Genomic DNA, 57,671 nt, shown 5'->3' on the forward strand with positions numbered 1-57,671 from the left:
GCCTTTAGGTGGGAGAATAGGTCTATGAAAGAAAGTTGTTTAGGTTTGGTGTTGAACATTTTGGAACCCTCCTCATAGTAGAAAATTTGTTTTATATAATCATATTTTACTACAATTATGAGGAGGGTGACCAGTCTTTTTTGATTCTATGTAAAGCTTGATAACGCTCATCTTGAGCGTTTTTGCAAAAGGCTATTATATGTTATAATGGTAAATAAAGAGGAAAATAAAAAAGGAGTCAGCTATGATGGATATGGAAGTATTAGACTCAGTAGGATATGAAATATGTAGAAATATCGCTAAAAGCAATTTGTCAAAAAAATTCTATCTTGCAGGAGGTACTGCATTGGCATTGCAACTTCGCCATAGAAAGTCATATGATTTAGATTTTTTTCAAAAAGAAGTTAGCGAAAAAATAGAATTTGAATATATTTACAATGTCTTAACTCAGTTTTTCTCTAAAAGAGATGTAAATATCGTTGTAAAGCAAGTTGACCAAATGACTTCTACTATATGTGGAGTAAAGGTAAGTTTCATTGCATATCCTTTCCCTTTGATTGAACCATTAGTCCAAGGTGATAAAATAGACATTCGTTTAAAAGGAATCAATTTAGCATCTCCAAAGGAAATAGCTTTGATGAAAGCGTATACCATCGGTAGACGACCAACATATAGAGATTATATTGACTTGTATTTTTTACTCAAAAAAGGTATTGTTAATTTAGAGTATATTTTAGAGAAAGCACCCCAGAAATTTGTAATAGAAGGTGAATCAGTTTTTTCAAAGAAATTGTTCTTAGAACAACTTATGTATACAGAAGATATAATTGATAAAGAAACAGCATTAATCTCTGTAATAGGTGAAGCACCAAAAGTAGGTGAAATAGAAAGGTTTTTAACTCAGCAAGCTAAAATAGCAATTGAAAAGTATATAAAGAAAAGAGGTATGCTACCATGAAACTTCCAGAGGATTTTAAAATCTTATTCAAAAATTATAACTTTGAAATGTTAGATACAGAAAAACACAAAGAATTAATAATAAAGACAGTATTAGCAAATGGCAATTGGGAACATATTGAAAAACTTTTTACTTTTTATAGCTCCAACGAAATAAAAGATGTATTCTTAAAAGACTTCTATGGAGCTAGAGAACTTCCTATACCTACAATTTATCTTTGGGGAAGTATATTTCTTGATGAAAAAGAGTATTGGGAATATAGAAATATGAGAAGTAAGATGAACTTGGTAGAAAAATGGAAACAGACAAGAAAGATACACAAGTAAAAAGCCAGCCCAACTTTTTAGGACTGGCTCTTTTCAAATGCTTGAGAAAAACTATTTTACCCTGCTTTCATGCATCTTGAAAAGCTCTGGCATGACTTCTCGAACAACCATTTCAAGCTCATCGTCTCCAATAACAGTTGTTCTTCCATTTTCGTACTCCTTGTCAACCCACTCTTTGATTTTAGCAACTCTTGGGTCGCGCTTGTCAATCTTCTTGTCACCTTCAAGCCTGAAATATGTGTTAATCCATGCAGCGATACCTGCAAGCCCAGAGTGTGCATCAACTGCAATGACAATTGGCCTGTTTAAAATCTTCTTTGTATCAAAGATGTTGTAGATCTCCTCATCCTTTAAAATACCGTCAGCATGAATTCCTGCTCTTGTTGCATTAAATGCTCTGCCAACAAACGGCGTTCTTGGTGGAATCTCATAGTCAAGCTCTTTTTCAAAGTAATCTGCAATCTCAGTGATTACCTCAAGCCTCATATTCTTTGTTGTACCTCTAAGCTGGGCATATTCAATTACCATAGCCTCTAAGGGTGTATTACCAGTCCTCTCACCAATACCCAAGAGCGAACAGTTGACTGCAGATGCACCGTAAAGCCATGCAGTACCAGAGTTAACAACAGCCTTGTAAAAATCGTTGTGACCATGCCACTCAAGCCACTCAGACGGCACCTCTGCATAGTGTCTAAGCCCGTAAATTATTCCCTGGACACTTCTTGGCAGAGCAACTCCCGGGTAAGACACACCAAGCCCGAGGGTATCGCATGCTCTTATCTTGACCGGCATATTTGCTTGGCGCGCAAGTTTCATAAGTTCATTTGCAAACGGAACAACAAAGCCGTAAAAGTCTGCTCTTGTGATGTCCTCAAAATGGCAGCGCGGAATAATTCCATGTTCAAGAGCGGCTTCAACAATAGAAAGATACATTTCCATTGCCTGTTTTCTTGTCATGTTGAGCTTTTTAAATATATGATAGTCAGAGCATGATACCAAAATTCCTGTCTCTTTGATGCCCATCTCTTTCACAAGTTGAAAATCCTCTTTTCTTGCTCTTATCCATGAGGTAACCTCTGGATACTTATAACCTCTTTCCATGCATTTAATAACAGCTTCTCTATCTTTTTTTGAATATAGAAAAAACTCTGTCTGACGGATCACGCCAGAGTCGTTGTCAAGTTCGTGGAGATAATCAAAAAGCCTTACAATCTGTTCAACTGTATAAGGAGACCTTGCTTGCTGACCATCTCTGAATGTTGTATCTGTTATCCATATCTCATCAGGCACAAACATAGGGACATGCCTGTGGTTGAAGGCTATCTTGGGTATCTCTGTGTACGGGAAAATCTCTCTATAGAGGTTCGGCTCTGGAACATCCTGGAGTGTATATTTATACGCTGCCTGCTCAATCAGGTTTGTCTTGGGATTAAATTCTACTCTTGCCACTTAAACTTCCCTCCACATTGTATATATGTATACAATCAAGTGTTATGAGATATATTATATTCTACTTTTGCATTTTTGACAATAGGACATTGCAAATTGTTCTTTTGCGCAAGTGTATATTTTAAGATATTGAGCGAAATTTTGCAAGATGGGAATTTGAAATCTTCATAAATGAGACTATTTTCCTGAACCTTCTTCAATAGCTTCCTCATCATAAAGAATCTTTTCAGGGTCTTTTTCTGAAGAGAGGACCTCAACACTTTTGAGCTTTCTTTCTATGGTTCTTGTCTTTCTTGTTGCAGTTTCAATTGTATCCTGTGCCTCAGAAAGCTTCTTTTTAACCTTTTCAAGAATCTCAGCAAACCTTGAAAACTCAGTCTTGACCGCAGATAAAAGCTCCCAAACCTCGCTTGTTCTCTTTTCAATGGCAAGGGCTTTAAATCCAAGCGAAATGGTGTTGAGCATTGCAACAACTGTTGTGGGTCCCGCAATGATTACCTTGTATTCCCTTTGCACAGACTCAAACAGCCCGGGTATCCTCAAAACCTCTGCATAAAGTCCTTCAGAAGGCAAAAACATGATAGCAAAATCTGTTGTTTTTGGCGGGTCTATGTACTTTTCCTTTATAGTCTTTGCATTTTGCCTTATACTATTTTCAAGCTCCTTTGAAAATCTTGCAACTTCTTCTGCCTCCGCTTTCTCCTGCGCCTCAATAAGCCGCTGATAACTTTCTATGGGGAATTTAGAGTCTATTGGAAGGTATATAAATTCATTATCTTTTGAATATTTAGAAGGAATCTTTATTGCAAACTCAACTTGCTCTTGAGTGTGCGGTTTTATCCTGACATTTCTTTCGTACTGGGAAGAATCCAAAATCTGGTCTATGATATTGCCAAGCTGAATCTCCCCAAGAGTGCCTCTAACTTTTACATTGCTCAAAATCTTTTTGAGATCTCCCACACTTCCGGCAAGTGCCTGCATCTCACCAAGGCCTCTATGAACAAGCTCAAGCCGCTCTGATACAAGCTTGAAAGACTGCGAAAGTTTTGTCTCTAATGTGCTTTGTAGCTGGCTGTCAACAGTCTCTCGTATTTTCTCAAGCTTGCTATCTATCTCTTTTCGGATACTGTCAAGCCTCTCCTGACTTGATGATGTAAAATTTATTATCTGATTGGATAGATCTGAAAATCTTGTCATTAAAATGCTGCCAAATGAGCTTATCATACTTTGCGTTTCATTTTTATTCTGAGAAAATTGCTGTGAGATAGAATTTTGAATTTGTTCAAGTTCTTTTTCAATCTCTAACAGTTTATTTTGAGTATCCAAAGAAGAATTTATATTATTTTTAAGCCTTATTAACAAAATCAAGTTTGATATGACAAGAACGATAATAACAATTAGCAAAACTACTTCCAATCTTTATCACCTCTGTACAAGAAAAAGAATCTTAAAATTTAAAAAACGGGCTGCTTTTATGTTAACTTTTTAGCAGCCCTTTTGCATTTAATGCTTGGTCTTTTTTTATTCTTCTAAATCCAAAAGCTCTTTTATCTCGTCGTCATCAAGTGCAACAACCGGCTGTTGAATCTTCTTGGTGTCTTTTAGAATCTCAAACTCACCAACAGAGTATTCTTTTACCTCTACATTTTGCATCTCATCTTCAAATCTGACCTTTATCTTTTCTTTTAAGACGCTTACCTCAACAACTTCACCTATACCATCGGCTGTTTTTACAATTGCACCTATCCCTGGAAGTTTGAGCATTGCCTCCTCATAGAATTTTTGCTCGTATGTCAAGCAGCACATGAGCCTTCCGCAAAGGCCGGATATCTTTGCAGGGTTTAAAACAAGCCCCTGCTGTTTTGCCATCTTTATTGAAATTGGTACAAACTCACAAAGATGCACTGCACAGCAAACCTCACGTCCGCACGGACCCAAACCACCACGGAACTTTGTATCGTCTCTGACACCTATTTGTCTTAGCTCAATCCTTGTTCTGAAAACTGCTGCAAGGTCTTTTACAAGTTCTCTGAAATCAACCCTTCCTTCTGCTGTGAAATAGAAAAGAAGCTTGTTGTTGTCAAATGTATATTCGGCATGTAAAAGTTTCATAGGAAGCCCATGCTTTTGTACTTTTTCCTTGCAAATCTCAAGTGCTTTTGCTGCCTTTTCCATGTTCTCTTGAGCTTTTTTGTAATCCTCTTCTGTTGCCTTTCTTACAACCTTTTTGAGAGGCTGGACTATCTCTTCGTCCGGCACCTCTCTTTTTTCTATCATAACTTTTCCCATCTCGATCCCGCGGACTGTCTCAACAATGACGTCATCTCCGGCTTTTAAATCTATGTTATTCGGGTCAAACCAGTATATCTTCCCTGCTTTTTTGAATCTAACTCCAACAACTTCTGCCATCTTTCTTTTAGCCCCCTGATAGTTTTAAAAAAATCATGTCAAGCACATTGTCTGAAATTACATTCGCATCTGGGTATTTTTCTAACATCATGAAATCCTGCAGTAGCCTGTATATATGAGAGATTGTATGCTTGTTTGCAAACTCAACTATCTTTTCTAACTTGTCTGTGTTTGTAATAAGCTCAACGAGGTTTGTTTTTTTGAACATAAGCGCATCTCGTAAAAAGTATATAACTGTTTCAAATAAAAATACAAAGTCGTCTTTAAACTTTTCAAAATCACTTTCAAATTCTTTTATCAAACTAAAACTTGCCCCGTCGTATGAAAGAAGTTTATCAAAAATATAGTCTCTTTTATTTTGAACCTCTTTATCATAAAAATCAAGAGCAATTTTAGGATTCCCTCTGCAAAGTTTTAAAACATAGTCTTTGGGTTCAAGCCCATGATTTTTTAAAATCTCAGAGATTTCGCTTGAGCTGTACCTTTTGAATGAAAGCACTAATGACCTTGAAACCACTGTCGGCAAAAGCCTTTCTAAATTGTTGCATGTGAGAATAAAAAGAGCATACTCTGGAGGCTCTTCTAAAGTCTTTAAAAGTGCATTTTGAGCACTTGTCGACATCTCCTCTGCCTCTTGTATTATATATACCTTTTTACTTGCAAATATGGGTCCTCGTGAAATGTCTTTTATAATCTCTCTAATAGCGTCAACAGATATCTCTTTTCTGTCTTCATCTCTCTTTATTAATTTAAAATCCGGGTGTGTGAGTGCGTCAAAGAGCCTGCAGCTTTTGCAAGCGCCGCACGCAAGCTTTTTTTCACACAAAACTTGCTTTGAAAAGGTCATTGCCAAAAGTTTTTTGCCAAGTCCTTTTTCACCTTCAAAAATGTATGCGTGAAAAGGCTGAATAAGTGCCTTTTTGAGTGTAGCAACAAGCCCATTTTGACCTATGAAAGTATCTAAATTCATATTCATCTCTCACCCTGTGCAAATTTCTAAATAAATAGGTCAACAAGCAGCCCTTTTATTTCTCCTACATATGATAAAACCTTGAGATTGTCTGCCTCTTTTTTCAAAATCTCCTGGGTCAGCATATCCATCTTTTCATCAATCTTCTTGATGATACCAAACACCTTGTGCCTGCCTTTTCTGCCAAAAAGGCTTTCACTAAAATATTCGTGAGAAGAATACACTGTATATCCCAAAAGTTCTTTTATGGCCTTTTTGTACTCTTTGAGCGTTGAAAGGTCCAATCTTTCTGCAAGGCTCTTGCCAAGAGAGTCTATTTTGTTAATAAGCTCTTTTATTCTATTGATAATTTCATCTTTCTCAAGCTGCTTTACATAGTTTGAAAAAGAGTCTTTTGGCCTTTCAACTCTTCGCTGGTCTTGAAAAAATGTTACATTATTTATATTGTTTCTTTTAACATCTTCTACTCTCATTTTGCTTTCCCACTTCTTAAATTTTTTTAAACCTTCTCAAACCTCTCAACATTGAGGACAAATATTGTAGCACCACCAATTGTTATTTCAACAGGATATGGCAGGTATACACCTGCTGACGGATTGTTTGTCACAGGCGATGAGACAATTTGTTTGCGTGTCTTGCACTTTTGAGATATAATGTCAATCACCTCAGCAACTCTTTCATCATCAATGCCTATGAGCAAAGTGGTATTGCCAGAGCGCAAAAATCCACCCGACGTTGAAAGCTTTGTTGCCATTATGCCTTCTTTTTGAAGAGCGTCCAAGAGCCTGCCAATGTCTTCATTTTGTACAACTGCTACAATAAGCTTCATCTTTCCTCTTCTCTCCTCTCTTTGAAAAGCTTTGCCGACTTAGCATTCCTCTATATTCTACCACTTCTCTTTGCTTTCAAATAGCCTTTCTATCTCACGACACACCTTTTCAAAAACCTCTTTTTCTGAACCTTGCGCCTCAATGTTCACACATCTTTCAAACCATTTTGATACCTCTTTAAAGCCGCTGTACACACGCCTGTGAAACTCCAAATCTTCTAAGTCAAGCCTGTCGTTTTTGCCAGCCATTTTAATTCTTTGCAGAGCTATTTCAGGCTCTAAGGTAAGAACAATGTAAAGATCGGGTTTTATCCTATCTTCAAAGATTGAATTTAATCTCAGAATATTTTCAACACCAACCCCTCTTACAATGCCCTGGTAAACTACACTGCTTAGGATGTATCTGTCGCAAAGCACAATGTACCCTTCATCAAGGGCAGGAATGAGTACATTTTTCACATGTTCGTTCCTGTCTGCAGCTAAAAGCAGAGCTTCAGTAAGCCCATCCATCTTATATTGAGGGTCTAAAAGAAGCTTTCTAATTCTGTATCCTACTTCTGTCCCACCTGGCTCTCTTGTTGTGAGAACTTTGTATCCCTTCTCCTTAAGATATTTTTCAACTTTTACAATCTGTGTACTCTTACCAGATCCATCGTTTCCTTCAAATACTATGAGTTTACCCTTCCTCAACCACATCAACCTCATTTTTTTTGATAAATTCAATACCCAAAAGCTCTTGTAAATATTCTATAGTATCCTTTTCTATAACCTCACCCTCAACAACAACCGGAAATCCCGGTGGGTAAGGAATGATTGCCTGCGCACATACAAAGCCTTCTGCCTCACAAATTTTTACCCTTCTTTTTTTCATGCTGTCAACTTCGTATATTTTTAAAACCTTTTTTGGTCTTGGCGGTGATAAAAACTTTTTTTTCAGCACTTCTTTTCCTTTTTCTTTTATTATATCATAAAAAAAGCTTTCCAAGATTTCAAAATTAGAAAGAGCATCCACCAGAGAAAAATAAAACAGAATCCTATTTTGGTCAAAAAGCTCTGGAACAATAGAATACCTCTCCAAAAGACTTTTTACAAAACTTTGATTTTTCCCTGCTTTGCCAAAGTTCAAAAGAAGTTTTAAAACATCTACATCTCTGTAGACATAGTTTGTATACTCCAAGACCGGCTTGCATAGCTTTTCAAGTTTTCTTTCGAGCTCTTCAAAAAGCTGTCTGCCAAACATTTTTGAAAACTCTATGCCATACTCACTCCAAGCAAGCAGCACATACGACGGACTTGTTGTATGAAGATAACCCAATGTTGCAGAAAGTTTCTTATTATCATTATCTGCTAAGTTTGACAAAAGCAGTGCAGACTGGTTTGGGCATGGCAATGTTTTGTGAAGACTTAAAATGCATATGTCAGCTCCGCTATCCAAGGCTGTTTTTTTCCCTACAAATTTATAATAACCTCCGTGAGCTTGGTCAACTATGAGCTTTTTTTGATATTTCTTTGCTATATCTGAGAGCGCTTTTACATTCTGCTCAATGCCATAATATGATGGTGAGGTTATTACAACAATTTGAGATTTTGAAGTTTGAAGGACACTTTCAAAGTGCTTTTCGTCGATATATGTAAGTATTCCTAAAGAATCATCGTACTGTGGATATATATATTCAATGTCAAGTTTTAAAATTTTTGCAATATTATATATGCTTTTGTGAGCATCTTTGTTTATAAGTATACCGTCATACGGATTTGAAAATGCAGCAATTGAGGCTTGCAGAAGGTGCGTTGAACCCTGAAGAGACAAAAAGCAATAATTTGAACCAAAAAACTCATTTATCCCCTCTAAAAATTCCTTTATATAACCTTTTGGGTCTAATAAGTTGTCTGTACAGAAGGTTTCTGTGACATCAAAGCTGGGAAATATATTTTTAATAGCATCTGGGAAAATCTCTTCTTTACCTTTGTGACCTGGCATGTGAAGACGCAAAAAGTTGTAGCTTTTAAGAGCATTGAAAATTTTAAGATTATCTAAAATTCTGCGCATACTTTCTTGGTCCAACTTCATATATATCTTCCCCTTGACCATCTATTGCAACAATGCAAGGCAAATCTTCCACTTCAATCTCACGAATTGCCTCTGCACCAAGGTCCTCAAACATAACTATCCTTTGAGATTTGACACAGCTTTGAATCAAAACTGCAGCACCACCAAATGTGGCAAGATAAATGCTACCGTGTTTTTTAATTGCCTCTTTTACAGCCTCATTTCTTTTACCCTTTCCAATTAAAACCTTTATTCCAAGCTCAAGCATCATGGGAGTAAATACATCCATCCTGCCTGCTGTTGTTGGGCCACATGGTCCTATTACTTCACACGGCTTTTCAGGACAGGGACCCATGTAATATATCGCACCGTTTTTAAAATCTATTGGGATTTTACTTCCTTTTTGAATCATTTCAAAAAGCCTTTTGTGAGCAGCGTCCCTTGCAACAAAAAGTTTGCCACACACTAAAACTTCTTGACCACATTTTAGCTTTTGTATCTCCTCAGGATTTTGAACTGGAACATAAATCCTGTTCAATTTCTTTTTCGCCCTTCCTTTCAACTATACAGATTTTTCTAATTTTGTTTCAATTTATAATTTAAAGACCGGGCACTTGATTTTCTACCCGGTCCTAAGCTATTTTGCAATTTAAGAACTAATCTCTTGGCTTTGGAGCATCAACTGGGCATACATTTGCGCATGCACCGCATGAGATGCATTCTTCTTCGTTGATTACATACTTTCCATCGCCAGGAGATATGCACTGAACAGGGCATTCGCTCTCGCATGCGCCGCATGAAATACAATCATCTGTGATGTAATATGCCATTTTATCTTTGCCTCCCTTTTGAAATTAGATTTACTTCTATAATAATACCACGATTTTGAGGTTTTTAAAATAGATTTTTAATTAGGTTTGTAAAAGGAAAGAATTAAGCAAAAGATTTTTAAGAAAAATAAGATATGAGGAGGTGAAAGCGTAAAGATGAAAAAAATATTTGCATTTTTGAGCATCCTATTTTTTCTGAATTTTTCAAGTGCCTTTGCACAAACAAAGATTTATACAATCCAAACCGGAGACACTCTGTGGAGTATAGCTGTTAAAAATCAGGTTGGTATAAGCGAACTTTTAGCGGCAAATCCACAGATTAAAAATCCAAATTTAATATTTCCCGGACAAAAGATAAACATCCCCAATCACTCCGATTTTAAATTATTTGAAGATGAAGTAATAAGGCTCACAAACCAAGAGCGCGCAAAAGCTGGGCTTGCGGTATTGAAGCCAAATTGGCAGCTTTCACGCGTTGCCAAATACAAATCTCAGGATATGGCAAGCAAAAACTATTTTTCACACTATTCCCCAACTTATGGCTCACCATTTAAGATGATGGAAAGTTTTGGTCTCAAATTTTCTGCAGCAGGGGAAAATATTGCGTACGGGCAAAAATCTCCTCAAGAGGTTGTTCGTTCATGGATGAACTCCCCAGGTCACAGAGCAAATATTCTAAGCCCCTCTTTTACTGAAATTGGTGTTGGGGTTGCCAAAAACAGCAAGGGAGTTTTGTACTGGACCCAGATGTTTATAAGACCGTACTGAGGGTTAATTTTGGATTAGAATAAAATGCTTGAAAAGTAATAACTGGGGACCAAAAAGAGTGTATCTTTTAAAAATAGTCCCCAGTTTTTATTTATACAAGAAAAAAATCTGTAGCTTATTTCAAAGCATTTTTTTCTATATGTTCTGCCTTGCTGTTTGTTTTAAAGTTTCTCAAATCAAACTAAATTTTTGTTATCGTTACCTCTATCCTTTTATTTATGCTATAAATTATTATCTACTCAAAAATCTGCCGTTCATAAATACGACTATTGCCTATTATTTGTATTCATGATAAAATAAAACTATTCTCCAAAAATAAAATATGACAAAGCCTCATTACTTAATTGCTGAAGGAGGTACACCATGAAAAAAAGAAAAGCAACTATAATAAGCTTTATTTTGATTATAATTCTCATAATAGCCTTTGTTACTACATTTATACCAACATTACAACTAAAAACAAAAAATATGAAGGTAAAAAAGGGAAAGTGGGTAGATGTATATTACGAAAAAGAAGAAATAGCTGCTTTAGATTGTTTTAATTTAGCAGAACAGAGAGCAGAATATCTTATGGGCAAATTAGTTATTAAAGAAAAATCTAAAATAAAAATATTTATTTATGACAAACAATCCACGTTCCAAACTAAAAAATACGGATTAATAACTCTTCTTTTTAACCTTGATTGGTATATCGGCGACAACATAGGTTCAACAGTTATATTAACCTCACCTTCAAATCCAGGAAAATTACACAACTATGAAAGTGTTAAACAATCACTTCTGCATGAAATGGTTCATGCCTATGAATATTTAATCAATCCAAAAATTAAAAAATGGCTAAATGAAGGTGTCGCCTTATATTTAACCAACGGCGGACAATTGAAAAAAGGAGAATTAAAAAACATTAAAATTCCTTCATTTGAAGACATCCAAACAGAAAACCCAATCAAATTTGCAAATATAGGCGGATATATTCTTGCAGATACTTACATTGAATACATAGACAGAAAATATGGTTGGCACAAGGTACTACAATTATTAAAGACTAACAACTATAGGAAAATTTTTAAAAAGGCAGATAAAGAAATATATGACGAATGGGTAAATTATATAGTAACAGCTTATCAATAAAAATGAAAAGCCTTACTTAATAATTCATGTTTTGTGATTAAAATGTAACTCTTAGAAAATCAGATGAAGTACTGCTCAATGTGAAATAAAATATTAATTATTATTGCTACTTTTGCTTTATACATTAATATATGTAATTTACTACTTCTGATATAAAAAGCAAGCAGGGGCTGTCAAAAATTATTTTGAGATGGACAGTCCCTGCTTTATATTTATTTCCCCACTTTTTCTTTGCAAAGCTTATACTCCAGTGAGTCAACAAGTGCAATCCAGCTTGCATTTACAATGTCGGTTGAAACACCTACAGTTGTCCATGTGTCTTTGCCGTCTGTTGACTCAATCAGAACTCTTACCTTTGCAGCAGTTGCAGTCTCAGCATTCAGTACCCGTACTTTATAGTCAACAAGATGAACCTCTTTTAGTTCGGGATAGAACTTTTCCAAAGCCTTTCTCAAAGCACTATCTAAAGCATGAACAGGACCATCACCTTCTGCAGCAGTGATTGCTGTAACCCCATCTACTGCAATCTTTACAATTGCAGATGAGCTGTACTCTACTGCCGGTTCATTAATGAGAACTTTAAATTCTTTGAGAGTAAAGAACGGCTGGTAAAGTCCCAGTTTTTTTCTAATTAGCATCTCGAATGAAGCTTCTGCCGACTCAAACTGATATCCTTCATTTTCAAGGCGCTTTAGCTCATCAATAATCTCTTTTGTGACAGGTGAGTCTTTTGTAACTGTCGGGTCAATCTCGCGAATCTTGTCAAGAATTGTAGCCCTTCCTGCAACCTCAGACAGTACTATTCTTCTTGTGTTTCCAACAATCTCAGGGTTAATATGCTCAAACGAAGCTGGATTTTTCTTGACAGCGTCAATGTGCATACCAGCCTTGTGAGTAAACGCATAAGCTCCAACATATGGTGCGCGCTCGTTTGGAATCATATTAGCAATCTCAGCAACATACCTTGAAAGAGATGTAAGGTGCTTGATATTCTCATCAGGGATACACTTAAACCCAAGCTTTAGCTGAAGATTTGGAATGAGCGTGATAAGGTCTGCGTTCCCACACCTCTCACCATATCCGTTTATAGTTCCCTGTACCTGACGAGCTCCTGCCAAAACAGCCATGACCGAGTTTGCAACAGCCATGCCTGTGTCGTTGTGACAGTGAATTCCAATCAATGTCCCAGGAAACATCTCAACAACTTCTTTTGTGATGTTGTAAATATCCATTGGGAAGGTGCCACCGTTTGTATCGCACAGGTCCAAAGAATCTGCTCCTGCTTCCTTTGCAACCTTTAAAGTCTCCAAAGCGTATTTTCTGTTATTCTTGTACCCATCAAAAAAGTGCTCTGCGTCAAATACAACATACTTGCCTAAGGACTTTAAATATTTTATTGTATCATAAATCATCTGAAGATTTTCGTCCTCTGTTGTTTTCAAGACCTCTTTGACATGAAAATCCCACGACTTGCCAAAGATTGCAACAGCTTCGGTGTCAGCTGCAATTAATGACTGGATGTTAGGGTCATCTTTCACGTCAATTCCCACTCGCCTTGTTGAACCAAAGGCGATAAGCTTTGCGTTTTTCAATTTCATCTTTTTAACTCTTGCGAAAAACTCCTGGTCTTTGATGTTAGAACCGGGATTCCCTGCCTCGATGAATTTTACACCAAATTTGTCAAGTCTCTCTACAATCTTGAGCTTATCTTCCAAAGTGTATGAAATTCCACCAGCCTGAGCACCGTCTCTTAAGGTTGAGTCATAAATGATGATGGTCTTATTATCTTCCACTTCATTTTCCCTCCTTTTTGATATCAAAAAAGCCCAGCCTGTGATTTTTAGGCTGGGCTTTTAAAATTCAATCTCAAATTTGATTGCAAATTCTAAAGATGCCCTAAGGGTCTTTTCAAAAACCCTCTTTGCTCATACACAGGCCAAAATGGGTGCAATGCGGCATATGAAATTTTATAAATCCACTTAATTATTCTCTTTCTAATTATTGAAATAATGCTAACTATTGTGATTGCGCCGCATATTCGTATTATCATTTTTTGCACCCCTTTGACCTTTTCGATTTTTATTTGCTAATTATTTTAAACCCAATTTAAAAAATTGTAAAGAGTCAATTTTACTCCTCTGAAATTTTATACAGCATCTTATTTATAGCATTTACATACGCCTTTGCGCTTGCTTCTAAAATATCTGTAGATAAGCCTCTTCCCAAAAACGCTTTGCCATCCTTCTTAATTCTGACTGTTACCTCGCCAAGAGCATCCTTGCCCTGGGTGACAGCCTTTATACTGTAATCATCAAGTTCAACCTGAAGCCCTGTTATTCTGTCAATTGCCTTGAAGATTGCATCAACAGGACCATCACCTGTTGCCGCCTCTTCAAGCTCTTCATCACCTGATTTTATTTTCACAGATGCGGTTGATATAAGACCATTTCCGCTTATTATCTGGAACCTCACAAGCTCATATGTCTCTGGAATATTGAGCGACTTTTGTTCTAAAAGTGCCTCAATGTCTTTGTCAAGCACAACCTTCTTTTTATCTGCCAAAACTTTAAACTTTTCAAACGCAGCGTCAATCTCTTCTCTTGTGAGGTCTGTATATCCAAGCTCTTTGAGCCTTTCTTCAAACGCATGTCGACCTGAATGCTTGCCAAGTACCATCCTGTTTTTCGGAAGACCAATTGACACAGGGTCAATAATCTCATATGTTGTTCGTTCTGACAACACTCCATGCTGATGTATACCAGACTCGTGCGCAAAAGCATTTGCACCCACAATTGCCTTGTTTGGCTGAACAAATACGCCCGTTAAAGAGGATACGAGCTTGCTTGTTCGGTAGATCTGAGTTGTGTCAATTAAAACATCCACATCGTAAAAGTCTTTTCTTGTCTTGAGAGCCATTACAATCTCTTCTAAAGCAGCATTTCCAGCTCTTTCTCCAAGTCCGTTTATTGTACATTCAACCTGATGAACACCTTCTTCTACCGCTGCAAGTGAGTTTGCAACAGCAAGACCAAGGTCGTTGTGGCAATGAACTGAAATCTGGACCTTGTCAATGTCAGGAATGTTTTCTTTTATTGCTCGAATAATTCTTTTCATTTCTTCTGGTGTTGTGTAGCCAACTGTATCAGGAATGTTTATAACTGTTGCACCGGCTTTTATAACAGCATCAAACACCTTTATCAAAAATTCAATCCTTGAACGTGTTGCATCCTCACATGAAAACTCAACATCAGATACATATTTTTTTGCATATTTTACCATGGCAACTGCTCGCTCAAGTACCTCATCTTCTGTCATTTTGAGCTTGTATTTCATATGAATATCACTTGTTGCGATAAATGTATGAATTCTCGGCGCCTGAGCATTTTTTAGTGCTTCATATGCTCTGTCTATGTCTTTTTCAACTGCTCTCGCCAAAGATACTATTACTGCATCTTTTATATTTTCAGATATTACTTTTATTGCCTCAAAATCACCCGGAGAGGCTATTGCAAATCCTGCTTCTATCACATCAACTTTGAGCTTTTCAAGCTGTTTTGCAATCTCAAGTTTTTCATTGACGTTGAGCGACACACCTGGTGTTTGCTCACCGTCTCTGAGCGTGGTATCAAATATCTTTATAACTCTTTTTCCCATTAAAAACCCCTCACCCTTATTCTTTAATCGGTTTTATCCAAGGCATCATCTTTCTGAGCTCTTTACCAACCTGTTCAATTAAAAGATTTTGTTCTCTTCTTCTTATACTATTGAACTCAGGTCTTCCTGCCATGTTTTCTAATATCCATTTCTTTGCAAATGTGCCGTTTTGAATCTCTTCTAATACCTTTTTCATCTCTTTTCTTGTCTCTTCTGTGATAATTCTCTTGCCTGTCATGTAATCGCCATATTCTGCTGTGTCTGAGATTGAGTATCTCATGAGTGACAGTCCGCCCTGCCAAATCAAATCAACTATGAGTTTCATCTCATGCAGGCATTCAAAATACGCAATCTCTGGCTGGTATCCTGCTTCAACCAGTGTATCAAACCCGGCTTTGATAAGCTCTGTAAGACCACCACATAAAACTGCCTGTTCACCAAAAAGGTCTGTCTCTGTCTCTTCTTTAAATGTGGTAAGGATTATTCCAGCCCTTGATGCTCCAATACCTTTGGCATATGCCAAAGCAATATCCAATGCTTTTCCTGTATAGTCCTGATGTACAGCAACTAAAGCTGGTACACCTTTTCCCTCTTCATACTGGCTTCTGACAGTGTGGCCTGGTCCTTTCGGAGCTATCATTATAACATCAACATATGGTGGTGGAACAATCTGACCAAAATGAATATTAAACCCATGTGCAAATGCTATTGCCTTTCCTTCTTTTAAGTTAGGTGCTATACTCTCTTTAAATAGCTTTGGCTGTTTTTCATCATTTACAAGAATCATGATGACATCTGCCACTTTTGTTGCCTCATCAGCTGTCATAACTTTAAGACCATGACTTTCTGCCTTTGCCCAAGACTTGCTGCCATGATATAGACCAACAACTACATTTACTCCAGAATCTCTCAAGTTCAATGCATGTGCATGTCCCTGACTACCAAAACCAATCACTGCAACTGTCTTGTCCTTAAGTAGGTCTAAATTGCAATCACTATCATAGAATATCTTTGCCATCTTTACTCATCCTCCTCAGACTTAGATTTTGATATGACTTTATTCCCTCGCTCTATCGCAATAAGTCCTGTACGGACTACCTCGCGAATACCATATTGCTTCAAAAGCTCAATTAGCGCTTCAATCTTGTCCTCATCACCTGAAATCTCAATTGTAAGCGTTTCTTTCGACACATCAACAATGTTTGCTCTGAAAATCTCTGTTATTTGAATAATGTCTGAACGTGTCTGAGAATTAGCATTAACCTTTATAAGCGCAAGCTCTCTTTCAACAGCCTCTTTCGGGTTTAGTTTTTTGATTTTTATAACATCAATAAGTTTATTCAGTTGTTTTGTCACCTGCTCGACAATGTAGTCATCTCCATTTACAACAATTGTCATGCGGGATATTGTTGGGTCTTCTGTCACGCCAACAGCAAGGCTGTCTATATTAAAACCTCTTCTTGAAAAAAGCCCTGCAACGCGGGACAGTACACCCGGGTGGTTCTCAACCAAAACAGAAAGTGTGTACTTCACCTTCTTACATCCCCCTATCACCAAAAATTTTGGTAAACTCAATTAAACCCTTAAGGTATAGTTGGCTCATCAGGGCTTGTCACAACTTCAAGCAAAAATGGACCCTTGTGGCTTTTCATAATCTCAATAGCCTCTTTTAACTTTTCCTTGCTCTCAAGTCTCATACTCTCAATGCCATATGCTTTTGCTAATATCATAAAGTCAGGGTTACCATCCAAGCATGTTGCAATAAATCTGCCTGTACATCTTTTCTTCTGAAGCTCATATACCATTCCAAGCCTTGTGTTGTTGAAAAGGACAATTTTAATCGGCACCTGTTCTCTTTTAATGGTAGCAAGCTCCTGCAAAAGCATCTGGAAACTTCCATCGCCAGTGATGCTAATCACTTCTTTGTCTGGTCTTCCAAACTTCGCACCAATTGCCGCAGGAACTCCATATCCCATTGTGCCAAGTCCACCCGAAGTTATAAAGGTTCCTGGTTCTTTGATATATAGATTATGAGCCGCCCAAATCTGATGCTGACCAACATCTGTTGTGATTATATAATCTCCGTTGTATGCCCTTGAAATTTCTCTTAGCACATCATAAGGATGAAGCTTGTCATCATCTGGAAGAACTTTCTTCTGAGCTTTTATCTCATAAGCCCAAAAATCTTTTCTTTCTGAAATTCTTTTATTAATCTCTGAAAGCACCTGTTTTGCATCGCCAACAATTGGAATGTTTGTATCAACATTTTTTCCTATCTCAGCAGGGTCAATGTCTATATGAATAATCTTCATATTGTCAGTAATTTTTGTATCACCCAAGGCCCTGTCTGCAAGCCGCGCACCTATCACAATTAAAAGGTCTGCCTGTCTGAGCGCCAAATTTGCCTCTTTTTGTCCATGTGAACCTATCATGCCAAGATAATAAGGATGGTCTGTTGGAATAGAACCAATTCCCATCAAAGTTGAAATTACAGGAATTTTCTGCCTTTCTATCAAAATTTGCAGCTCTTGTGATGCACCTGATGCAATAACTCCACCACCGCTGCATACAACAGGTCTTTTTGAGTTTTCTATCGCTTCTACTGCCCTTTTTATCTGCAGAGGATGCCCTTTTTCTTTCGGCTTGTAGCCAGGAATATCAATTTCTTTCGGAATTTCAAATTCAATCTCCTGCATCTGAACATCTATAGGAACATCTATCAAAACAGGCCCACGTCTTCCTGTTGAGGCTATATAGAATGCTTCTTTCAACACCTTCACAATCTTCTTGGGGTCTTTTATAAGATAGTTATGCTTGGTAAACGGAGCTGTTGCCCCTGTTATATCCACTTCTTGAAACACATCTTTTCCAATTAAACTTGAATTTACCTGACCTGTGATAGCCACAATAGGAACTGAATCCATATATGCAGTTGCAATGCCAGTTATAAGATTTGTAGCACCAGGCCCAGAGGTTGCAACGCACACACCCACTTTGCCTGTTGTGCGCGCATATCCACTTGCCTCATGAACTGCTGCCTGTTCTGTTCTCACAAGGACATGCTTTATATCAGAGTCATAAAGAGCATCATAAAATGGATAGATTGCCGCACCCGGAATGCCAAATATAATCTCTACACCTTCGCTTTTTAAAACCTCTACCATTGCCCGTGCTACCGTCATCTTCGCCATCAACCAAATCCCACCCTTTATATATGAAAAGTCCGACCATGCTACTTTAATTTGTCGGACAATTGCTTTTTTGCTAATAGCTTTTTGTTATTTTCAAATTAAATTTTGAAATATTTTAGCACGTATTTTTATTCGTGTCAAGGAATTTAGGTGCAAAGACTATTACAATCTTTTTAACTTTTTTTAAATGCTTTTTCAACTATAAAATCTGAAAGGTGTGGAAAAAGGCGGGTAAAAAGCACAAATATATAGTCTTTTTTAGATGTGTAGATCTCTTTTCTGTTCATCTCTATACCTCTGATAATTCTTCTTGCAGCAACATCCGGCGAAAGCCTTGAAAGTCGAATTTCATCTTCTGGATATGGCTTTCCTAAAGCTTTTTTTCTAAAGCTTGTTGAAATAGAACCTGGATATGCATTTAAAATGGTTATATTGTATTTTTTTAATTCAATTCTTGCAACATCAGCCATGACCGACAATGCCGCTTTTGAAGCTGTATAGCCGCTTGTGAATGGCACAGGTCTTTTCACACCAAGCGAACAAATATTCACAATTGTACCTCCTCCTTGTTCTTTGAAAAAGGAGATTCCATACTTCATCATGTAAAAAGCACCAAAAAAGTTAGTATCAAATACCTTTTTAAGATCAAGATCATCTATTTCTTCCACTTCACATCTCAAGCCAACTCCTGCGTTGTTAATTAAGAAATCTGCCGTTTTTAGCTCATCTTTTATGATTTTAAAAACATCTTCACAATCTTTTTTAAAACTCACATCAGCCTTTATTAAAAATAGATTCTTCGAAAACATTGTAAGCTCATTCTGAAGCCCTTTTAAAGACTCTTCTGACCTTGAAATGGCAATAACCTTTGCACCTTTTTCAAGTAAAATCTTTGTCATTTCCTTCCCAAGACCAGATGTTGCACCTGTAATGATAACCGTCTTATTTCTCCAGAAATCTTTTTTCATGCTGCACTGCCACCTTTTTGAATGTTGAAATTGTTAAAATATTAAATTGCATTTAGTATACCATATAAAATTTAATTTTTGAAGAAAATCAAAAAAGGTGGGCATTTTGCAGCACCCACCCTACTCATAATGTGTTCACATTCTGTAAATCTTGACAATTTTCTCTTCTTCTAAAACCTGGTAGATTATTCTGTATTGTATGTTTATTCTTCTTGACAGTTTTCCCTCAAGGTCTCCCTTTAGCTTTTCATATGGAGGAAGATTTTGATAGGGACTTTGCTTCAGTATTTTTAAAATTTCCTTTGCTTTTTTGTCAAGCCCACAAGCCTCCAACTTTTTTGCATCTTTCAACACCTGTTTTGAAAACTTTAGCTTATATCCCATCCTAAGTCTTCCTCGTCTTGCCATTCATTTAATGGGACTTTATCTGCCTCTAAAATGCTTTCTCTTAAATTCGGTATTGACAGTAGATATAAAGTTTCTTGAATAGCATTCCAATCTTCCTCAGAGATGAGAACTACATTCCCTTTTTTGGAAGTTATCTGTATAGGTTCACTACTTATTCTTACCTGTTCCAGAATTTTATATATGTTTTGCCTTACTTTTGTCACAGGTATTGTCTTCAACCCAAATCACCTCTTTTAAAATTTATTGTAACGTATGTCAATTATATTTCAAACACATCTCCCACACCACAAACCTTTAGCTTATTTGCTATATTGTTACCAAAATAAATTAATGTCTCTATCCCAGAGCAGTGAAGAGGTACAAGCTTATAGATTCTCTTTTCCTTGAAAAACTGACAAAGCCTTTGCAAATCATCTTGTTGAAAGTCCTTTGAATGAAATCCACCGATAACTGCAAAGATGCTTTGAGAAAAGCATTTTTCCACTTTTTCTACAATATTTTCAATTCCATTATGACTGCAGCCGACAATAAGTATAAGTTTGTCATCTTCCTTAACTACAAGAGATTGTTCTTCAAAAAACAAATCGCTTTGAAACTGACCATCTTTGAGAATATAAAACTCATTAGATTCCTTACCTGAGGTAACATTCACCACAAAAATACCATCAAATATCTCATAGACATCTTCATTAACAACCTTAAACCTTGCCATGTCAAGCGCTTCAAAATTTTCACCTATAAATTTATACTCCCCTTCTCTTTTGGCAAACTTTTTATCAAAAAATCCATTGTGCACCCAAATATCACAACCTGTCCTTTCAACAAGAAATTTAAGTCCACCTGTGTGGTCATAATGTGCATGGCTAAGTACCACAGCATCAAAATCAAAACCTACATCCATTTTCTCAATGTTTTTCACAATGGCATTTGTCTGCCCACAGTCAAACAAAATCTTTTTGTCATCTTTTTCAATCAAAATCGAAAGACCATGTTCTGCTAAATACCTGCCTTTGAACGTCCAGTTGTTGACAAGTATTTTGGCTTTCATTCTAAAAAAGCCTCTCTTTCTAATTTGCCATTTACTAATCTATACACAAAACATCTTAGTTTACCCTATGGACAATTTCGAGACCAAGTAGCTGCTGCGCATTCTTCCAAAAAATCTTTTCTTTCTCTTCTTCAGAAAGTCTTAAGCTATTTACATACTCAACTTCTCTTTTCTGGTCCTTCCATGGAGAGTCTGTTGCAAACAAAATCTTATCTATTCCATGACTTTTAAAAATCTCTTCGGGATTTTGTATATCAACCTCACCCAAGAAAAAGGATGTATCAAAATACACATCTTCACCTATCAAACACTCAAGCGTCTCATCAAAAAACCTATATCCACCCATATGCGCTGCAACAATCTTTGCACCCGAAAAATCTTTTAAAACTCTTTGAAGTCTTTTAGGTGTACAGTGGTAAGGTGGCCTGAAAGCCGGGTCAACTCCGCTGTGAAAAAGCATTATCATGTCGTTTTGGAAAATTGCATCATAGATTGGATACATCTTTTTGTCATCCACAAAAAAATCCTGATAATCAGGGTGAAATTTTATTCCAGCAAACCCGTTTTCTTTTAACCACCTTATCTCTTCTTTCCACTCATCAAACTCAGGATGAACTGTGCCAAAACAAATTATGTCCTTGTTTTCTTCCATTACCGACAAGGCCCATCTGTTAATTGTCCTTGTTTGCTGAGGTTTTGTTGCAATGGGCAAAACCACGCACATGTCAATTCCAGCATTTTTAGAAGAGTCTTTCAGACCTTGCAGGCTGCCGCTATGATAATATGGCATACCGGAATTTTGTGAAAGCTTTGACATTGCTCTTGGTGCAAGTTCATCTGGAAAACAGTGGGTGTGAAAGTCTATAATCATTTTATTTTCTCCCTTCGCTAAGAAATATCTCCTAATAGAATAATTTTACAAAAGTTTTTGTAAAAATCCAAATTAATTTTATTTTCAGTTTTCTAAACGGTGTTTGAAAAAGATTTTTTGGGTATAAATATCTCTGAGAACAAAAATTTTATAAAAGGAGAGACCTTGTGATGAGCAAAAAGATTGAGAACATATTAAAGTTTGGAATGAAGATGGAGAAAAATGCGCAAGACTTTTATTCTTTCTACGCAAATAGCCTACAGGATGAAAATCTAAAAAAACTTTTTGAAGAGTTTGTAAAGATTGAACAGGAACATTACAAGTATCTTGAGAATATTCTAAAAAGTCTGGGTAGTCAAGAACCACCTATATCAATCTCATGGGTTGTAGATGACCAAAACAAGATGGTTGACCCACATATACTTGTCGACAATTCAAAAATCTTGGAAACAGATTTTTCAGACCTTACAATATTGAGGCTTGCATATCTTATTGAGAGCGACTTTGCTGCATTTTACAAACACGCTGCTGAAAAGGTTGAAGACAGCAATGTAAAGGGTTTGCTTTTGCACCTTGCAAAGTGGGAAGAGGAACATGAAAAATTCTTTAAAGATAGGTACCACAGTCTTATGAAAAAGGAGTGGGAAGAACTGGATGTGTTTTAAAACACACTTTGAATAGCTATAAAGGTTTAACACTGGTTTATAAATCTAAGAAAAGCAACAGGGGGCTGTCCAAAAAAGGACAGCTCTTTTTGGTTTTTGTGGTATAATAAATGATAAAAATTAAACAATTTGAAAAGATATAAGGAGAAAATTGTAAAATGTCAAGGATTGAGAAAGACTTTTTGGGAATCGTAGAGCTTTCTGACCTTGAGCTTTATGGCATTCACACAAAACGCGCTTTTGCTAATTTTAACGTCTCTGGAAAGAGCGTTGACAAAGATTTAATAAAAGCGCTTGTCATGGTCAAAAAAGCGTGCGCAATTGCAAATTATGAAGTTGGTCTTTTGGATGAAAAAATTAAAGACGCTATTGTCTTTGCATGTGACGAAATTCTGGCTGGAAAATATGATGACCAGTTCATTGTAGATAGATTCCAGGGCGGTGCGGGAACATCTACAAATATGAATGTAAACGAAGTTATTGCAAACGTAGCCTTAATTCACATTGGAAGAAAACCGGGTGAGTATGACATAATTCATCCAATCAACCATGTTAATATGTCACAGTCAACAAACGATGTGTACCCTACAGCCTTGCGAATTGCCACTATATGGAATGTAAGAGAACTTTCAGAAGAATGTGCAGAGCTTCAAAAAAGTCTTCAGAAAAAAGAGCATGAATTTGAAGATGTAATAAAGGCAGGAAGAACACAGCTGCAGGATGCCCTGCCTGTAACACTTGGTCAGGAGTTTGGTGCATATGCCCAATCCATCTCACGCGACAGATGGAGACTTTACAAAGTGGAAGAGCGGCTCAGAGTGGTCAATCTTGGTGCAACTGCTGTTGGCACAGGAGTAAACGCACCTTTGAAATACATTTTCAAGGTGATAGAAATATTAAGAAACTTAACCAAAATTGGCTTGGCAAGGTCTGACTATCTCATGGATGCGACACAGAACGCAGATGTTTTTGTTGAATGTTCAGGGCTTTTGAAAGCATTAGCAGTGAATCTCTCAAAGATTGCAAATGACCTTCGTCTTCTTTCCTCTGGACCAAACACAGGATTAAATGAGATAAACCTGCCAGCTGTTCAGGCAGGTTCAAGCATTATGCCTGGAAAGGTAAATCCTGTTATACCAGAACTTATAAACACAATAGCTTTTCAAGTGATGGCAAATGACTTTGCGATAACATTGGCAGCCCAAGCAGGTCAGCTTGAATTGAATGCCTTTTTGCCTTTGATAGCAAACAATCTTCTTGAAAGTCTTAAGATTCTCAAAAACGGTATTAAAATTTTCAGGCAGCAGTGTATAGATGGTATAACAGCAAACAAAGAAAAATGTTTAGAGTATGCAAAAAAGACTCCTGCTATTGCAGCAACTTTGATTGACAAGATTGGATATGACAAGGCGGCAGAAATTGCAAAAAAGGCTATTCTTGAGAACAAACAAATAATAGATGTTGTCAAAGAGCTAAATATTATGGATGAAAAAGAGGCTCAAGAGCTTTTGAATCCTTTTGAGTTTATAAAGTTTAAAGAATGAAATATTATGGAAAGGACTGACTTTAAGATGAACACAACACCGCGCAGTGAAAGGCTTCACATAGCTATATTTGGCAAGAGAAACGCTGGTAAGTCAAGCTTAATCAATGCAATCACAAACCAGCCAATTGCGATTGTGTCCGACATGCCGGGCACTACAACCGACCCTGTTTACAAATCAATGGAGATTTTGCCGCTCGGGCCTGTTGTTTTGATTGACACAGCAGGAATTGACGATGAAGGCATACTTGGCAAGCTCAGGGTTGAAAAGACCCTGGAGGTTTTAAACAAAACAGATATTGCAATCTTAGTGGTGTCTGATATAGATGATTTGACGTATGAAAAGCAGCTTGCAGCCCTCTTTGATGAGAAAAAAGTGCCAAGAATTGGTGTTTTGAATAAAATCGACAAAGACCCAAACTATAAAGAAAAACTTTCATTTTTGCAATCAACTTTGGGAATGCCATTTTTAGCTGTGTCATGTGTTACTTTAAAAGGCATTGATGAGCTAAAAAATGCACTTTCAAAGCTTGTTCCAGATGTTGGTGAGGATTTGCGAATAGTAGGAGATTTGATAAACCCCGGTGACTTTGCAGTTTTGGTTGTACCAATTGACAAAGCTGCCCCAAAAGGAAGATTGATTTTGCCCCAGCAGCAGACAATAAGGGATATTTTAGATTCTGATGCAATTGCAATTGTGACAAAGGAGTATGAGTTAAAAGAAACTATTGAAAATCTTGGAAAGAAACCTGCGATTGTAATCACAGACTCACAAGCGTTTTTAAAGGTTGATGCAGACACCCCACCTGACATTCCTCTTACATCTTTTTCAATATTGTTTGCAAGATACAAAGGCGATTTGGTGGAGTTTGTTGAGGGAGTCAGGAAAATTAAAGATTTAAAACCTGGGGATACAGTTTTGATTGCTGAGGCATGTACACACCACAGGCAATCAGATGATATTGGAACTGTTAAAATTCCAAGATGGCTTCGCCAGATAGCTGGATTTGATATAAATTTTGAGTGGGTTTCTGGCTACAATTATCCTAAGGATTTGTCAAAGTATGCACTGATTATCCACTGTGGCGGGTGTATGATAACAAGGCGAGAGATGCTATTTAGAATTGAGCTTGCAAAACAGCAAGGTGTGCCAATCACAAACTATGGTATCATGATTGCATATGTGCATGGAATCCTACCAAGGGCACTAAAGCCTTTTGGAATTGAGTTTGAATATTAAAACCCCTTCCAACTTTCCTAGGAAACTGGAAGGGGCCTTTTGCCACTTATTTTATTATAAACTCACAATTCACAACAGCAGTTATTTCTTTATCTACTGATGTTGTATCATTTATTCCATAGTCACTAACTTCAGTTGAATAAAGCGGAGTTATCTGAAAAACACCCATAGAAGCAGATTTTAATCTTTCAACTTGACTTCCTGTGCTCTTTGCAATCTGTTTTGCTCTTCTTACAGAATCTTCTGTTGCTAAAGAAAGCATCTGTATTTTTAAATCTGCAAGCTTTGTATAATAATACTGAGGTGGCATAGACTCAAACTGAACACCGGAGTTTATAAGCTCTGTTGACTTTCGAGAAAGATCTGTAATCTTGTCTACATCTTTTGATGTAATCTGAATGCTTTGCGAAAGCTTGTAGCTATCAACCTTTGTTGAATATATTCCATTTGGAAGCATCTCGTATATTGTTTGAGTTGAAATTGAAGAAAAAATTAAGTCCTTTTCAGAAAGTCCTTTCGAAAGGAAATAGTCTTTCACCTTCTTTTGACTTTCTTCTAAAAGTTTGTAAGCTTCTTTTAAATCTTTTGCCACAACAGTGTACATACCCGTCCACTTGACAAGGTCAGAGCGAAGCTGTTTTTTTGCAGAACCTGTTACTGTAATGACTTTTCTTTCTGCCCTCAAATTTATAAGCCCATTTGATAAAAAGTAAGAAGAGATTGTAAAAGAAATCCCTATAATTAGAGCAACAAGAACATAGGTAACATTTTTATTATTCAAAATTTTAACCTCCATTTTTTTACTTTATTACATTATATCATTTAATTCTTGAGTCTACAACAAAAAAAATCTTTCTAATAATCTTGTGATTTATGTATTATATTTAAGCATATAAAGCACTCCATTTTTTGCATCGTAGATTGCTAAACAAAAATCATATGAATTAAGGTTGATAAGAGTTTTAGTATCGAGGTTTTCATAATCTATAAACCTTGCTGTGATAACCGACCTGTCACCAATTGCTTTCCAAAATCCCTCAGAAATTTTAGGAAGACCAACTTCTTTTGCAAAGCCTCCAAATCCTGTAACATTACCAGAAAAATCTTTAACTTCTCCGCCATATATTAGTGCTTGATATGCTTGACTTAAAGGGAGCTTTTTCCAGCTTTTTTGTTTTTCGATGTATGAAACAAAACTTTTCATACCTTTGGGAGTAAAAACAAATTTGTAAAGTTTCATACCATCATTGTGAAAACCACCATAATCGTCATATATTTTTTCTGAAACTGTACCTCTTGGAAGTCTTATGTTAAAATTTTCTTCGAATTCTTTTACACCGCTGTCTTGTGAAAATAAAAGACTAAACGAAAAAATTGTAAATAAGATAGGCGCTAAGATTATGCTTAAAAAAACTACTGAAAAGTGAACAAATTTTTTCATGGTTTGCTCACCATTTTTATTTTGCTATATTATATCACTAAATCTATGTAACTGCAACCAAAAATTTAAAAAAATAAAAACCACCTGCAAAGTCACAGGTGGTTAAGTCTGTTTGAAACAAATACTCTATAATCCCAATGTTACCCACGTGCCAATCTGCTGAAAACCAATTTTTCTGTATATATTAGCAGCTTTAGGGTTATCACAAAACAAACAAAGTGACTTTCCTTCTTTTATCAAATCACTGCAAAGTCTTTTCATGCAAATAGTAGCATATCCTCTTGAACGATACTCGTGCATTGTGCAAACACTTAAAACCATTGCCATGTCTGCAATTTCTGAACCTGTCCGCGCAGATGATACAACCATTCCATCTTCTTCTATATAATATATCCTGCTTCTTCCCATCAAAACATCCTGTCTTAGCTGTTCAAATGTTGAAGGATTTAAAAATTCTTCTATAGACTGATATAAGTATACTATCAGTTCAAGCTTGTCAAGGTTTTCTTCTAAATTATCCTTATTTATTACCTTGACCTTTTCAAATTCTTCCTGAGAAAGTGATAATTTATTCTTATCTACACTGCTGTCAAGTTTCATAAAAAGTTGTTCTCTTTTATTAAGCACATTCAATGCTTTCAAAAACGGCATAATAACATCCTTTTTGCCAGAAAGAACTTTGCACTTTGTTGTAAGTATTATGTTACAAAATGAGTCAATGTCCCAGCTGTCAGAATCTGAATAGAAAATCAAATCTCTGCGATAGCGAAGAAGAACTGCTTTTAAATTTCCAGATACTATATCAAATTCTCCCCAAACCTCAACAACCGGTGAGTCAAAACCAAAACTCAAGATATCGCCAATTATAAAAATATTCCACTCTTTTTCCTTTCGGACAAAATCCATAAGAGTTTCAAAATCAGCATTTGAGAGTTTTCTTATCATAAAAATCACACTTTCCTGTTTTTTTACAATTATACTACCAAACCTAAATCTAATCAACTAGTTTTGATAGTGTTAAGCGGTTGTAGGGAAAACTTTTTCTTAAAATAGTTCTAAGTTGTATAAATTATAAGCTTTTTGCTGCTTTAGGATGTCAAAATAAAATTCGATTGCATTTACTTAAGAATTCCTGCAACACCTATAGGTAATCTTGAAATATCAGTGTCAAGAACACGAAGAGGTGATTTCGACTGCATATTGTTCTGTTTAATTAATTTTTTTTTCTTTATCCATCGCTCATATAATTTCCACAAAAAGAATGTCTCAAAATTGAATATTTTCAGAAAAACTAATTTTTTGCATTTGGAGACCTTAGTCTTAAAATAGGATTTAATGCATAAAAAACTGCTATTGCAATTAATGAATCTGCCACATGATGAATCATTGTCCCTATTCCCACAACAACAAATGCTTTGTAAAAGTCAAACCCAAAAGGCATTACAACCACAGCTTCCAAAACAGCATGTATGGGAACTGTTATCGCCAAAGCAATAGGAAAAGAATATCCTTTTTGTATCACTTTCGCCCCAACATATCCAAATACTGCGTGAACTGCCGCTCTGGCCGCTATTACAGGCCCTAACTTAATTAGAAAACCTATTGCAGACCCAATACCTACGAATAGTGCTGTTGCAGGACTTATAAGCATTGCCAACATTACAGGTACATGAGATGCAAGGGTAGCCGAAAAAGGCGGTATAAATACTCCCAATACTCCTCCCAAGGCTAAGGGTATAAGTATTGAGAATGCCGTCAAAAGTCCTCCAATTGTAATCTCTCTTGCTCTCACACTAAAACCTCCTGTCCTTTATTTTTATAGCCATAGTATACACAGGTGTATATACATCTGTCAAAAATAAAATAACCACTTCTTAGATTTGTTAAGTGGCTATATTTATTATTCCATTAAAAAACCTTTTTCTTTTAATATCTTTTGTATCCTATTCAACACCTCTTCACTATCTGCTTCAACAGTGTGAAGATGCACTCCTCCTGTCAGCGAAGACAAAAGTTTCGCTTTGCCTTCTTTTACAAACTCCATGAACTTGCTTACATCATACCTTGAGGAAAGCATTAAAAGGCCTCTTAACTCACCGTACAAAGGATGTTCTACAATTACATCCAGCACCTTCCCTCCATTGTCAACTATGAGATTTAATTCTTCTTCTGTCCTCTCGCATTCATGTTTAACAGCAAAAACTCTCTTTATCGAATTTTCTTTCGTGTGATCTATTATATAACCTTGAGGGGCAGACAATATCTTAATGCCTTTAGCTCTCAAAATAGCTATATCCTGCACTATCACCTGCCTTGTGACACCAAAAAGTTTAGCAAGTTCAGTCCCCGATATAGCTTTTTTTGCATTTTTTAAAATCTCAATTATCTTGTTCCTTCTCTCTTCCGTCCTCATCATTCTCCACCTTTTTCAGTATAGCATTTGCACTATAAGGAAAAACATGGCTGTTACTATTATAAATCTCCTATACTGAAAGCTTCTGGTAGTAAGTATATTGTAGAAGTACTAAAATATGTGCCAAAATTTTCAGTCTTGTAGAATTTGTTAGCACCTGATGTTTCGCAATTTTTTCGTCTGAAGGTCAGCTATTGAGGTTATTCAGACTTGCTTTCTTTAAATCATCAACGAATACAGGTATCTTTTTCCATTTGTAAGTATAACTAAATATAGCAATAAAATTTAAAAGCACTTCAACACTTATTATCCTAAAAATATTTATTATTTTTATTCTACCACAATCCTATGAGAAGCAAAAGATGACCAAAAGGGATGTTAAAAACAAAATTGTGTCTGAGTGACTATCATAGGCTTATCTCTCATTGTGTCAGCACCCTAACTTATGTTTGACAATACGAGGATACGAACGCATAACCTTTTCAACTGGTACAGGAATCCTATATGTCTTACCATAGATGTCTTGGTACCCCTCAACATACTTCGGGTTTAAGCTTGGGCCTCAAAGCCGCTTACCCATCCCCTGAAGAAGAAGGGTTTGCGGAGCCCATTTCTCTGTCAGAGTTTTTTCCGGGGTCGTTCCATCTCATCTGGACCGGCGAGCCGGTAGATTCGTAACTTGCGGCTCCGTGGAAACTCCCTCTTCATTAGGGATTTGAGCAGTTTAGGAAGATCTGATTCTGAAACGCGGAACTCGCCCTTTTCATAGCCTCGCTCGCGCACTAAAAAAGTTTTCTCATCAAGCTTCAGAATAGTAATCCCTCGATTACGCTTATACGAGAGGATCTCCAGACCTTGCGTCGGAGTCAATTTGGCAAGCGTTGTACAGACCCGCTGCAGGGTCGTTTCCAGGTTGATTAAAGCCATTCGGGTTCCCCCTCGTGTGAATTTCTTGTTTTTCCACTTTTTATTTTATTCTTCTCTTTACCAAGAGTAGAAAGCTCTTTTTTTATTTAAAATTTTGTAAATATTTTACCCCAAAATAGCTTTTAAAATCCACATATGTGAATTAAAATCACCCCATGTACGTGGAATCATTATTCCTATGTTCATAAGTTCATCTCCAAACCTAATCTTTTCATCGCCTTCAATAATATACTTTTTATCAGGATCAAGCCCGTCAAGCTTGAGTCTCTTTATTGGCGGATTTGGCTCACCTAATATATTCACATAAAACACAACTGCCTCATTTTTGTCTTCTGTTACAAACATCCAAGCAGCTACATTTTCTTCAAATGGAGAAATTAGCCTGTACAAATCACCTTCAAATATTATATGCCAAATTCTCTTGTAAAGTTCAATCTGTCTCTTTATCTCTTCTTTATCCTCTTGAGATAGTTTTGTCAAATCAAGCTCATATCCAAAACAGCCAGAAAGTGCTACAACCCCTCTTGTCTTCATTGGTGTTATCCTACCAACCTGATGGTTTGGTACAATTGATACATGCGCACCCATAGTTGATGCTGGATACACTATGCTTGTTCCAAACTGGATTTTAAGCCTTTCGATTGCGTCTGTGTCATCGCTTGTCCAAATTTGAGGCATGTAATACAAAATTCCCGGGTCAAACCTTCCACCACCGCCAGAACATCCTTCAAATAAGATGTGTGGAAACTCTGTTGTAAGCTCTTCCATCATTTGATAAAGTCCTAAAACATATCTGTGGAAGACCTCTTTTTGCCTCTCTGGTGGAAGAGCAAGAGAGTAAGCTTCTGTTAAGGGCCTGTTCATGTCCCACTTGATATATTCAATTGGAGCTGTTCTTAAAATCTCTTTCATCATCCTTAAAATCTCTTTTCTCACATCTTCTCTCGTGATGTCCAAAACGTACTGGTTTCTGCATTGTGTCAATGTCCTTCCTCGTACCTGTATGCACCAATCAGGATGCTTTCTGTAAAGCTCACTATCTGGCGAGACCATCTCAGGCTCAAACCACAGTCCAAATTTGAGCCCCATTTCATTTAACTTTTTCCCAAGCCCGTCCAAACCGTTTGGAAGCTTTCTTCTGTCAACAAACCAGTCTCCAAGTGAGCTTGTATCATCGTCTCTTTTACCAAACCAACCATCATCTAAAACAAACAGCTCAATCCCAAGCTCTTTTGCCTCTTTTGCCAATGCCAAAAGCTTTTCTTCATTGAAATTGAAATATGCTGCTTCCCAGCTGTTTATAAGAATCGGTCTTCTCTTGTCTCGATATGCTCCTCTGCAAAGTCTTTTTCTGTAAAGCTTGTGGTATGTGCGAGACATTCCTCCCAAGCCATCTTGTGAATAAACCATTACAACCTCGGGTGTCTGAAACTTCTCGCCTGGATCTAACACCCAGGTGAACTCAAATGGATTTATACCAATTGTCACCCTAACAAGGTTGTACTGGTCTTTTTCAACAATTGCAGCAAAATTACCACTGTAGACAAGAGAAAACCCATAAACATCTCCAAACTTTTCGGTCGCACCCTTTGATAAAAGTGCTATAAACGGATTGTGCTGATGTGAGCTTTCACCTCTTGCACTTTCAATTATCTGAGTTCCGTGGATAAGAGGAGTTCTCTCTATGTATCTTTCTCTTGCCCATGAACCCCACAGGTGCAAAAGTTCAAAATCCCCTTCTGGAAAGTCAACACATGCACTCATTGCACGAAGGATTTTTAGTTTTTGTTTTCCTAAGTTCTCAAATCTTACGCTTCTTGTTATTGCATCATAATCTTTGTAGGCTGTATAAATCAATGTGACTTTCAAATCAATCAAATCATCATAAAGTTCTATCTCCAGTGTTTGAGCTTCATCAGATGACTCGACATATGTTGTTGGAAGACCTTCAAGTTTGGGCTTTCCATCATAGATTCTGTGAGTTTTGTAAACTAAGTTTGTAATGCGAGAGCCATCTTCCTGTTCGATTTGGTATGCAGGATGCCTGAAATCTGAATTTCCATATGCTGGATATTCCTGTGGCATAGTCTCAAAAGAATATGTTTTATCGTTGGGGTCTGGCGTTGCACCAAAGACTCTTCCTGCTGTAATGTCTATATCCATCCATTCAAACTCTTTTATTTTTTTTCCCCAATAAACATGTGCTAAGTATTTGCCTTTGAAAAGCTTTATTACATAGCTTGTATCCTTTGCTTCTATGAAAAACATGGATGTTTGAGGATTGAATTTTATTGGCATTTTGTTGCCCCCTTCTTTATGTTCTTTATAAATTTTTATCCCGCAACTTTAATAATATCATCAAGGTACTTTCTTTTTCTATAGCAATTTAAAATCTTGATATATTTTTTAAATATTTGATATGTCTTTACCATTTAATTACAGTATGCTAACTTTTTATACCTGTCAAAGCAATAGTTTCAATTATATATTTTTGCCCCAGCAAATAAACAACCAAAACAGGAATTATTGCTATCGTAGATGCAGCTATCATAAGTGCCCAGTCTGTAACATATATTCCTTTAAACTGAGCAAACAAAAGTGGTACTGTATACTTTTCTGGAGTATTCAAAAAATTAATGAACCCAAAAAATCATAATAGAAATTGCTTTGAAAAACAAAAAGATGTTGTAAAAATTACAAAAGACTTGCTTGTTAAACTTGAAAATTCTAAAGAAATAATTATTTTTAATGGTGAAGTTTGAATGATCAAGCAAAGAATTATATTAAAGAAATTCTTACAATCGCACTTCAATATGGGAAGATAATTAATTAAAAATGATATATTGTGTATCATGCATTCTTTTGTTATTCATTCCATAAATTTTTATTATTAATGAAGTACTGTAGGATCAGGAGCGATCAGAATATGGATGTAGGAAAAAGAATTAAATAACTAAGAAAAAGATACAAAATTGGCCAATATAAATTAGCAAGATTTAGTAAATATCGGACAATCAAACTTATAGGACATCGAAAGAGGTATAAAACAACCTACTATCTCAACAATTGGAAATTTGTGTAAAGCTTTTAATATAAGTCTGTCAGAATTTTTTAAAGAAGACATTGTTGAAATATCTCCAGAAGTCAGAGAACTTTAGAAACATACATCCAAACTTTCACCTGAATAAATTAAAAAGCTTAGTGAATTTTTGAGTTCTCTTTGAATGAAATAAGAATATTTATGAATGAAAAATAAAAGGAATCCCCCTTGTTATATAAAACTTTTTAAAACAAGGGGGCATAAATCAAATTTTTATTTCATATATTTTTGCGGATATCTTGCCTTGGCCGTATATTTGTACCTTGACAAAATCCATTTTTTCAGCTGGATAAATTCTATAAGTAAAAACTATTTCTCCCTCATTAAGAAAAATCTCTACTGACGAAGTGTCTACTAATAATTTTATCTTTAATAAATCATCTATAGCAATTGAAGGAATACACTCTTGTTGTATTTCCTCACATTCAACAATTTCGACTTCAAATTTTTTTAATATTGAATTATAACTCATCATAAAGAAAGGTTTTTTATTATTTGCTTTGTCATAAAATTCTATATCTATGTTCTTCAATTCATTAAAACTCATACTAAAGTCTACTTCAAATGTATCTAAATTACAACAATCTAACTTTATTTCATCATTATTAATATTCTTTTCCACACTAATCCTTTCCTTTTTATATCTTTCAATCTCATAAATAGGTTTTGTAATTAATTTATTATTTACATACTCCAATTGCCGAGGTAAAGTTAAAGCCCCAGCCCAGTTATGTCCGTGCTGAGTGGGAATTTTTACATTCCAATTATCCATCCATGCTATCATCAGTCTTCTACCATCAGGTGCAACTGTTGTTTGTGGTGCATAAAAATGCCTACCATAATCTAATTTATTGTAATAATCAATCTTAAAATTACCTCTTTCATAATCCATTTTACCAACAAAATATATACTTTCACTTTTAAGAACTTTTTCCCCTTCTTTTTTTTGATATGATAGAATCAAAATATCATGATCACATAGAGAAAATAAATCGGGGCACTCCCAAACATCTCCATCAATTATATTTTCATTTTTCAAAATCGTATTAACATAATTCCATTTTATTAGGTCTTGCGATTTATAAAGTAAAATTTGACCTCTACCTTTTTTATCTTGAGAAGCAATCACCATATAATAATAATCATCCATCTTAAAAATCTTAGGATCTCTAAAATCTTTTTTGTTTGAATCATCTGGTAAATCATTTAAATCAATAATAGGATTATTAGTATATTTCTGGAATGTTATACCATCTTCTGAAAATGCAAGACATTGAGTTTGAATATAATTATTGTGATTCTTATTTATGTGACCAGTATATACTAAATATAGTTTTCCATCCTTTTCAATTGCACTTCCTGAAAAACAACCATCTTTATCATAATCCATATCAGGAGCTAAAGCAATTGGCAAATATTTCCATTTAATCATATCATCGCTTATTGCGTGTCCCCAATAAGTTGAATGCCAAAAAGGTCTAAATGGATTGTACTGAAAAAAGCAGTGATAGACTCCATTATAATAGACAAAACCATTCGGATCATTTATCCATCCGCATTCGCCCATTAAATGAAATTTTAAGCGATATTTTTTATTAACTTTACTCTTATACGTTTGTACATAGTCATTAGCCTTTTTTAGTAGATCTAATTTTTCCATATTTGACACTCCAATTTTGTTATTTATTTTATTGCTCCTTTTAAGATACCGTTAATAATATTTTTCTGTAAAATAAGATACACAATAATTATAGGTGTTATCGTTAAAATTAATGCTGCCATAGCTAATCCATAATCAGCAGTATAGGTACCATAAAAATAAAATGTTGAAAGTTGTAAAGTTCTTTTTTCAGCTGAAATCAGTATGAGACTTGGTAATAAAAAGTCATTCCATATCCAAAGTCCATCTAATATCACAATTGTAGTAGTCACTGGTTTTAAAAGAGGAAATACTACTTTCCAAAAAGTTTGAAATTCCGTTGCACCTTCAACATAAGCTGCTTCTTCCAATTCATAAGGAATACCTTTTATAAACCCATGATACATAAAAACAGCAAAGGCTGCTCCAAATCCCCAATACATGTAAATTAATGTCCACATATTGTTAAGTAAATTGAGAGTTCCATAGATTTTTACCAAGGGAATCATGATAGCTTGAAAAGGTATTATCATAGAAGCTATCATAAGACTAAATACCAATCTATTTAATTTCCATTTCTTTCTTACAAATAAATATGCAGTCATTGCAGAAAACACTACAATACCACCAATACTAAAAAAAGTAATTATTAAAGTATTCAAAAATCCTCTTAAATAGGTCATTTTTTCTGCTGCTTTGATATAGTTTGATACACTAAACTTTGTTGGTAAACTTAATGGATTCGCCATTATATCATTTGTTGTTTTAAATGAATTAATAATAACAGCAATAAATGGTAATATATATAAAAGAGAAATAAGCAAGACAATAAAAAATTTAATATAATCTTTATAAACCTTCTTAGACATTTAAGCTTCCACCTCTGCTTTTTTACTAAGGTATACCTGGATCGAAGTTATAATGGCAACTGTAATAAACAATATTATAGCTTTTGCTTGACCAATTCCATAATTTTGGGATAGAAATGCTTCGCTATAAACGTGCATTGATACAAGTTCAGTACTTCTAAATGGACCTCCTTTTGTAAGAGCAAGATTCAAATCATAAACCATGAAACTTCTTTGTAAAGACAAAAATACAGATACTGTAAAAGAAGGTGCTAATAAGGGCAATATTATTTTAGTAATCCTTGTTAATTGACCTGCTCCATCTATAGTTGATGCCTCAATTATATCTTGAGGTATTCCAACAAGCCCAGCTATATAAATCATCATCATATAGCCAGAATATTGCCACACTGTTACAATCACTAACGCCCAAAAAGCCTTCTGAGGACTTGCTAACCATGAATTACTTATCAATCCAAGTCCTATTTTTTGACCAATATAAGGTAAGGTATTATTAAAAATAAATTGCCATATAAACCCTAATACAATACCACCTATTAAATTTGGAGTAAAAAGTGCAATTCTGAAAACATTTTGTCCCTTTATCCCGCTTGTTAATAAATAAGCTAATAAAAAAGCTATAAGATTAATAAATAAAACACTAAAAAAAACATATTTTAGAGTTAATGTAAAAGAATATAAAAAAGTAGAATCATTTAAAATCGAAATATAATTCCTAATACCTATATACTTTTTTGTAGCTTCAATACCATTCCAATCAGTTAAAGTTAAATAAACCCCGTACAAGAAAGGAATAATCACAACTGTTAAAAATACCATAGTCGTTATACCAGCAAAAATTATATAATTAACTACATTTTTTGCCTTATTCTTCATTATCTGTCCTCCTCATAACAAAGAAGAATTAAAGAAGGACAGCAGACTTTAATCTACTATCCTTCTTTTTGTTTTTAATTATTTTACTGTTAACCAATAATTTTTTATTTCTGTATATAATTGAGAGCGTTTAATTATACCTGCTAAGTATTTTTGCATAGAAGCACCTACTTTAGGCCAATGATCAGAAGGTAAAATAGGAGTTCTAAAAGTTCTACCCTCTTTTAAGTAACTAATAATTGATTTTGCAAGAGGATCATTTGGAGTTAAATTAATATTTTTAAAAGGTGGAATTATGCTTAAAGTATAAACCCATGCTTTTTGTCCATCAGAATTATACACAAGCCAATTCAAAAATTGCTTTGCAGCTAACTGCTGAGCTTTACTATTATTCTTAGCATCAATACAAAGGATTTTAGATGGACCAGCAACAATTGCTTTGTTATAAAAGTCATTTGGATCATTGCTTATTGGTACTGGTAAAAATCCATATTCGCTATTCTGTGGATTTGCATCTTTTATTTGTGGCCATGCCCAGTTACCCATGAACCAAAAAGCAACTTTTCCATTTGCTAATAATTGTGGTCCTTGCTCGTATGTTCCAGCCAAAGGCGAATTCTTTAGATAATTGTACTTTCTAAGCATATCAAATGTATCTAACAAACCGTTAAATACCTTGTTTGTTTGCAAATTTACTTTTCCAGTTTTCAATTTTTTAATAAATTCATAATTCTTTTGCATATCTTTTGACTGAGCACCATAAGCTATACCAAGATAATGGGCCCCCAAAGACCAATCCAAAGGCGATATTAAAATAGGTGTAACTTTCTTTTGTTGAAGTTTTTTAAATAGGTTCTCTAAATCATTTCTTGTTTTTATTGTTGAAGGATTAAATTTCCCTATTGTTTTTTCAATTACTTGTTTATTGTAAATAAGCCCATAGCCTTCAATGGCAAAAGGAAAACCCATAACTTGTCCATTAAATGTAATATCATCTAAAGTGCCATTTATTGCGTCTTTTACCCATTTTTCTTTTGTAAGATTTAAAAAGTAACTTTTAAATTTTGCTACATCTGAAGGATCAATCATAGAAATACTTGGTGCATTACCAGATGCATACATTGTCGAGAGTTTTTCAAAAGGTGACTGACCTGCGCCAACAGGAATAATCTCTAAATTTACATTAGGATAAGTTTTGGAAAAACTTTTTGCTACGTCTTCTAACTGAGAATTAATTTCACCCTTTGTGCTCATCAAAGTTATTTTTACCTTTTTAGATCCTGCTTTTGAAACAGTAATGTTCAATGAATAAATACCAAAAACTAAAATGAAAACTAACACAACACCTATCATCGTTGATAAAAATTTTTTTAAACTCATCAAAAAACCACCCTCCATTGAAATTAAAATTTAATTTAGTTTAAGTATATATCACTTTTGATTATATGTCAAGCGGTTGACATACAAAAATTTTAGTGATTTTTGCATAAACCAGATTTGGTTAATATTGATGAGGTAATTGCTATGCTAACACCGCTGAGCCAACAAAAATTTAATAATAAATTTAAAATTAATGCGAATTAATGATAAAATAAGATATGGAGGTAGATAATAAAAATGGCAAGTTTAAAGGATGTAGCAAAGAGAGCAGGAGTTACTGTAACAACTGTTTCTCGAGTTCTAAATAACAGAGGATATATCAGTGAAGAGACTCGTAAAAAGGTTTACAAAGCCATGGAAGAGCTTAACTATCAACCAAATGAAATTGCAAGAGCTCTATATAAGAAAAGATCTTATTTTATTGGACTTATTATTCCTGATGTCTCCCACCCTTTTTTTGCTGAAGTTACTAAATATATTGAATATTATGCTTCCTTAAACGGCTACAAAATTCTACTTTGTAATTCATATTTAAATCCAGAAAAAGAGAAAGAATATATAAACATGTTAAAAAGACATCAAGTTGATGGGATAATCATGGGAAGTCACACATTAGATATAGAAGATTATAAAAATCTGAATTTTCCAATTGTAGCCTTAGATAGATATCTATCTGATGATATACCTTATATAACCTCAGATAATTTTACAGGAGCAGTTTTAGCAACTAATTTATTAATTCAAAAAGGATGTAAATGTTTAGCACATATTAGTGGTCCCTTGGAATTAAATACACCTGCTAATGATAGATATTATGGCTTTTTGAAAGTTGTATCTGAAAATAATATTGAGCATGTTGTTGTGGAAACCAAATTAAATAAATTTGATATGGAGGAGTATCAAAAAATAATCAATGATCTGTTTGAAAAAAATCCATTTATCGATGGTATTTTTGCAAGTAGTGATATGATAGCAATTACAGCCATCAAAGTTGCAGAGGCTTTTAAAAAACGCGTCCCTGATGATTTAAAAATAATAGGATTTGACGACATTAACATAGCTTCATGGTATAAACCTTCCATAACAACAATAAGGCAAAATAAAGAAGAAATTGCAAAAAAATCTATTGAAATTCTGATAAATTTGATAGAAGGCAAAAAAGTAGAAAATAAAAACATTCTGCCTATTTCTCTTATTGAAAGAGAAACAACATGAGAAAGGGGACTGTTACATTGCGCATTAAAGTAGACTTTGAATCACAAAAACCAATTGAACTTCCTATTCATTACAACTATTTTGTTCAGTCCATGATTTACAATACCATTGATGATAAAATTTATGCAACATTTTTACATGACAAGGGGTATGAGGTTGATTTGAAAAACTTTAAACTGTTTTCATTCTCTCGCTTAGGAGGTCCATTTAAAATTGTGGGAAATGACTCAAATAAAAAGATAGTCTTTGATAAAAAGGTTTCACTTATAATCTCTTCACCTGTTGAGGATTTTATTACAAAGTTTTCAACCGGGCTCTTAAAAAAAGATCAAATCTATCTAAAAGATAATATACTATATGTGACATCTGCAAATATGCTCAGAAAACCGAAATTTTCAAGTTTCCATAAAATAAAAATGCTATCTCCTATGTGTGCATACAAAACAATCAGAAACGAAAATTCAGAATACAAGCACTTTTTTACTCCATATGAGGATGAGTTTTATAATCTCATTTCTCAAAACCTGATGAAAAAATGCAAGCTTTTAATAAAAGACTTTGATGAAAAAAGTTTTAAATTCGAGCTAAAACCACTAAAGATTGAAGAAAAAATACACTTTAAACCCATGCTTTTCAAAAAGACGCCTATAAAAGGCTGGCTTGGTTTTTATACAATTGAAACTGACCCAATAATAATGGAGGTGGCATATTACTGCGGACTTGGCTCAAAAAACTCTCAGGGATTTGGACTTTTTGAAATCATTGAGTAAGTTTTTCAAGGAGATGATTGAATGGGGTATTTGATAAAGCTTGTAAAGATGGCAAGACCATACTGGAAATATCTTGTTGTCTCTGGTATCTCCATGCTTGCTATCACAGCACTAAACCTTCTTGGTCCGTGGCTTGTGAGGGATTTGACGGGAATAATTACAAATATTAGCAAGTACCCAAATGCAAAAAGAATGATAATCAACATTTCTCTTATATTGATTCTATCTTACATTTTAAGGATTGTATTTCAGTTTTTAAATAGTTATCTCTCACATTATGCAGCATGGAATTTAGTTGCACATGTGAGAACTTTGGTTTATAGCAAGCTTCAACAGCTTTCTTTCGGGTACTTTGTAGACAAACAAACAGGGCAGCTTATGTCAAGAGTTGTAAATGATACTGCAAACTTTGAAGTCTTGATTGCTCATGCAGTACCAGACCTGTTTACAAATGCTTTTATTATTGTTGGAGTTGCAATTATTCTTTTTATCATAAATCCTGTGCTTGCTGCGCTATCTTTAATCCCAATTCCGCTTCTTGTTTTAAGTGGAACAGTGTTTGCTAAAAAGATTTTGCCAAATTTTAGAGAAGCACAAAGAGCTCTGGCAGATTTAAACGCTGACTTGCAAGATAATCTCTCAGGTATTCGTGAAATACAGATTTTTAACAAACAGGAAAAAGAACTCAAAAAAATTAAAGAAAAAATCTACAGACACATTCACGCACTTTTGAGTGCGCTCAAACTCTCAGCAATATTTCATCCAACTGTAAGTTTTCTAAGCTCTGTTGGAACAGTGATAGTAGTTTCTGTTGGTGGACTTATGGCCTTGATGGGAAAAGTGCCTGTGCAAGATATCGTTGGATTTATTCTGTATCTTAGCATGTTCTATCAACCAGTGACTCAGCTATCTCAAGTTATTGAAAACGTTCAGCAAGCTTTGGCAGGTGCTGAGAGAGTTTTTGAGATTCTTGAAACAGAGTCACAAATCAAAGAAAAAGAAAACGCTATTGAACTTAAAAATGTCAAAGGAAAAATTAACTTTGAAAATGTGTCATTTTCATACAACCCTGAAATTCAAGTTTTGAAGAATATATCATTTGAAATTCTTCCAGGGCAGATGGTTGCATTTGTTGGTCCAACAGGTGTTGGAAAAACTACAATTATGTACCTTTTGAACCGCTTTTATGACCCAGATTCAGGTGTAATCAAGATTGATGATATTGATATAAGGGATGTTACTTTGAAATCTTTGCATGATAATATAAGTATGGTAATGCAGGATGTATTTTTGTTCAACGGAACAGTTGCTCAAAATATTGCATATGGAAAAGAGGATGCTACCATGGATGAAATAATTCAAGCAGCAAAAATTGCCTGTGCACACGACTTTATCCAAAATCTTCCCCAGGGCTATGACACAGTAATTGGCGAAAGAGGAGTAAAGCTCTCTGGAGGCCAAAAACAGCGACTTGCAATCGCAAGAGCTGTTTTAAAAAATGCACCTATTTTGATTCTGGACGAAGCAACATCATCTGTTGACACAGAGACTGAAAATGAGATTCAAAAAGCAATTAACAATTTAGCAGGAACAAGGACGATATTAATTATTGCACACAGGCTATCTACTGTCAAAAAAGCTGATAAGATTATAGTTTTGAAAGAAGGTGAAATTGTAGAAGTTGGAACACATGAAGAGCTTTTTGCTAAAAAAGGACTTTATTATCATTTGTGTTCTGTGCAGTTAATTGATAAAAATGATAGCTTAATAAGGGAGGTATAAAAATATGAAATACAGAAGGCTTGGTAGGACAAATATTGAGGTTTTCCCAATAGCATTTGGTGGAATACCAATACAAAGAATCGATGAGGAGTCTGCTGTGAAAGTAATAAGAAGAGCCATAGAACTTGGAATAAATCTTATAGACACTGCAAGATCATATACAGACAGTGAAATAAAGATAGGCAAAGCTCTAAAAGGAATCAATAAAAAAGTTTATTTAGCATCTAAATCACAAAATAGAACAAAAGAAGGTATTTTGAAGGATATTGAAATAAGCCTTAAAAATCTTGGTGTTGAACAAATTGACATTTATCAGTTACATGGCATAAATGATTTAGATACATTCAATAGAGTATTTTCTGAAGATGGTGCATACTGGGGATTGGTTGAAGCAAAGGAAAAAGGATTCATTAGATTTATTGGCGCTTCAAGCCATAGTACAGAAATTCTTGAAAAGTTAATAAATACAGATAAATTTGATGTGATCCAGCTTTGCTATAACATAATAGAAACAGACGTAGAAGAAAAAGTTTTCCCATTAGCACTCCAAAAAGATATTGGAATAATTGCAATGAAGCCAGTTGGTGGCGGTGTTATTCCAAACGCTGCTCTATCTTTAAAATACGTCTTGCAAAAAGAATTTGTCGTACCTGACCCTGGAATAGAAACTATTGAGGAATTAGAACAAAACGTAAATGTAGCAATGAACCTTAGCCCTTTGACTGATGATGAAATGAAAGAAATAGAAAGGATACGAAAAGAGCTTGGTAAAGAATTTTGCAGAAGATGCAATTATTGTCAACCATGCCCTCAACAAATTCCTATTTGGGTTATACTCCATGCAGATTCTGCAATGAAAAGACTACCTTTTAATACTCTAAAGTCTGGCTGGTTTTATGATGCATATCAAAAAGCAAAAAATTGCATTAAATGTGGAGTTTGCGTAACAAGATGCCCATACAATTTGCCAATACCTGATATGATTGAGAAAAAGCTTGAGATTATTCGAGCAACAATCGGCGATTAATCTAATCTTCAAGCCTCTTCCCTTGAAAATTTAAGGGATGAGGCTTTTTGTTTTTGGATAAAAGAATTAAGAATTTATGGCAAATTTTAGATTATTGAATGTTCTTCATTTTTTGATAAAATCAATATGAATGAAAAGATTTACGCAGAACTATACCCTATCAAAAGGATGTGAAAAACAATGTCTTTAGAACTTGATTATCAAACAATCGTGCAGTTTCTCTCAGAGCAAAAACTTGCATATTTTGCAAAAAACAGAAAAGCTTTTGAAAAGGGAATTGAGCTTGCTCGAAAAATTAAAAAGGAAAACATTCAATATGACCAAGAAGAAAATGCAATATTTGGCAAAGTAGAAGATGGTAAAAATGAATATTGGGTTTTTGTTGATTTTGATCTGCCTTCATATATGACTCAGGACTTTTTTGGTAACATTAAAATTGAAAATATAATCATAAGTGCTGCATGTACATGCAGTTTGGAAAACATTGATTTAGAATCAGAGGAAGATATTGATATAGAAGATTTTGTTCTGTTCGATGATTTTTGCCGGCATATAATTGCTGTGTTAAAAAGTTTTGCCGATGGTAAATATATTCTCAATAGCATAAATAAAATGCAAGAAACCTTGTTTCACATGTTAGAACAAAAGCTAAATGAGACTATTGAGAAGGAAAAAACAAAAAATTCTCGCGTTTATCAGCTTATTTCAAGCAATTTTGAAGAAAATTATATAAAGTTTTCACTTGATAACTTATCTAAAAAGTCTCCCAATATATTTTTAGAAAAATACTTCGGATCTTCTACCAATGATTTAGTAACTTTAAAATTAAAAGTAAAAACTTCAGATTTAAAAAGAGACTATGTGGTTTCAAATATACCAGAATTTCTTAAAGCATATGAACAAAAACAACCATTTCAGTTTGGTAAGAATTTTGTATACAGTCCTACTTATCATTTTTTTGGTGAAAAAGACAAAAAACTTTTGAATGTACTTTTGAAGTATCTGAACTTTTTAGATTTGGAAACAGAAAAAAATACTCTTTACTTACCTGCAAAAATTGCAAATGAAATAATCGAAATCCTTGACAATGAAGAAATTTTTATATCTTTTGATTATTTTGTAGCAAATTATTATGATGCTCAAAAAGTTAAAGTTGATCTTTGTACTAAAGTAAAACCCAAGATTTCATTTAAACTTGAAGACAATCAGGTAAGATTTTATAGTGATTTAATAGACACTGCTAACAGAAAATTTTTATATAGCGATGGAAGTTATTTTGTCTCAGGTGATACTTTATATAAGCTTTCGCCAGAGCAAAAGATATTTTCTTCAATTATCAAAAAAATGGCTGAAGCAAATAGAGTATTTAACTTTTTTAAAGTTGAATACATTAAATTTTTTACCCTTAATAAAGAAGACTTTTGTGAGTTCATGAACAAATATTACTTATTTTTAAACAAGCACTTTGAATTAGAAATTGACCCAGGACTCAAAAAATTAATATTAGAAGATTATATTATTAAACCCAAACTATATTTAGAATTCGAAAATGAAAGGTTTGTAGCAAGAATCAGTGGAATGAATGAAATATTCGATACAATATCAAAAACAAAAAAAGTTCCATTGTTTGATTATTTTGGATTGTTTGAGATACAAAGTATTTTATTTGCTTATGGGTTTAATGAGACAGGCTCTGACCAAGAGTTCTGCTATGAATGTGTTGACCCTGATTTGTTTATGGAATTTTTAGCAGAAGGTGTTCCGCAAATCCAAAATATAACCGACGTTTATTATTCAGAAGATTTTAAGAAGCTTAAAATCAAAAAAGATGTAAAAATTATTCCCTGCTTAAAATATTCTAAACACTCAATTGACTTCTGGCTTGAAAGTGATGAGCTTGAGAGTTCAGAGCTTAAAAATATTCTTGATGCAATAAAGAAAAAGAAAAAGTATTACAAACTCAAAGATGGTTCAATTTTGATTTTAGATAGTCCAAATATGAAAAAATTAGTTTCATTTATAGATTCTGCATCTGACATAGGCCAGGTTATAAAAGAAAAAGCTGAGCTTTCTTTACAAGAAGCAGTGGCTGTAACAAAACTTTTAGATGAAAGCGGAATTCAGGCAAATGGAGTTGAAAGTATAAAAAATATTATCGAAAAGATAGAAAATATTAAAGAAATTGATATCCAAATCCCGGTAGAGCTTCAAGGTGTGTTAAGAGATTATCAGAAACTTGGAATAAAATGGTTATCTTCTCTATTTGAAAATGAACTTGGTGGAATTTTAGCTGATGATATGGGGCTTGGAAAAACTCTACAGGTACTTGGCTTTATTCTTGCAAATAAGCAAAAAATTAAAAAGCCGGTATTAGCCATTGTGCCAACATCACTTATTTATAACTGGAAACAAGAGATTGAAAAATTTGCACCGGGTCTAAAAACTTTAATTATTGACTCAACACCTGCAAAGCGCAAAAAAGCTATAGAAAAAATACCAGAGTATGATATTGTAATTACATCATATGCACTTTTGAGAAAAGATATAGAACTTTATAAGGATATAGATTTTAGTGTTTGTATCTCAGATGAAGCACAGTACATAAAAAATCCTCACTCACAAATAAAGCTGGCTGTAAAAGAAATCTGTGCAGATACCAAGTTTGCCCTGACAGGTACACCAATCGAAAATAATCTTATAGAGCTGTGGTCAATCTTTGATTTTATACTACCTGGATATTTAGGAGGAGCTGAGAAATTTGTTGAACGTTTTGCGATGCCAATTTATAGCGGAAACAATGATGCTCTGGAAAAATTGAAAAAGCTGATAAAACCGTTTGTTTTAAGAAGAGTAAAACAAGATGTATTAACCGAACTTCCTGAACTAATAGAAACAAATATTCAAGTTGCAATGAGCCCTGAACAGGAAAAAATCTACAAGCAATTTTTAGTCTCAGCTAAAAAAGAGATTGAAAAAGAAATAGATTCAGCTGGGTTTGAAAAAAGTCAAATAAAAATATTTTCTTTGCTGACAAGACTAAGACAGATCTGCTGTCATCCAAAGCTTGTATTTGAAGATTACAAAGGAAGCTCTGGTAAGCTGGAAGCACTGAAAGAAATCTTACAAGACTGTTTAGAAAGCGGGCACAGGGTAATTATATATTCTCAGTGGACTTCAATGTTATCTATTATCAAAAAAATGCTTGACAAGGAAAAAATTTTATACTTTTATTTAGACGGTGCAACAAAGGCTGAAGACAGAGTTGAAATGGTGAACAGTTTCAACAGTGGAGAGAGAAATGTCTTTTTACTTTCACTAAAGGCTGGTGGATTTGGGCTCAATATTACTGGTGCAGACGTTGTCATTCACTTTGATGCATGGTGGAACCCGGCAGTTGAAAACCAGGCAACAGCAAGAGCACACAGACTTGGTCAGAAAAATGTTGTTCAATCATTTAAGATTATAACCAAAAATTCAATAGAAGAGAAAATACTTGCTTTGCAGCAGAAAAAGAAAGACCTATTTGATAGTTTAATCGAAGCAAGTCAATCTTTTATAGGAAAATTTTCAAAAGAGGAAATATTGGAGTTGTTGGAGTAAAGCGATACTTTATGAGCTAAGAATTAACAGAATTTTGTATTTAAACATGGCTTTACTTTTTTAGTTTTAAAAATCTAAAACGTGGGAGGACTGGATTTGACAAAATAAGAACCTCAATTTTTTCACTACATTATTTACTTATACCAGTAAATTCTAAATATTCCTTGTATGTGCTTAGATTTTTGTTGTTTTTAGCTTCTTTACATTCAGTGTCTCTCCAGTTCCTCCTTATGCTTTTTGTCAATTTTGTCTTGTCTTTTAACATTATTTTAATAAAGTCTATCGAATCTATTGTTTCTATTATTTTTTAATGATATATTTATTTACTTTTTTCAAAATATATTTCAATGCCCTCTGTAATAAAAATACAAAAAACATATTATAAATTGTGCTTTTTTCAGAATTTTATTTGTTTGGGCATATTACATACATTAGCTTATATTGAAGCTTTTACAATATTAAAAAACTAAGAACATCTACTCAATGTTAACAATATTTTATCTTTATGTCTTTATACCAAAGATACTTTTCAATTTCTTTTGGTAAAGTTACTGTTGAAAACACAAAACTTATGCTATCAATATCAATACACTTTATAGTACCGTTTTTCTTGAAATTTGTTTCCATAACAGCTAATACAACTTCACTTGCAACCTTTGCCAAGGTCTTTTTTGTACTTGCCACAATTTCATCGTCCTCCGTTACACCTTTTTCTAAGCTAAAACCTGTGCAGCTAATAATTGCTTTGTCTGCTCTCAAACCTTTTACAAATTCCTGTGCTAACATCCCAATATATGAGCCTGTTTTCCTGTCAAGCTTTCCACCTACACAAATTAGCTCAACATTCTTTTCATCCATTAGTTCATTTACAACCTTTACATAATTCGTTATAACAGTTATTCTTATTCCCTTTTCCTTTATCTTCTTTGCTATTTCTAATGAAATTTCACTGTTGTCAAGAACAATTACGCTACCTTCTTCGATTTCCCTTACTATCGCACTTGCCAACCTTTCTACTTCTGTTAAAAACTGGTCATTAACTTCTTCCTCAAAATGATTGAATTTCTTTTCAAATCCCTCTTTCAAAACTGCCCCACCATATGCTTTTATTATTATGCCTTCTCTTTCAAACTTTCTAAGGTCATTTCTAATTGTTTCTGGAGATACATTAAAGATCTTGCTAAGTTCACTTACTTTAATACTTTTTTTGGTAAGTAGTAATGATAATATTTTCTGCTGCCTTTCTAATGCTAACACTAACAGATCCCTTCCTTTAATAAAACTAAACCAAAAATTTAATTTATTAAAAAGGAGCTATCAGCGAAAAGTACAAGATAGCTCCTTACTACAAAACAACTAATATTGCTTAAAAGAATACCGAAATTCATACTTCCCAGAACCTGTTTTTATAACAACACCTTCTTTTTCTTTTCTTATTTCTCTTATTTCGCTGCGAGGTGTAAAACTGATTTCTTTTTCATCTAACTTTTCGCTATAAGGCAAATAAATCGATGCTGAAGTATTAGGCGGTATATGTACTTTCATATAAAATTCATTCTTTTTATTTTCCCAAAACACTTTTATCAATCCATTAATTGAATTATATTGAGCTTCTACAAATTGAAATGCTTGTGGATAAGGTTTGATAAGAATATGTTTGTAACCTGGCTTTTCTTCACTTGTGTCAATTCCCGCAACTACTCTATATAACCAATCTCCTATTGAGCCATAAGCATAATGATTAAATGAATTCATTGCTGGATCCCATAACGAACCATCTTCCTTTATTCCATCCCAATGTTCCCAAATAGTAGTAGCACCTTTTAATATCTGATAAAGCCAGGATGGGTAATCTTTTTGTAATAACAACTTATAAGCTATATCTACATATCCATATTTTGTTAACACATGACATAAATATGGAGTACTCAAAAATCCCGTAGTTAGATGATAGTTATTTTCCTCAATTAACTGGACTAACCTCGTAATTGCTTTTTTCTTGTGTTTTTCCTCTATAAGGTCAAACATTAGGGCTAAAACATATGCTGTTTGTGTATCCGCTATTAATTGTCCGTCTGGCCTTACAAATTCTTTTCTAAAACTTTCTACAATTTTTGAGTATAACTTTGTATATTTCTCGGCGTCCTCATTTTTTCCTAAAACTTTGGCGCTTTTTACTAAAAGAGAAGTAGAATAAGCATAAAAAGCTGTCGCTATAAGATCTCGAGGAGTGGAGCCTGTGTAACTTCCTTCCGAAGCATCCAAAGCTAACCAATCTCCAAAGTGAAATCCTGTATTCCATAAATACTCGTTTTCACCTTGTTTTCTAATATATTCAATCCATGCTTTCATATTTTCGTATAGTTCTTCTAAAATTCTTTTGTCTCCGTAACACAAATAAAGTGTCCATGGACAAATGACAACTGCATCTCCCCATCCTGAGGAAGAATGCTTATTTTCTCTATTGGGTAAAACATATAAAACATCTGGAATTACAAACGGCATCCCTCCGTTTGAGAACTGTTCTACTTTTAAATCATGCAACCATTTAGTAAAAAAGGGGGCAACATTCATATTAAAACATGCTGTCCTCATAAAAACTTGTGCATCTCCAGTCCAACCCAGTCTTTCATCTCTCTGAGGACAATCAGTAGGAATATCCACAAAATTGCCTTTTTGTCCCCAAACTATATTATGTTGAAGTTTGTTTATAAGCTCATCTGAACATCTAAAATACCCAGTTATTTCTAAATCTGTATGTATTACGATACCAGTAAAATTTTCTAAATTCACTTCTCCAGGATAATTCTCAACTAACACATATCGGAAACCTTGATAAGTAAAATGAGGTTCAAAAATTTCTACTTCATTTCCCTTCAAGGTGTACTCAATTGTTTGTTTTGCCTTTCTTAAATTTTCTGTATAGAAATTTCCATCTTTATCAAGAATCTCTGCATGTTTCAAAACTACTTTTTCCCCTTTTTGTCCTGATACTTTAAATCTAACCCATCCCACCATATTTTGTCCCATATCAATTACTAGTTGATTGGCAGGAGTTCTAATAAGAGAAATTAGCTTTAATTCTTCAATTTTTCTCACTGGTAAGGATTCTTGGGCAATTAAAACTTCTTTAGAATACTCTATTTCTTCAACATTTTCCCATTTATTATCATTAAAATTTGGTAAATCCCAGCCCTCCTCCTCTAAATTGGCATCATAGATTTCACCATCGTAGATCTCCGACATCAAAATAGGACCATACGCAAACTTCCAGTTATTATCAGTAATAATTATTTCTTCATCTCCATCTTCATACTGTATATGTAATTGAAGTATTAGAGCCAAACGTTCCCCATAAATATTTTTTACTTTTTCCCATGTTAAATATCCTTTATACCAACCTGGACCGAGGATTACTCCTATTGCATTCTTGCCAACACGTAAAAAGGAAGTAACATCATATGTTTGATATTGTATTCGTTTATGATATGAAGTCCATCCGGGAGTAAAATACCAATCTCCTACTCTCAAACCATTTAAATGAAGTTCATACATTCCCAAACTTGAAACGTATACACGTGCCCATTTTATATTTTTTTTAAGTAGAAATTCTTTTCTTATATAAGGGCAAGCTTCCGGATTTTCTGGATTTTCTCGTGGTGAAATCCATTTAGCTATCCACTCTTTTTTATCTAAAATTCCCATTTCCCAAAAATTTATTGGGCTCCATTCTGACTCATTACCTTTGTTATCCCATACTTTTATTTTGTAATAATATCGTGTTCTTGATTCCAAAGATGGCCCATCATATTCAATATGAACTGATTGGTTTGAGTTAATTTTCCCCGAATCCCAAACAACATTCTCAAACTTAGGGTCTTTCGCCACAAGTATCCTATATGCAGTTTGATAAATATTATATTCTTCTGACATTAATTTCCAACTAAATTTTGGTCTTAGGATATCAATACCAATAGGATTTTCTTTATATTCACATCTGATTTCTTCCACTCTTATACTCATTTTTCTTCCCCCCTTTTTATGGATAAATTATGCCTTTATAGCACCTGCTGTCATTCCAGCCACAATTTTTTTATTAAAGAAAATAAAGAATATTAGTGGTGGTATTGAGATTAGCACTGCATCAGCAAAAACTAAATTCCATGATGTGGAGTATCTGCTTACGAAATTATAAAGTGTAAGCTGAACTGTAGCATTTCTTGCACCTGGTAGGAAATACAAAGGATTTACAAAATCATTAAAAATATGGACTGCATTTAGTATAGTTACAGTTACTGTAACGGGCTTTAGAAGTGGAAAAATAATTTTCCAAAACATCTGAATAGCTCCACAACCATCTATAATTGCACTTTCGTCAATTTCTCTTGGAATAGTATTCATAAAATTAGTATACAACAAAGTAGAAAATGGATATGAAAGAGCTACTTCAATTAATATCATTCCTGTTAGTGTTTTATATAAACCTAATGTTTTAAGTATCCAAATTGTAGGTACAACTGAGGGTGGTATCATTAAACCCATCAAAATCAATGAATTGACTATTGATGATATCTCTTCTTTTCTTCTTTGTAATATATAACCCGTCATCGAAGCGACAAAAATTAAAATTAAGACTGAAACAACAGTAATAATACTGCTATTTAGAAAAGCTCGAAGTACAATATAGTTTTCTGTTGTTAATACTTCTTTGTAATTTTGAAGAAAATGTAATTTTTTAGGTAAAGAAATACTTAACTCTGCTGCTTCCGTTCTACTTTTGAGAGAATTAATTATAGCAAAGAAAAAAGGAATTCCGTATATTACTAAGCACACCACAATAGCAAAAAGCTCAATTACAAACTTTTTTATTCCTTTTCCCATCACAACTCACCTTCTTTTCTGCCTAAAAATCTATACAATGGAAAAGATAATATCGCTACTATCAAAAACAATATAACATTTCCAGCTGTTGATAATCCATAAAAACCCGCTTCATATTGTTTATAAATAATGGAAGCAATTACATCTGTTGAAAAACCAGGTCCACCTTGTGTCATTGTCCATATAAAATCAAATCTTCTAAGACCATCTATAAAGGAAAGAATTATCACGGAATTCATTGCTGGTCTGCTAAGGGGCAAAGTAAGGTATCTTATCTGAGCCCATAAATTTCCTCCATCAATCATTAAAGCCTCATAATATTCTCGAGGTATTGCCATTATCCCTGCAATGTAAATAACTGTTGCTACTCCTACACCCTTCCATACATCTACTAATATTACGGAAAATAATGCTATCTTAGGATTGCCTAACCAATCTAACCCTTTTAAACCAATTACATTGAAAAATTTATTTATCAAACCTTGAGTGGGATGCATTAGACTAGTAAATGTAATACCTACCGCTACTGTACTTAAAATATACGGAAAGAAAATCATTGAACGCAAAAAATTTCTTGTTCGCAGTTCTAAAGAGAGAAAAACGCCCAATAAAAAACCTAAAATTACCTTTAAACTGCATGCTGTTACTGCATAAACTAACGTATTTCGAAATCCAATATTTAAAGAAGGCTCTGTTAGAAAAGTAATATAATTATCAAATCCAACAAATTTCCATTCTGTAAATGTCCACCATGTAAAACTGAAGAAAAAAGCTGCAAGCGTGGGAAGTAAAAACAACGTAAAATAAATCAACATTCCTGGAATCAATAGGAAATATGAATAAACTTTTTTATAAATACTATTCATCTTTTTTCCTCCTTGTAGCTACCCTCTCAACTCGTTTCTAATTATTTTATTATTCCGCTATATAAATATTCTTCAATACGCTCGTAAAAAACATCTCCCCTTTTTAAAATCTTTTGTAGGAGTTACTCTTTCAATATAAGAGTAACTCCTACAAAAGACTTATATTCAAATTTTTTCAGCTATTTTTTAATAGCAAATTACCATCCTGGCAAATTGAGTTGTTTTGCCTGCTTTTCAACATCTTTATCATAAAGCTTTGCTCCATCTACAGGTGTTCTCATTCCACTAGCAACTTCAACACATATTTGAGGAGCATTGGGACCTTTTAGAGGAGACAAAAATTCTAATGCAAGTGTAAATTTACCTTTCTCATAATAAGGAAGAATGTCTCTCACTGCCGGATAAATATAGGTATTTTGTGGTATTTTTATATTTTTTATCATAAATGGTCCCATTACCTTTCCTTTTGTCAACCATGCTTTTAGACCTTCTGCAGAGACGAAGAACGCTACAAATTTTTTTGCTGCTTCTATGTTCTTACTAAACTTATATATAGCCATTGTTTTTGGTAGCCATACAGTAATACCATTCTGAGAAGGATTATTATCAGGTTGCGGAAAAGCACCTATATCATTAATTTTATCGGGGAAATTAGCCTCGATCGCTGTTAAGGCCATTGTCAACATTGGATAATAAACTCCTTCTCCTGTTGCTAACATTTTTAAAGCTGTATCATAGCTGGTTGCAAGAAAATCTTTATTGAGATACCCTTTTTTATAAATTTCCTGTAATTTCTCGAACCCTCTTACCGCCGCTGGGGTATTAGCAAATTTTATTTTGTTAGCTGTAAATTTTTCTGCAAAATCCGGAACTCTTTTCTCAAGCCAGTAATAATCTATTAACCAGATGAGCTGAGCCGTCCATGCATCCCTGTACGAAGCTATAATAGGGACTTTTCCAGCTGCCTTAATTTTTGAGCAATTCGCCAGCAATTCATTCCAGGTCTTGGGAACTGATAATTTCAGTTGATTTGCTACTTTTTTATTGTAAAGCCATACTCCTGCCCAGGCAGGTCCTACTGGTACTCCATATACTCTACCATTTACTGAAACTGCCTTTTTAAATTTTTCTTCAATATTTTTCATATATGTCTCTTTTGTTAAATCTACAAAGTATTTTGAAGGGTTGAAAGATAAAAATATTGAACCTGGCAAAGAAATGCTCAAATCATCCATTTCCCCTGCTGCCAAACGTGTTTTTACAATATTAGGCCCTTCCGTTCCTCCAGGTCGAAGTTCGATTTCCACCCTAATATTATACTTTTTTTCAAAAGCAGCAGCTACAGCTTTAAAGGCTTCTAAATCAATAGTATTGTCAGTTAAAACCGTAAGAACCACTTTCTTCCCTGTAGCAGCTAACACCTTCGAATTTTTGTAATTATGGTTTGGAATATCAAAATAGAACAATGTGCTTAAGATAAACATACACCCTACCATTATGAAGCTAATTACTTTCTTATTTACATACCTCATTGAAATTTAAACCTCCTTTTTTGTTTTTTATTTTTATGTCCTCTGCAGGACATTGAAGCCCTAACAACAAACGAAATGTTTTCAACTTTTTGAAACCCACCTTTTGAAGCTGATCTTTCAACTACCAATTATTTTTACATTCAACTATTTATCTCCTCTCTCATTCCTCTATATTCTTTCATTGCAGCCTCAACTAACCTCATTTCCAGTTCGTTACAGTTACCTACTGGACTACGGGGTATTCCTACTTCTCTTCCTAAAAGATTCAATGCAGCCTTAATACCTCGTGGAAATTTTGTCTTTTTTATTTTTAACCATATCGGAAAAAGCTTTATCTCTATCTTCTTTCCTTCTTCTATCTTCCCTTCTTTTGCAGCTTTCCACATTTTTATAACCTCGTCAGGGAAGACAGTTATAATCGAAGCTATTGCTCCATCTGCTCCCAACGCAAATCCAGTAAAAAGCAATTCATCTGTAGCACAATAAACGTTAATCTCTTTTCCACATCCATTTATCATTTCCACCATAGCTTCAATTCCACCAATACTTTGTTTAATACCTATTATATTTGCACATTCATTAACTAATTTTTCCATCAGTTCAGGTCTTATTTCATTTTGAGCAACCACATTATAGATAATAATTGGCATTTCTGTTTCTTCTGCAATTCTTTTATAATATTCAAAGTTCCCTTTCTCGTCTGTACCACCTAAATAACTAATAGGTGTAACCATCAATGCTGTTGCTCCAGCTTTTTTTGCTAGTAAACCAGCTTTTATAGCATCCCTAGTAGAATGTCTAATAATTCCCGCCACAACAGGAAGATTTCTTTTGTTTTCTTCTTGAGCAATCTCTATCAATCTTGCCAATTCATTATCGCTAATTGCACATCCTTCTCCTGTACTTCCTCCTATGCTTATTCCATTAATTTCTTTTTGTAGCAAGTATCTTACTTCTCTTCTAAAAATTTTCTCATCTATCTCATCTTCTTTGTCAAACGGAGTAACAACTGGAACAATAACTCCCTTTAATCTTTCATCTTTCAAATCTTTTCATCTCCTTTTTTCTTTTACTGGTTTTTATTATTTTTTTCATTCTCAATTATTCGCGTAATATCTTCTAAAGAAATCATCAAATGATTTATCATTTGTTTCTCTGCTTCTGTTGGGTTTTTATTAACTATTGCTTCTAAAATTTTTCGATGAGGTTCTATTGCATTTCGTGCTGTTTCATCCACAGCAAATGATTTAGTTCGATATTCTGCAAAAGCATTAATTATTTGTCTATTTATGCTTATCAATAATTGATTTCTTGTAGCATTAACAATTAAAGTGTGAAATGTCTCATCAAGTTTTGCTGCCCTCAAACTATTACCTTCTTCAATCGCTTTTTCTAAATTCTTACACACTCCTTCCAACGCTTTTATTTCATTTTCAGTGATTCGTTCAATTGCCAATTTTACAGCTAAAGGTTCAATAGCTAATCTTACTTCCATAAAATCTCTTATTTGTGCATTATGGCTTTTAAACCATTCTATTACTTCTTTTTTATCTTCCTCTTTTGTCTTCGCTACATATGCCCCTTTCCCCGGCACAATACTTAAATAACCCATTGCCTGAAGCATTCTAAATGCTTCTCGAACTGTTGATCTACTTACTAAAAATTCCTCACATATTTCTTTTTCTGTCAAAAACCTGTCTCCTTCTCTATATTTACCCGACAATATAACTTCCTTTAATCTTTCCACCACTTTCTCTGTAACAGTAATTCTTTCTATTGGTTTCACTTTTTCTCCCCATTTCTTAATGTAAAAAGTTCTAATTATTATTTTACTTCTTTCTTTATCTACTTTTCAAATTTACCTAATCAATTTTTATTAGTTTCGAACCTTAAATTAGCTCATATTCCTTTAATATACTCAACAATATTTGCCTTTCTTCTTCTTTGATACCATTTAAAGGCCCTCTCGGTTTTCCTATTGTAATACCAGTGACAATTTCTATCGCTTCTCTTAGGACAGGATTAGGATGTACTCTCCCATTTAATGTAAAGTACTTAAAAAGTTTGTATAATTTTCTGTATATACTTAGTGCTTCCTGGATATTTCCTTTTTCATATTCCTCAAACACTTTTCGTATTTTATCACCAACTAAGTGAGCTCCGCCACTTACTATTCCTACGGCCCCTTGTGCAAGGGTAGGCATTAACATTAAGTCATCACCATTGAAAAGTAAAAATTCCGGATTTATATCCTTTGTGGCATAATAATATTCTGTTAACTGGGTGGGATTCATTCCTGCTTCATCTTTTATTCCAATGATTTGCTTATTTTGTGCTAATTTCTTTACCGTTTGTGGTTCAATATTAACGCCTGTAAATAACGGAATATTATAGAGTAAAATTTCTGCTCCTGTATTCTCTACAACCCTTTTGTAATGTATATAAATATCTTCTTGAGTAGGCTTACAATAATAGGGAGCAACGATCATACATGTAGAAATTCCAAGTTTAAATGCTTCATTTGTTAGGGCAATAGTTTCCCTTGTCGAAGCACACCCTGTTCCTGCAATAATTGGTTTTCTATTACCCACCACTTCCACAGTAAATTTAAATAAATCTTTCCTTTCTTCAAAAGTAAGAGTATTAAATTCTCCCGTGGTCCCTGTTACCACTATAGTATCACAATAATTTTTTTCTATTACATATTCCAGTAGTTGTTGATACGCCTCATAATTAATTTTTTCATTCTCATCAAAAGGAGTAACAACTGGTAGTAATATTTTTCCAAATTTGTTCATTGTTTCTCCTCCTTACTTCCTTTATCTTTTATTTTCTATCACCATATTGAACTTTTTTAGCTTTGTTATTTTCTCTACTTTGCCAAACGTTTCAATACACTTTTCTCACCTCCGTCTATTGTACAATCATGCAATATGATAATATGATTGTCTGACAATTTTTATTTTAAGACCCTCTTTACAAATTGTCAATACACTTTTAAATATTCATCATGTTTTATAATACTTTTGCTTATACTTTGTATAAAATATGTAAAGATAATTTGATTGTAAAAAATTTTTCTTATAGGCTCCTAAAAACTTTTATCATTATTAGTTACAATTCTTTATAATAAATACATATATTTGCTTTTTATTAATATTATTACCATCAATATTCTCGTACATTTTTTTCGCTATGGTAAATATCTTTACACCTATTCGAGGATCCCCAGTATATCCTCTTGACAAACTCTGCTAAAATTCATATAATAAAGATTTGCAAAATAAATTAAAAGGCAGATTTTAGGAGTTGAAGTTCATGCCGGAGGCAAAAAAACAAGACGACATAAAAGTCATAGCAACAAACCGCAAAGCTTATCACGACTATTTTATTGAAGAGACAATCGAAGCAGGAATTGAGCTAAAAGGCACAGAAGTAAAGTCGGTGCGGCTTGGTCATGTTAATCTCAAAGACAGTTTTGCCAGGGTTGAAAATGGTGAAGTCTTTCTCTACAACATGCATATAAGCCCCTATGAAAAAGGCAACATCTTTAACGTTGACCCGATGAGAGATAGGAAACTACTTTTGCACAAACACGAAATCAACAGGCTTGCAGGTTATGTACAGCAAAAAGGTTACACTTTAATCCCATTGAAGATTTACATCAAAAGAGGTAAAATAAAAGTAGAGCTTGCAGTTGCAAAAGGTAAAAAACTTTATGACAAGCGTGAGGCAATTGCAAAAAGAGATGCTGAGCTTGAGATTAAAAAGAAAATGAAAGAGTATTTAAGATGAGGGGGCGTGTTTTGGAATTCGACGGGGGCAGTCGGATTCCAAATAGCGGGTAGTGGTTTTCTCGGAACCACTATAAAAAACCGAGAAGAAAAATAACTGCAGACAGAACAGAACTCGCTTTAGCTGCCTAAAGCGCAGCCAACGTCCGCCGGAGGTGCCCACGGCCTCCGAGTCGGGCGCCAACCGTCGTGGGGCACCGAAAGTAAGGTCGCCTGAGCCTTACTTTTGGGTCAAATCTCAGGCTGGGGAA

At 34.4% G+C, this 57,671-nt stretch carries 55 protein-coding genes, 1 other RNA gene and 1 pseudogene (2 of these 57 only partly in view); 15 read left to right on the plus strand and 42 right to left on the minus strand.

All coding sequences use genetic code 11. The annotated features are described in order from the left end of the window. Positions 1-59, minus strand: partial view of an ISNCY-like element ISCahy1 family transposase gene (locus CALHY_RS10880; RefSeq protein ID WP_013402019.1) — the 5' end (the start) only. 1,372 nt of this gene lie to the left of the window's left edge; the window shows 59 of its 1,431 coding nt (coding positions 1-59); its start codon is at positions 57-59; its stop codon lies beyond the left edge, outside the window. A 188-nt stretch (positions 60-247) separates the two neighbouring features. On the opposite strand from CALHY_RS10880, the gene CALHY_RS10885 reads away from it, so the two are divergent. Together CALHY_RS10885 and CALHY_RS10890 are read left to right on the plus strand one after the other, a co-directional pair. After that, on the plus strand, positions 248-958 hold the full coding sequence (locus CALHY_RS10885; protein WP_013404000.1) for a nucleotidyl transferase AbiEii/AbiGii toxin family protein: 711 nt from the start codon (positions 248-250) through the stop codon (positions 956-958). Then, positions 955-1,284 carry a DUF6922 domain-containing protein gene (locus CALHY_RS10890; protein WP_013404001.1) on the plus strand — a complete coding sequence of 110 codons (330 nt, stop codon included), beginning with the start codon at positions 955-957 and terminating at the stop codon, positions 1,282-1,284. The genes CALHY_RS10885 and CALHY_RS10890 overlap by 4 nt, the downstream gene beginning before the upstream one ends. Before the next feature lie 51 nt (positions 1,285-1,335). Here CALHY_RS10890 and CALHY_RS10895 read toward each other — a convergent pair whose 3' ends face one another. The 10 genes from CALHY_RS10895 to CALHY_RS10940 form a co-directional block, all read right to left on the minus strand. Then, entirely contained in the window at positions 1,336-2,733 is a 1,398-nt protein-coding gene (locus tag CALHY_RS10895; RefSeq protein ID WP_013404002.1) for a beta/alpha barrel domain-containing protein, read from the minus strand. A gap of 177 nt (positions 2,734-2,910) precedes the next feature. After that, on the minus strand, positions 2,911-4,149 hold the full coding sequence (locus CALHY_RS10900; protein WP_013404003.1) for a DNA recombination protein RmuC: 1,239 nt from the start codon (positions 4,147-4,149) through the stop codon (positions 2,911-2,913). Positions 4,150-4,254: 105 nt separating this feature from the next. Continuing rightward, complete coding sequence (locus tag CALHY_RS10905) at positions 4,255-5,142, minus strand: PSP1 domain-containing protein (RefSeq protein ID WP_013404004.1); 888 nt, start codon at positions 5,140-5,142, stop codon at positions 4,255-4,257. Positions 5,143-5,149: 7 nt separating this feature from the next. Beyond that, positions 5,150-6,112: a DNA polymerase III subunit gene (locus tag CALHY_RS10910; RefSeq protein WP_013404005.1), complete on the minus strand. Its 963-nt coding sequence runs from the start codon at positions 6,110-6,112 to the stop codon at positions 5,150-5,152. A 26-nt stretch (positions 6,113-6,138) separates the two neighbouring features. After that, positions 6,139-6,585 carry a YaaR family protein gene (locus CALHY_RS10915; RefSeq protein ID WP_013404006.1) on the minus strand — a complete coding sequence of 149 codons (447 nt, stop codon included), beginning with the start codon at positions 6,583-6,585 and terminating at the stop codon, positions 6,139-6,141. Positions 6,586-6,611: 26 nt separating this feature from the next. Beyond that, a complete protein-coding gene (locus tag CALHY_RS10920; RefSeq protein WP_013404007.1) occupies positions 6,612-6,941 on the minus strand; it encodes a cyclic-di-AMP receptor in 330 nt (109 codons plus the stop codon). A gap of 57 nt (positions 6,942-6,998) precedes the next feature. Then, on the minus strand, positions 6,999-7,631 hold the full coding sequence (gene tmk, locus CALHY_RS10925) for a dTMP kinase (RefSeq protein WP_013404008.1): 633 nt from the start codon (positions 7,629-7,631) through the stop codon (positions 6,999-7,001). Beyond that, positions 7,618-8,991 carry an aminotransferase class I/II-fold pyridoxal phosphate-dependent enzyme gene (locus CALHY_RS10930; protein WP_013404009.1) on the minus strand — a complete coding sequence of 458 codons (1,374 nt, stop codon included), beginning with the start codon at positions 8,989-8,991 and terminating at the stop codon, positions 7,618-7,620. Before CALHY_RS10930 ends, tmk begins: the two co-directional genes overlap by 14 nt. After that, positions 8,972-9,529 carry a FumA C-terminus/TtdB family hydratase beta subunit gene (locus CALHY_RS10935; RefSeq protein WP_013404010.1) on the minus strand — a complete coding sequence of 186 codons (558 nt, stop codon included), beginning with the start codon at positions 9,527-9,529 and terminating at the stop codon, positions 8,972-8,974. Before CALHY_RS10935 ends, CALHY_RS10930 begins: the two co-directional genes overlap by 20 nt. Positions 9,530-9,647: 118 nt before the next feature. Further along, positions 9,648-9,821 (minus strand): DUF362 domain-containing protein, encoded by a 174-nt coding sequence (locus CALHY_RS10940; RefSeq protein WP_013404011.1) that lies wholly within the window; start codon positions 9,819-9,821, stop codon positions 9,648-9,650. Between the two features lie 156 nt (positions 9,822-9,977). On the opposite strand from CALHY_RS10940, the gene safA reads away from it, so the two are divergent. Beyond that, positions 9,978-10,589: a SafA/ExsA family spore coat assembly protein gene (safA, locus tag CALHY_RS10945; RefSeq protein ID WP_013404012.1), complete on the plus strand. Its 612-nt coding sequence runs from the start codon at positions 9,978-9,980 to the stop codon at positions 10,587-10,589. 363 nt (positions 10,590-10,952) lie between these two features. Continuing rightward, positions 10,953-11,720, plus strand: coding sequence for a gluzincin family metallopeptidase (locus CALHY_RS10950; RefSeq protein ID WP_013404013.1), 768 nt, complete (start codon positions 10,953-10,955; stop codon positions 11,718-11,720). Positions 11,721-11,932: 212 nt separating this feature from the next. On the opposite strand, the gene cimA is transcribed toward CALHY_RS10950, so the two are convergent. The 11 genes from cimA to CALHY_RS11000 form a co-directional block, all read right to left on the minus strand. Next, the gene (cimA, locus tag CALHY_RS10955; RefSeq protein WP_013404014.1) at positions 11,933-13,513 is read right to left on the minus strand and encodes a citramalate synthase; all 1,581 of its coding nucleotides are present in this window, start codon (positions 13,511-13,513) and stop codon (positions 11,933-11,935) included. Between the two features lie 92 nt (positions 13,514-13,605). Then, positions 13,606-13,770, minus strand: coding sequence for a hypothetical protein (locus tag CALHY_RS13760; protein WP_013404015.1), 165 nt, complete (start codon positions 13,768-13,770; stop codon positions 13,606-13,608). Between the two features lie 80 nt (positions 13,771-13,850). Next, positions 13,851-15,374, minus strand: a complete 1,524-nt coding sequence (locus CALHY_RS10960; protein ID WP_013404016.1) for a 2-isopropylmalate synthase — start codon at positions 15,372-15,374, stop codon at positions 13,851-13,853. Positions 15,375-15,390: 16 nt separating this feature from the next. After that, positions 15,391-16,392 (minus strand): ketol-acid reductoisomerase, encoded by a 1,002-nt coding sequence (ilvC, locus tag CALHY_RS10965; protein ID WP_013404017.1) that lies wholly within the window; start codon positions 16,390-16,392, stop codon positions 15,391-15,393. Between the two features lie 2 nt (positions 16,393-16,394). Next, positions 16,395-16,907 (minus strand): acetolactate synthase small subunit, encoded by a 513-nt coding sequence (ilvN, locus tag CALHY_RS10970; protein WP_013404018.1) that lies wholly within the window; start codon positions 16,905-16,907, stop codon positions 16,395-16,397. A 50-nt stretch (positions 16,908-16,957) separates the two neighbouring features. Next, the gene (ilvB, locus tag CALHY_RS10975) at positions 16,958-18,565 is read right to left on the minus strand and encodes a biosynthetic-type acetolactate synthase large subunit (RefSeq protein ID WP_013404019.1); all 1,608 of its coding nucleotides are present in this window, start codon (positions 18,563-18,565) and stop codon (positions 16,958-16,960) included. 173 nt (positions 18,566-18,738) lie between these two features. Next, a complete protein-coding gene (locus tag CALHY_RS10980) occupies positions 18,739-19,533 on the minus strand; it encodes an SDR family NAD(P)-dependent oxidoreductase (protein WP_013404020.1) in 795 nt (264 codons plus the stop codon). Positions 19,534-19,668: 135 nt separating this feature from the next. Then, on the minus strand, positions 19,669-19,917 hold the full coding sequence (locus CALHY_RS10985; RefSeq protein WP_013404021.1) for a Txe/YoeB family addiction module toxin: 249 nt from the start codon (positions 19,915-19,917) through the stop codon (positions 19,669-19,671). Further along, positions 19,902-20,159, minus strand: coding sequence for a type II toxin-antitoxin system Phd/YefM family antitoxin (locus CALHY_RS10990; RefSeq protein ID WP_013404022.1), 258 nt, complete (start codon positions 20,157-20,159; stop codon positions 19,902-19,904). Before CALHY_RS10990 ends, CALHY_RS10985 begins: the two co-directional genes overlap by 16 nt. 41 nt (positions 20,160-20,200) lie before the next feature. Further along, a complete protein-coding gene (locus CALHY_RS10995) occupies positions 20,201-20,989 on the minus strand; it encodes an MBL fold metallo-hydrolase (RefSeq protein ID WP_013404023.1) in 789 nt (262 codons plus the stop codon). A gap of 55 nt (positions 20,990-21,044) precedes the next feature. Then, on the minus strand, positions 21,045-21,860 hold the full coding sequence (locus CALHY_RS11000; protein WP_013404024.1) for an amidohydrolase family protein: 816 nt from the start codon (positions 21,858-21,860) through the stop codon (positions 21,045-21,047). A gap of 170 nt (positions 21,861-22,030) precedes the next feature. Between CALHY_RS11000 and CALHY_RS11005 the strand changes: the two genes are divergently transcribed. The 3 genes from CALHY_RS11005 to hydF all read left to right on the plus strand — a co-directional run bounded on the left by CALHY_RS11005 (position 22,031) and on the right by hydF (position 25,308). Further along, positions 22,031-22,525: a ferritin-like domain-containing protein gene (locus tag CALHY_RS11005; protein WP_013404025.1), complete on the plus strand. Its 495-nt coding sequence runs from the start codon at positions 22,031-22,033 to the stop codon at positions 22,523-22,525. Positions 22,526-22,683: 158 nt separating this feature from the next. Beyond that, on the plus strand, positions 22,684-24,069 hold the full coding sequence (locus tag CALHY_RS11010; RefSeq protein ID WP_013404026.1) for an aspartate ammonia-lyase: 1,386 nt from the start codon (positions 22,684-22,686) through the stop codon (positions 24,067-24,069). Between the two features lie 27 nt (positions 24,070-24,096). Continuing rightward, positions 24,097-25,308: a [FeFe] hydrogenase H-cluster maturation GTPase HydF gene (hydF, locus tag CALHY_RS11015; protein ID WP_013404027.1), complete on the plus strand. Its 1,212-nt coding sequence runs from the start codon at positions 24,097-24,099 to the stop codon at positions 25,306-25,308. Positions 25,309-25,354: 46 nt separating this feature from the next. Here hydF and CALHY_RS11020 read toward each other — a convergent pair whose 3' ends face one another. The 8 genes and pseudogenes from CALHY_RS11020 to CALHY_RS11055 all read right to left on the minus strand — a co-directional run. Beyond that, positions 25,355-26,089 (minus strand): SIMPL domain-containing protein, encoded by a 735-nt coding sequence (locus tag CALHY_RS11020; RefSeq protein WP_013404028.1) that lies wholly within the window; start codon positions 26,087-26,089, stop codon positions 25,355-25,357. A 90-nt stretch (positions 26,090-26,179) separates the two neighbouring features. Next, positions 26,180-26,749, minus strand: coding sequence for a hypothetical protein (locus tag CALHY_RS11025; RefSeq protein ID WP_013404029.1), 570 nt, complete (start codon positions 26,747-26,749; stop codon positions 26,180-26,182). Between the two features lie 126 nt (positions 26,750-26,875). Continuing rightward, on the minus strand, positions 26,876-27,694 hold the full coding sequence (locus CALHY_RS11030) for a GNAT family N-acetyltransferase (protein ID WP_013404030.1): 819 nt from the start codon (positions 27,692-27,694) through the stop codon (positions 26,876-26,878). Positions 27,695-28,040: 346 nt separating this feature from the next. Next, positions 28,041-28,541, minus strand: a complete 501-nt coding sequence (locus tag CALHY_RS11035) for a hypothetical protein (RefSeq protein ID WP_013404031.1) — start codon at positions 28,539-28,541, stop codon at positions 28,041-28,043. A gap of 108 nt (positions 28,542-28,649) precedes the next feature. Beyond that, positions 28,650-29,162 carry a transcription repressor NadR gene (locus tag CALHY_RS11040; RefSeq protein ID WP_013404032.1) on the minus strand — a complete coding sequence of 171 codons (513 nt, stop codon included), beginning with the start codon at positions 29,160-29,162 and terminating at the stop codon, positions 28,650-28,652. A 618-nt stretch (positions 29,163-29,780) separates the two neighbouring features. Further along, entirely contained in the window at positions 29,781-30,089 is a 309-nt protein-coding gene (locus tag CALHY_RS11045) for a hypothetical protein (RefSeq protein ID WP_013404033.1), read from the minus strand. A 105-nt stretch (positions 30,090-30,194) separates the two neighbouring features. Next, positions 30,195-32,387, minus strand: a complete 2,193-nt coding sequence (locus tag CALHY_RS11050; protein WP_013404034.1) for an alpha-galactosidase — start codon at positions 32,385-32,387, stop codon at positions 30,195-30,197. 148 nt (positions 32,388-32,535) lie between these two features. Continuing rightward, a pseudogene (locus tag CALHY_RS11055) lies at positions 32,536-32,721 on the minus strand (carbohydrate ABC transporter permease); the annotation flags it as partial. A gap of 397 nt (positions 32,722-33,118) precedes the next feature. On the opposite strand from CALHY_RS11055, the gene CALHY_RS14125 reads away from it, so the two are divergent. Beyond that, positions 33,119-33,247 (plus strand): helix-turn-helix domain-containing protein, encoded by a 129-nt coding sequence (locus CALHY_RS14125; protein WP_408605141.1) that lies wholly within the window; start codon positions 33,119-33,121, stop codon positions 33,245-33,247. 147 nt (positions 33,248-33,394) lie between these two features. On the opposite strand, the gene CALHY_RS11060 is transcribed toward CALHY_RS14125, so the two are convergent. The 4 genes from CALHY_RS11060 to CALHY_RS11075 all read right to left on the minus strand — a co-directional run bounded on the left by CALHY_RS11060 (position 33,395) and on the right by CALHY_RS11075 (position 37,953). Next, entirely contained in the window at positions 33,395-34,849 is a 1,455-nt protein-coding gene (locus CALHY_RS11060) for a glycoside hydrolase family 32 protein (RefSeq protein ID WP_013404035.1), read from the minus strand. Positions 34,850-34,872: 23 nt separating this feature from the next. After that, complete coding sequence (locus CALHY_RS11065; RefSeq protein ID WP_013404036.1) at positions 34,873-35,697, minus strand: carbohydrate ABC transporter permease; 825 nt, start codon at positions 35,695-35,697, stop codon at positions 34,873-34,875. Beyond that, a complete protein-coding gene (locus tag CALHY_RS11070; protein WP_013404037.1) occupies positions 35,698-36,573 on the minus strand; it encodes a carbohydrate ABC transporter permease in 876 nt (291 codons plus the stop codon). Positions 36,574-36,651: 78 nt separating this feature from the next. Beyond that, entirely contained in the window at positions 36,652-37,953 is a 1,302-nt protein-coding gene (locus CALHY_RS11075; RefSeq protein WP_013404038.1) for an ABC transporter substrate-binding protein, read from the minus strand. Between the two features lie 237 nt (positions 37,954-38,190). Between CALHY_RS11075 and CALHY_RS11080 the strand changes: the two genes are divergently transcribed. The 5 genes from CALHY_RS11080 to CALHY_RS11100 all read left to right on the plus strand — a co-directional run bounded on the left by CALHY_RS11080 (position 38,191) and on the right by CALHY_RS11100 (position 46,347). Then, positions 38,191-39,168: a LacI family DNA-binding transcriptional regulator gene (locus tag CALHY_RS11080; protein WP_013404039.1), complete on the plus strand. Its 978-nt coding sequence runs from the start codon at positions 38,191-38,193 to the stop codon at positions 39,166-39,168. A gap of 17 nt (positions 39,169-39,185) precedes the next feature. Beyond that, on the plus strand, positions 39,186-39,938 hold the full coding sequence (gene cas6, locus CALHY_RS11085) for a CRISPR-associated endoribonuclease Cas6 (protein WP_041723453.1): 753 nt from the start codon (positions 39,186-39,188) through the stop codon (positions 39,936-39,938). Between the two features lie 21 nt (positions 39,939-39,959). Continuing rightward, positions 39,960-41,720, plus strand: coding sequence for an ABC transporter ATP-binding protein (locus CALHY_RS11090; RefSeq protein WP_013404041.1), 1,761 nt, complete (start codon positions 39,960-39,962; stop codon positions 41,718-41,720). Between the two features lie 4 nt (positions 41,721-41,724). Then, positions 41,725-42,747, plus strand: a complete 1,023-nt coding sequence (locus CALHY_RS11095; protein WP_013404042.1) for an aldo/keto reductase — start codon at positions 41,725-41,727, stop codon at positions 42,745-42,747. 180 nt (positions 42,748-42,927) lie between these two features. Continuing rightward, entirely contained in the window at positions 42,928-46,347 is a 3,420-nt protein-coding gene (locus CALHY_RS11100) for an SNF2-related protein (RefSeq protein ID WP_013404043.1), read from the plus strand. Between the two features lie 486 nt (positions 46,348-46,833). Here CALHY_RS11100 and CALHY_RS11105 read toward each other — a convergent pair whose 3' ends face one another. From CALHY_RS11105 to dapA, 8 genes are all read right to left on the minus strand, one after another. Further along, a complete protein-coding gene (locus CALHY_RS11105; RefSeq protein ID WP_013404044.1) occupies positions 46,834-47,604 on the minus strand; it encodes a DeoR/GlpR family DNA-binding transcription regulator in 771 nt (256 codons plus the stop codon). Between the two features lie 99 nt (positions 47,605-47,703). After that, entirely contained in the window at positions 47,704-50,370 is a 2,667-nt protein-coding gene (locus CALHY_RS11110; RefSeq protein ID WP_013404045.1) for an alpha-L-rhamnosidase, read from the minus strand. A 27-nt stretch (positions 50,371-50,397) separates the two neighbouring features. Then, a complete protein-coding gene (locus CALHY_RS11115; RefSeq protein ID WP_013404046.1) occupies positions 50,398-51,228 on the minus strand; it encodes a carbohydrate ABC transporter permease in 831 nt (276 codons plus the stop codon). After that, the gene (locus tag CALHY_RS11120; protein ID WP_013404047.1) at positions 51,228-52,094 is read right to left on the minus strand and encodes a carbohydrate ABC transporter permease; all 867 of its coding nucleotides are present in this window, start codon (positions 52,092-52,094) and stop codon (positions 51,228-51,230) included. Before CALHY_RS11120 ends, CALHY_RS11115 begins: the two co-directional genes overlap by 1 nt. A gap of 197 nt (positions 52,095-52,291) precedes the next feature. Beyond that, complete coding sequence (locus CALHY_RS11125; protein ID WP_013404048.1) at positions 52,292-53,626, minus strand: ABC transporter substrate-binding protein; 1,335 nt, start codon at positions 53,624-53,626, stop codon at positions 52,292-52,294. 140 nt (positions 53,627-53,766) lie between these two features. Then, entirely contained in the window at positions 53,767-54,672 is a 906-nt protein-coding gene (locus CALHY_RS11130) for a dihydrodipicolinate synthase family protein (protein WP_013404049.1), read from the minus strand. A gap of 23 nt (positions 54,673-54,695) precedes the next feature. After that, entirely contained in the window at positions 54,696-55,412 is a 717-nt protein-coding gene (locus CALHY_RS11135) for a FadR/GntR family transcriptional regulator (RefSeq protein ID WP_013404050.1), read from the minus strand. 103 nt (positions 55,413-55,515) lie between these two features. Continuing rightward, positions 55,516-56,424, minus strand: coding sequence for a 4-hydroxy-tetrahydrodipicolinate synthase (gene dapA, locus CALHY_RS11140; RefSeq protein ID WP_013404051.1), 909 nt, complete (start codon positions 56,422-56,424; stop codon positions 55,516-55,518). A gap of 520 nt (positions 56,425-56,944) precedes the next feature. Here dapA and smpB point away from each other — a divergent pair. Together smpB and ssrA are read left to right on the plus strand one after the other, a co-directional pair. Then, positions 56,945-57,421 (plus strand): SsrA-binding protein SmpB, encoded by a 477-nt coding sequence (smpB, locus tag CALHY_RS11145; RefSeq protein WP_013404052.1) that lies wholly within the window; start codon positions 56,945-56,947, stop codon positions 57,419-57,421. Next, positions 57,422-57,671: a transfer-messenger RNA gene (ssrA, locus tag CALHY_RS13470) on the plus strand; it runs 115 nt beyond the window's last position.

Source organism: Caldicellulosiruptor hydrothermalis 108, from assembly GCF_000166355.1.
In the GTDB taxonomy this organism is placed as follows: Bacteria; Bacillota; Thermoanaerobacteria; order Caldicellulosiruptorales; family Caldicellulosiruptoraceae; genus Caldicellulosiruptor; species Caldicellulosiruptor hydrothermalis.

Bases quoted from the DNA above. Each gene is read 5' to 3' on its own strand.
- CALHY_RS10930 (WP_013404009.1), bottom strand. From the start codon at position 8,991: ATGCGCAGAATTTTAGATAATCTTAAAATTTTCAATGCTCTTAAAAGC.
- CALHY_RS11040 (WP_013404032.1), bottom strand. From the start codon at position 29,162: ATGAGGACGGAAGAGAGAAGGAACAAGATAATTGAGATTTTAAAAAAT.
- CALHY_RS11045 (WP_013404033.1), bottom strand. From the start codon at position 30,089: ATGGCTTTAATCAACCTGGAAACGACCCTGCAGCGGGTCTGTACAACG.
- dapA (WP_013404051.1), bottom strand. From the start codon at position 56,424: ATGAACAAATTTGGAAAAATATTACTACCAGTTGTTACTCCTTTTGAT.
- CALHY_RS13760 (WP_013404015.1), bottom strand. From the start codon at position 13,770: ATGATAATACGAATATGCGGCGCAATCACAATAGTTAGCATTATTTCA.
- CALHY_RS11110 (WP_013404045.1), bottom strand. From the start codon at position 50,370: ATGAGTATAAGAGTGGAAGAAATCAGATGTGAATATAAAGAAAATCCT.
- CALHY_RS10915 (WP_013404006.1), bottom strand. From the start codon at position 6,585: ATGAGAGTAGAAGATGTTAAAAGAAACAATATAAATAATGTAACATTT.
- CALHY_RS10890 (WP_013404001.1), top strand. From the start codon at position 955: ATGAAACTTCCAGAGGATTTTAAAATCTTATTCAAAAATTATAACTTT.
- CALHY_RS11075 (WP_013404038.1), bottom strand. From the start codon at position 37,953: ATGAGTTTAAAAAAATTTTTATCAACGATGATAGGTGTTGTGTTAGTT.
- CALHY_RS11115 (WP_013404046.1), bottom strand. From the start codon at position 51,228: ATGGGAAAAGGAATAAAAAAGTTTGTAATTGAGCTTTTTGCTATTGTG.
- CALHY_RS11050 (WP_013404034.1), bottom strand. From the start codon at position 32,387: ATGCCAATAAAATTCAATCCTCAAACATCCATGTTTTTCATAGAAGCA.
- CALHY_RS10885 (WP_013404000.1), top strand. From the start codon at position 248: ATGGATATGGAAGTATTAGACTCAGTAGGATATGAAATATGTAGAAAT.
- CALHY_RS11060 (WP_013404035.1), bottom strand. From the start codon at position 34,849: ATGGAAAAATTAGATCTACTAAAAAAGGCTAATGACTATGTACAAACG.
- CALHY_RS11120 (WP_013404047.1), bottom strand. From the start codon at position 52,094: ATGAATAGTATTTATAAAAAAGTTTATTCATATTTCCTATTGATTCCA.
- safA (WP_013404012.1), top strand. From the start codon at position 9,978: ATGAAAAAAATATTTGCATTTTTGAGCATCCTATTTTTTCTGAATTTT.
- CALHY_RS11095 (WP_013404042.1), top strand. From the start codon at position 41,725: ATGAAATACAGAAGGCTTGGTAGGACAAATATTGAGGTTTTCCCAATA.
- CALHY_RS11100 (WP_013404043.1), top strand. From the start codon at position 42,928: ATGTCTTTAGAACTTGATTATCAAACAATCGTGCAGTTTCTCTCAGAG.
- smpB (WP_013404052.1), top strand. From the start codon at position 56,945: ATGCCGGAGGCAAAAAAACAAGACGACATAAAAGTCATAGCAACAAAC.
- CALHY_RS11090 (WP_013404041.1), top strand. From the start codon at position 39,960: ATGGGGTATTTGATAAAGCTTGTAAAGATGGCAAGACCATACTGGAAA.
- CALHY_RS11065 (WP_013404036.1), bottom strand. From the start codon at position 35,697: ATGTCTAAGAAGGTTTATAAAGATTATATTAAATTTTTTATTGTCTTG.
- CALHY_RS11030 (WP_013404030.1), bottom strand. From the start codon at position 27,694: ATGATAAGAAAACTCTCAAATGCTGATTTTGAAACTCTTATGGATTTT.
- CALHY_RS10985 (WP_013404021.1), bottom strand. From the start codon at position 19,917: ATGGGATATAAGCTAAAGTTTTCAAAACAGGTGTTGAAAGATGCAAAA.
- CALHY_RS10950 (WP_013404013.1), top strand. From the start codon at position 10,953: ATGAAAAAAAGAAAAGCAACTATAATAAGCTTTATTTTGATTATAATT.
- CALHY_RS10905 (WP_013404004.1), bottom strand. From the start codon at position 5,142: ATGGCAGAAGTTGTTGGAGTTAGATTCAAAAAAGCAGGGAAGATATAC.
- CALHY_RS10960 (WP_013404016.1), bottom strand. From the start codon at position 15,374: ATGGGAAAAAGAGTTATAAAGATATTTGATACCACGCTCAGAGACGGT.
- CALHY_RS11070 (WP_013404037.1), bottom strand. From the start codon at position 36,573: ATGAAGAATAAGGCAAAAAATGTAGTTAATTATATAATTTTTGCTGGT.
- CALHY_RS11080 (WP_013404039.1), top strand. From the start codon at position 38,191: ATGGCAAGTTTAAAGGATGTAGCAAAGAGAGCAGGAGTTACTGTAACA.
- ilvC (WP_013404017.1), bottom strand. From the start codon at position 16,392: ATGGCAAAGATATTCTATGATAGTGATTGCAATTTAGACCTACTTAAG.
- CALHY_RS10940 (WP_013404011.1), bottom strand. From the start codon at position 9,821: ATGGCATATTACATCACAGATGATTGTATTTCATGCGGCGCATGCGAG.
- CALHY_RS11025 (WP_013404029.1), bottom strand. From the start codon at position 26,749: ATGAAAAAATTTGTTCACTTTTCAGTAGTTTTTTTAAGCATAATCTTA.
- ilvB (WP_013404019.1), bottom strand. From the start codon at position 18,565: ATGGCGAAGATGACGGTAGCACGGGCAATGGTAGAGGTTTTAAAAAGC.
- CALHY_RS11000 (WP_013404024.1), bottom strand. From the start codon at position 21,860: ATGATTATAGACTTTCACACCCACTGTTTTCCAGATGAACTTGCACCA.
- CALHY_RS11010 (WP_013404026.1), top strand. From the start codon at position 22,684: ATGTCAAGGATTGAGAAAGACTTTTTGGGAATCGTAGAGCTTTCTGAC.
- CALHY_RS10980 (WP_013404020.1), bottom strand. From the start codon at position 19,533: ATGAAAAAAGATTTCTGGAGAAATAAGACGGTTATCATTACAGGTGCA.
- hydF (WP_013404027.1), top strand. From the start codon at position 24,097: ATGAACACAACACCGCGCAGTGAAAGGCTTCACATAGCTATATTTGGC.
- CALHY_RS10995 (WP_013404023.1), bottom strand. From the start codon at position 20,989: ATGAAAGCCAAAATACTTGTCAACAACTGGACGTTCAAAGGCAGGTAT.
- CALHY_RS11005 (WP_013404025.1), top strand. From the start codon at position 22,031: ATGAGCAAAAAGATTGAGAACATATTAAAGTTTGGAATGAAGATGGAG.
- CALHY_RS11125 (WP_013404048.1), bottom strand. From the start codon at position 53,626: ATGAGGTATGTAAATAAGAAAGTAATTAGCTTCATAATGGTAGGGTGT.
- CALHY_RS10910 (WP_013404005.1), bottom strand. From the start codon at position 6,112: ATGAATTTAGATACTTTCATAGGTCAAAATGGGCTTGTTGCTACACTC.
- CALHY_RS10920 (WP_013404007.1), bottom strand. From the start codon at position 6,941: ATGAAGCTTATTGTAGCAGTTGTACAAAATGAAGACATTGGCAGGCTC.